General features: G+C 64.2%; 47 protein-coding genes and 3 pseudogenes (1 of these 50 cut by a window edge). 15 read left to right on the top strand and 35 right to left on the bottom strand.

What is annotated here, in order from left to right; translation table 11 throughout:
- Window positions 1–643 carry the 5' portion of an IclR family transcriptional regulator gene (locus ACUXH0_RS24030; RefSeq protein WP_024542552.1) on the bottom strand. It extends 242 nt beyond the left edge of the window, so only the first 643 of its 885 coding nucleotides appear in the window; the start codon lies at window positions 641–643; the stop codon falls past the left edge of the window.
- A 275-nt stretch (window positions 644–918) separates the two neighbouring features.
- Between ACUXH0_RS24030 and ACUXH0_RS24025 the strand changes: the two genes are divergently transcribed.
- The 4 genes from ACUXH0_RS24025 (at window position 919) to ACUXH0_RS24010 (ending at window position 4,075) form a co-directional block, all read left to right on the top strand.
- Window positions 919–1,878 carry an MBL fold metallo-hydrolase gene (locus ACUXH0_RS24025; protein WP_004634853.1) on the top strand — a complete coding sequence of 320 codons (960 nt, stop codon included), beginning with the start codon at window positions 919–921 and terminating at the stop codon, window positions 1,876–1,878.
- A gap of 2 nt (window positions 1,879–1,880) precedes the next feature.
- On the top strand, window positions 1,881–3,560 hold the full coding sequence (locus tag ACUXH0_RS24020) for an FAD-dependent oxidoreductase (RefSeq protein WP_024542553.1): 1,680 nt from the start codon (window positions 1,881–1,883) through the stop codon (window positions 3,558–3,560).
- Between the two features lie 17 nt (window positions 3,561–3,577).
- Window positions 3,578–3,787, top strand: a complete 210-nt coding sequence (locus ACUXH0_RS24015; protein WP_024542554.1) for a DUF2783 domain-containing protein — start codon at window positions 3,578–3,580, stop codon at window positions 3,785–3,787.
- Window positions 3,788–3,928: 141 nt separating this feature from the next.
- Window positions 3,929–4,075 (top strand): hypothetical protein, encoded by a 147-nt coding sequence (locus ACUXH0_RS24010; RefSeq protein WP_249262921.1) that lies wholly within the window; start codon window positions 3,929–3,931, stop codon window positions 4,073–4,075.
- On the opposite strand, the gene ACUXH0_RS24005 is transcribed toward ACUXH0_RS24010, so the two are convergent.
- From ACUXH0_RS24005 to ACUXH0_RS23995, 3 genes and pseudogenes are all read right to left on the bottom strand, one after another.
- On the bottom strand, window positions 4,072–5,124 hold the full coding sequence (locus ACUXH0_RS24005) for an aldo/keto reductase (protein WP_024542556.1): 1,053 nt from the start codon (window positions 5,122–5,124) through the stop codon (window positions 4,072–4,074). The genes ACUXH0_RS24010 and ACUXH0_RS24005 overlap by 4 nt on opposite strands.
- A gap of 102 nt (window positions 5,125–5,226) precedes the next feature.
- Window positions 5,227–5,430: pseudogene (locus ACUXH0_RS24000) on the bottom strand (IclR family transcriptional regulator domain-containing protein); the annotation flags it as partial.
- A gap of 47 nt (window positions 5,431–5,477) precedes the next feature.
- Window positions 5,478–6,395 carry a LysR family transcriptional regulator gene (locus ACUXH0_RS23995; RefSeq protein WP_024542557.1) on the bottom strand — a complete coding sequence of 306 codons (918 nt, stop codon included), beginning with the start codon at window positions 6,393–6,395 and terminating at the stop codon, window positions 5,478–5,480.
- Window positions 6,396–6,528: 133 nt separating this feature from the next.
- Here ACUXH0_RS23995 and ACUXH0_RS23990 point away from each other — a divergent pair, with 133 nt between their 5' ends.
- The 3 genes from ACUXH0_RS23990 (at window position 6,529) to fahA (ending at window position 10,926) form a co-directional block, all read left to right on the top strand.
- Window positions 6,529–7,938, top strand: a complete 1,410-nt coding sequence (locus tag ACUXH0_RS23990; protein ID WP_182594703.1) for an MFS transporter — start codon at window positions 6,529–6,531, stop codon at window positions 7,936–7,938.
- 63 nt (window positions 7,939–8,001) lie between these two features.
- Window positions 8,002–9,348, top strand: a complete 1,347-nt coding sequence (hmgA, locus tag ACUXH0_RS23985) for a homogentisate 1,2-dioxygenase (protein ID WP_024542559.1) — start codon at window positions 8,002–8,004, stop codon at window positions 9,346–9,348.
- Between the two features lie 306 nt (window positions 9,349–9,654).
- Window positions 9,655–10,926: a fumarylacetoacetase gene (fahA, locus tag ACUXH0_RS23980; protein WP_182594704.1), complete on the top strand. Its 1,272-nt coding sequence runs from the start codon at window positions 9,655–9,657 to the stop codon at window positions 10,924–10,926.
- 42 nt (window positions 10,927–10,968) lie between these two features.
- Here the strand turns inward: fahA and ACUXH0_RS23975 are convergent, their stop codons facing one another.
- Window positions 10,969–11,607, bottom strand: a complete 639-nt coding sequence (locus tag ACUXH0_RS23975) for an FMN-binding negative transcriptional regulator (protein ID WP_024541897.1) — start codon at window positions 11,605–11,607, stop codon at window positions 10,969–10,971.
- 103 nt (window positions 11,608–11,710) lie between these two features.
- Entirely contained in the window at window positions 11,711–12,868 is a 1,158-nt protein-coding gene (locus ACUXH0_RS23970) for an acyl-CoA dehydrogenase family protein (RefSeq protein WP_024541896.1), read from the bottom strand.
- A gap of 113 nt (window positions 12,869–12,981) precedes the next feature.
- Between ACUXH0_RS23970 and ACUXH0_RS23965 the strand changes: the two genes are divergently transcribed.
- Window positions 12,982–13,902 (top strand): LysR family transcriptional regulator, encoded by a 921-nt coding sequence (locus ACUXH0_RS23965; RefSeq protein WP_024541895.1) that lies wholly within the window; start codon window positions 12,982–12,984, stop codon window positions 13,900–13,902.
- Here ACUXH0_RS23965 and ACUXH0_RS23960 read toward each other — a convergent pair whose 3' ends face one another.
- Window positions 13,903–14,820, bottom strand: a complete 918-nt coding sequence (locus ACUXH0_RS23960) for a LysR family transcriptional regulator (protein ID WP_004634874.1) — start codon at window positions 14,818–14,820, stop codon at window positions 13,903–13,905.
- Window positions 14,821–14,944: 124 nt separating this feature from the next.
- Here ACUXH0_RS23960 and metE point away from each other — a divergent pair, with 124 nt between their 5' ends.
- Complete coding sequence (gene metE, locus ACUXH0_RS23955) at window positions 14,945–17,275, top strand: 5-methyltetrahydropteroyltriglutamate--homocysteine S-methyltransferase (protein ID WP_024541894.1); 2,331 nt, start codon at window positions 14,945–14,947, stop codon at window positions 17,273–17,275.
- A gap of 73 nt (window positions 17,276–17,348) precedes the next feature.
- Here metE and ACUXH0_RS23950 read toward each other — a convergent pair whose 3' ends face one another.
- The 9 genes from ACUXH0_RS23950 to yddG all read right to left on the bottom strand — a co-directional run bounded on the left by ACUXH0_RS23950 (window position 17,349) and on the right by yddG (window position 27,504).
- The gene (locus ACUXH0_RS23950) at window positions 17,349–18,011 is read right to left on the bottom strand and encodes a DUF799 domain-containing protein (protein WP_024541893.1); all 663 of its coding nucleotides are present in this window, start codon (window positions 18,009–18,011) and stop codon (window positions 17,349–17,351) included.
- Complete coding sequence (locus ACUXH0_RS23945; RefSeq protein WP_004634880.1) at window positions 18,011–18,376, bottom strand: DUF4810 domain-containing protein; 366 nt, start codon at window positions 18,374–18,376, stop codon at window positions 18,011–18,013. Before ACUXH0_RS23945 ends, ACUXH0_RS23950 begins: the two co-directional genes overlap by 1 nt.
- 49 nt (window positions 18,377–18,425) lie before the next feature.
- Window positions 18,426–19,109, bottom strand: a complete 684-nt coding sequence (locus ACUXH0_RS23940; protein WP_004634882.1) for a CsgG/HfaB family protein — start codon at window positions 19,107–19,109, stop codon at window positions 18,426–18,428.
- 385 nt (window positions 19,110–19,494) lie between these two features.
- Window positions 19,495–20,265 (bottom strand): crotonase/enoyl-CoA hydratase family protein, encoded by a 771-nt coding sequence (locus tag ACUXH0_RS23935; RefSeq protein ID WP_024541892.1) that lies wholly within the window; start codon window positions 20,263–20,265, stop codon window positions 19,495–19,497.
- Window positions 20,266–20,313: 48 nt separating this feature from the next.
- The gene (locus tag ACUXH0_RS23930; protein ID WP_065851745.1) at window positions 20,314–23,409 is read right to left on the bottom strand and encodes an efflux RND transporter permease subunit; all 3,096 of its coding nucleotides are present in this window, start codon (window positions 23,407–23,409) and stop codon (window positions 20,314–20,316) included.
- Complete coding sequence (locus ACUXH0_RS23925) at window positions 23,406–24,557, bottom strand: efflux RND transporter periplasmic adaptor subunit (RefSeq protein WP_024541890.1); 1,152 nt, start codon at window positions 24,555–24,557, stop codon at window positions 23,406–23,408. The genes ACUXH0_RS23930 and ACUXH0_RS23925 overlap by 4 nt, the downstream gene beginning before the upstream one ends.
- The gene (locus tag ACUXH0_RS23920) at window positions 24,554–26,110 is read right to left on the bottom strand and encodes an efflux transporter outer membrane subunit (RefSeq protein WP_182594705.1); all 1,557 of its coding nucleotides are present in this window, start codon (window positions 26,108–26,110) and stop codon (window positions 24,554–24,556) included. The genes ACUXH0_RS23925 and ACUXH0_RS23920 overlap by 4 nt, the downstream gene beginning before the upstream one ends.
- 144 nt (window positions 26,111–26,254) lie before the next feature.
- Window positions 26,255–26,410: a DUF3309 family protein gene (locus ACUXH0_RS23915; RefSeq protein WP_004634893.1), complete on the bottom strand. Its 156-nt coding sequence runs from the start codon at window positions 26,408–26,410 to the stop codon at window positions 26,255–26,257.
- Between the two features lie 173 nt (window positions 26,411–26,583).
- Window positions 26,584–27,504 (bottom strand): aromatic amino acid DMT transporter YddG, encoded by a 921-nt coding sequence (gene yddG, locus ACUXH0_RS23910; protein WP_004634896.1) that lies wholly within the window; start codon window positions 27,502–27,504, stop codon window positions 26,584–26,586.
- 179 nt (window positions 27,505–27,683) lie between these two features.
- Between yddG and ACUXH0_RS23905 the strand changes: the two genes are divergently transcribed.
- Both ACUXH0_RS23905 and ACUXH0_RS23900 read left to right on the top strand, forming a co-directional pair.
- Window positions 27,684–28,562 carry a Rossmann-like and DUF2520 domain-containing protein gene (locus ACUXH0_RS23905; RefSeq protein WP_024541887.1) on the top strand — a complete coding sequence of 293 codons (879 nt, stop codon included), beginning with the start codon at window positions 27,684–27,686 and terminating at the stop codon, window positions 28,560–28,562.
- 94 nt (window positions 28,563–28,656) lie between these two features.
- Entirely contained in the window at window positions 28,657–29,883 is a 1,227-nt protein-coding gene (locus tag ACUXH0_RS23900; RefSeq protein ID WP_004634900.1) for a CynX/NimT family MFS transporter, read from the top strand.
- A 22-nt stretch (window positions 29,884–29,905) separates the two neighbouring features.
- On the opposite strand, the gene ACUXH0_RS23895 is transcribed toward ACUXH0_RS23900, so the two are convergent.
- The 5 genes from ACUXH0_RS23895 to ACUXH0_RS23875 form a co-directional block, all read right to left on the bottom strand.
- Window positions 29,906–30,451 carry an NADPH-dependent FMN reductase gene (locus ACUXH0_RS23895; RefSeq protein ID WP_182594706.1) on the bottom strand — a complete coding sequence of 182 codons (546 nt, stop codon included), beginning with the start codon at window positions 30,449–30,451 and terminating at the stop codon, window positions 29,906–29,908.
- Window positions 30,452–30,525: 74 nt separating this feature from the next.
- Window positions 30,526–31,083, bottom strand: a complete 558-nt coding sequence (locus ACUXH0_RS23890; protein ID WP_024541885.1) for a DNA-3-methyladenine glycosylase I — start codon at window positions 31,081–31,083, stop codon at window positions 30,526–30,528.
- A gap of 10 nt (window positions 31,084–31,093) precedes the next feature.
- On the bottom strand, window positions 31,094–32,065 hold the full coding sequence (locus tag ACUXH0_RS23885; protein ID WP_065855926.1) for a magnesium and cobalt transport protein CorA: 972 nt from the start codon (window positions 32,063–32,065) through the stop codon (window positions 31,094–31,096).
- A gap of 29 nt (window positions 32,066–32,094) precedes the next feature.
- Window positions 32,095–32,592, bottom strand: a complete 498-nt coding sequence (locus ACUXH0_RS23880) for a MarR family winged helix-turn-helix transcriptional regulator (protein WP_004634907.1) — start codon at window positions 32,590–32,592, stop codon at window positions 32,095–32,097.
- 58 nt (window positions 32,593–32,650) lie between these two features.
- The gene (locus tag ACUXH0_RS23875) at window positions 32,651–34,243 is read right to left on the bottom strand and encodes an MFS transporter (RefSeq protein ID WP_182594707.1); all 1,593 of its coding nucleotides are present in this window, start codon (window positions 34,241–34,243) and stop codon (window positions 32,651–32,653) included.
- Window positions 34,244–34,327: 84 nt separating this feature from the next.
- Between ACUXH0_RS23875 and ACUXH0_RS23870 the strand changes: the two genes are divergently transcribed.
- Together ACUXH0_RS23870 and ACUXH0_RS23865 are read left to right on the top strand one after the other, a co-directional pair.
- Complete coding sequence (locus ACUXH0_RS23870) at window positions 34,328–34,489, top strand: hypothetical protein (protein WP_238563842.1); 162 nt, start codon at window positions 34,328–34,330, stop codon at window positions 34,487–34,489.
- Window positions 34,490–34,664: 175 nt separating this feature from the next.
- A pseudogene (locus ACUXH0_RS23865) lies at window positions 34,665–34,880 on the top strand (methyl-accepting chemotaxis protein); the annotation flags it as partial.
- A gap of 15 nt (window positions 34,881–34,895) precedes the next feature.
- Here ACUXH0_RS23865 and ACUXH0_RS23860 read toward each other — a convergent pair.
- From ACUXH0_RS23860 to ACUXH0_RS23840, 5 genes are all read right to left on the bottom strand, one after another.
- The gene (locus ACUXH0_RS23860) at window positions 34,896–35,621 is read right to left on the bottom strand and encodes an OmpW/AlkL family protein (protein ID WP_182594708.1); all 726 of its coding nucleotides are present in this window, start codon (window positions 35,619–35,621) and stop codon (window positions 34,896–34,898) included.
- Between the two features lie 152 nt (window positions 35,622–35,773).
- Window positions 35,774–37,714: an acyl-CoA synthetase gene (locus tag ACUXH0_RS23855; RefSeq protein WP_182594709.1), complete on the bottom strand. Its 1,941-nt coding sequence runs from the start codon at window positions 37,712–37,714 to the stop codon at window positions 35,774–35,776.
- A gap of 5 nt (window positions 37,715–37,719) precedes the next feature.
- Window positions 37,720–38,673 (bottom strand): fumarylacetoacetate hydrolase family protein, encoded by a 954-nt coding sequence (locus tag ACUXH0_RS23850; protein ID WP_182594710.1) that lies wholly within the window; start codon window positions 38,671–38,673, stop codon window positions 37,720–37,722.
- A 48-nt stretch (window positions 38,674–38,721) separates the two neighbouring features.
- Window positions 38,722–39,792 (bottom strand): VOC family protein, encoded by a 1,071-nt coding sequence (locus tag ACUXH0_RS23845; RefSeq protein ID WP_182594711.1) that lies wholly within the window; start codon window positions 39,790–39,792, stop codon window positions 38,722–38,724.
- A 10-nt stretch (window positions 39,793–39,802) separates the two neighbouring features.
- Complete coding sequence (locus tag ACUXH0_RS23840) at window positions 39,803–41,491, bottom strand: bifunctional 3-(3-hydroxy-phenyl)propionate/3-hydroxycinnamic acid hydroxylase (protein ID WP_182594712.1); 1,689 nt, start codon at window positions 41,489–41,491, stop codon at window positions 39,803–39,805.
- Window positions 41,492–41,628: 137 nt separating this feature from the next.
- Here ACUXH0_RS23840 and ACUXH0_RS23835 point away from each other — a divergent pair, with 137 nt between their 5' ends.
- On the top strand, window positions 41,629–42,384 hold the full coding sequence (locus ACUXH0_RS23835) for a TetR/AcrR family transcriptional regulator (RefSeq protein WP_182594746.1): 756 nt from the start codon (window positions 41,629–41,631) through the stop codon (window positions 42,382–42,384).
- A 43-nt stretch (window positions 42,385–42,427) separates the two neighbouring features.
- Here the strand turns inward: ACUXH0_RS23835 and ACUXH0_RS23830 are convergent, their stop codons facing one another.
- From ACUXH0_RS23830 to ACUXH0_RS23805, 6 genes and pseudogenes are all read right to left on the bottom strand, one after another.
- A complete protein-coding gene (locus tag ACUXH0_RS23830) occupies window positions 42,428–43,099 on the bottom strand; it encodes a PqiC family protein (protein ID WP_182594713.1) in 672 nt (223 codons plus the stop codon).
- Window positions 43,099–44,694, bottom strand: coding sequence for a PqiB family protein (locus ACUXH0_RS23825; RefSeq protein ID WP_024541876.1), 1,596 nt, complete (start codon window positions 44,692–44,694; stop codon window positions 43,099–43,101). The genes ACUXH0_RS23830 and ACUXH0_RS23825 overlap by 1 nt, the downstream gene beginning before the upstream one ends.
- Window positions 44,695–44,745: 51 nt before the next feature.
- Entirely contained in the window at window positions 44,746–46,071 is a 1,326-nt protein-coding gene (locus tag ACUXH0_RS23820; protein ID WP_024541875.1) for a paraquat-inducible protein A, read from the bottom strand.
- A gap of 87 nt (window positions 46,072–46,158) precedes the next feature.
- Window positions 46,159–47,622, bottom strand: coding sequence for an efflux transporter outer membrane subunit (locus ACUXH0_RS23815; RefSeq protein WP_024541874.1), 1,464 nt, complete (start codon window positions 47,620–47,622; stop codon window positions 46,159–46,161).
- A gap of 2 nt (window positions 47,623–47,624) precedes the next feature.
- A complete protein-coding gene (locus ACUXH0_RS23810) occupies window positions 47,625–50,792 on the bottom strand; it encodes an efflux RND transporter permease subunit (protein ID WP_024541873.1) in 3,168 nt (1,055 codons plus the stop codon).
- Window positions 50,789–51,954 (bottom strand): annotated as a pseudogene (locus ACUXH0_RS23805) (efflux RND transporter periplasmic adaptor subunit). The gene ACUXH0_RS23810 and the pseudogene ACUXH0_RS23805 overlap by 4 nt, the downstream one beginning before the upstream one ends.
- A 362-nt stretch (window positions 51,955–52,316) precedes the next feature.
- Here ACUXH0_RS23805 and ACUXH0_RS23800 point away from each other — a divergent pair.
- Window positions 52,317–53,033, top strand: coding sequence for a TetR/AcrR family transcriptional regulator (locus tag ACUXH0_RS23800; protein WP_024541871.1), 717 nt, complete (start codon window positions 52,317–52,319; stop codon window positions 53,031–53,033).
- 33 nt (window positions 53,034–53,066) lie between these two features.
- On the opposite strand, the gene ACUXH0_RS23795 is transcribed toward ACUXH0_RS23800, so the two are convergent.
- The 3 genes from ACUXH0_RS23795 to ACUXH0_RS23785 form a co-directional block, all read right to left on the bottom strand.
- Window positions 53,067–54,059, bottom strand: a complete 993-nt coding sequence (locus tag ACUXH0_RS23795; protein ID WP_024541870.1) for an AI-2E family transporter — start codon at window positions 54,057–54,059, stop codon at window positions 53,067–53,069.
- A gap of 160 nt (window positions 54,060–54,219) precedes the next feature.
- On the bottom strand, window positions 54,220–55,116 hold the full coding sequence (locus tag ACUXH0_RS23790) for a LysR family transcriptional regulator (RefSeq protein ID WP_024541869.1): 897 nt from the start codon (window positions 55,114–55,116) through the stop codon (window positions 54,220–54,222).
- A gap of 532 nt (window positions 55,117–55,648) precedes the next feature.
- Entirely contained in the window at window positions 55,649–57,028 is a 1,380-nt protein-coding gene (locus ACUXH0_RS23785; protein ID WP_024974137.1) for a sensor domain-containing diguanylate cyclase, read from the bottom strand.
- Window positions 57,029–57,141 lie beyond the last annotated feature (113 nt).

Raw genomic sequence — 57,141 nt, 5'->3', positions numbered from 1 at the left:
ACGCGCCTTCGGTGCGGACGTCTTCGCACAGACGGTAATAGTCGGTCAGCGAACGCGGCAGGCCGGGGAGATCGTCGCTGGCACGCTCGTGCAGTTCGCGCTCCACCAGAGGCAGCGTCTGTTCCATCGGCTGATAGGCACCGAACAGGCGGCCGGTGGCGGAATTGAGCATTGGCAGGACGTCGCCGATGCGCAGGTTCACGCCGGGCGCGCCACCGGCCTTTTCCCAATGCACGACGGTCGGGCCACGATCGCTCCACACCGCAATGCCGATGGTATGGCCGGTCTGATCTCGCAGCCCTGCAAGCAACGGCCGCGTGCGGACAATGGCATCGGAGCGATTGAGGCTGGCAAGCCCCAGGCGCAGTGCAAAGGGCCCAAGTTCGTAACGGCCGGTCAGCGGGTCTTGTGACACCGCGCCCACGCGCTGCAAGCTCACCAGATAGCGGTGCGCCTTGGACGGATGCATGCGCGCCGCGCGTGCCAGGTCGCCGAGCGCCATCGCCCGCATGGCACGCGTGAGCGCCACGAGTAATTGAGAGCCAACTTCGATGGATTGGATGCCCGAACGGTCGCGGCTGGCGCGCGCGTCTTCTGCATCGCCATCGGGTGGCGGGTCGTCTTCGACTTCCGTGGTCTCCATGTCTCGGGGCGTATTGGCTGGGCGGGGCCGACAAAGTGCTGCGAGCGTAGCACGCGGCTACGCGTAGACGGCCGATTTTGATTTTTATGCATTGTATAAACAATGCTTCTAACCATAATCAACGTATACCCTAGGCGCGTCTCCCGACCGTGCGGTCTATGATTGCCAGCGTTCGGCATGGCTTGCCCTCAGCCCAACCCAACGCAGGTTTCCCGAGCCATGCATGTTGAAAAGAAATTCCCCCAACCGTAATCCACTACACCAGGAGTGACAGAATGGCCAAAGCCTTCGCCTCGCAAGCCGACCTCGAGGCCAAACAAGTCACCTTCACGCAGCTCTCCCCCAACGCTTACGCCTACACCGCCGAGGGCGACCCAAACTCCGGCGTCATCATCGGCGACGACTCGGTGCTGATCGTCGACACCACCGCCACGCCGGCGATGGCGCAAGACCTGATCGCACGCATCCGGGCCATCACCGACAAGCCGATCAAGCACGTGGTGCTGTCGCACTATCACGCGGTGCGCGTGCTGGGTGCATCGGCCTACTTTGCCGAGGGCGCGCAGAACATCATTGCCAGCCGCGGCACGTACGAAATGATCGTCGAGCGCGGCGAGGCCGATATGAAGTCCGAAATCGAGCGCTTCCCGCGCCTGTTTGCCGGCGTGGAAACCGTGCCGGGCCTGACGTGGCCGACGCTGGTGTTCGAGCGCGAGCTGACACTGTTTCTGGGCAAGTTGGAAGTGAAGATCCTGCACCTCGGCCCCGGCCACACGAAGGGCGATACGGTGGTGTGGATTCCGTCGCAGAAGGTGCTCTTCTCCGGTGACCTCGTCGAATACGACGCCGCCTGCTACTGCGGCGACGCCCAACTCGAAGAATGGCCCGCCACGCTCGATGCGTTGCGCGCGCTCGGCGCCGACAAGCTCGTGCCAGGTCGCGGCCCCGCGTTGCTCAATCCGGCCGAGGTCGACAAGGGTCTCGCCTATACGCGGGATTTCGTGTCCACGCTGCTGCAACGTGGCAAGGAAGCCGTCGCGCAGAAGATGGACCTGAAGGCCGCCATGGCGCACACCCGCGCGGCCATGGACCCGAAATTCGGCAGCGTCTTCATCTACGAGCACTGCCTGCCGTTTGACGTGACGCGCGCCTTTGACGAGGCCAGCGGCATCAAGCACCCGCGCATCTGGACCGCCGAGCGCGACAAGGAAATGTGGGCCGCCCTGCAAGGCTGAACATGAACCCCGACTTCCAGAACCGCGTCTTCGCGTATGCGCCGTGCGCCGAGCAGCAGCGCGGCGCCGCACCTGCGGCCCGCCCCGTCGTCATCGTCGGCGCGGGGCCGGTGGGGTTGGCCACGGCCATCGATCTGGCGCAGCAAGGTGTGGCCGTGGTCGTCGTCGACGATGATTGCACGCTGTCGACCGGCTCGCGCGCGATCTGCTTCTCCAAGCGGTCATTGGAGATTTTCGATCGGCTCGGCTGCGGCGACTGCATGGTCGACAAGGGCGTGAGCTGGAACGTCGGCAAGGTCTACCTGAAGAACGAACTGCTCTACAGCTTTGACCTGCTGCCCGAAACCGGCCACCGCCGGCCAGCGTTCATCAACCTGCAGCAGTATTACGTAGAAGGCTTTCTCGTTGAACGCGCGCAAGCCTTGCCGAACATCGAGCTGCGCTGGAAGAACAAGGTGACGGCCCTCATACAGGATGCCGATGGTGTAACGCTCAACATCGAGACGCCCGACGGCACGTACGAGCAGCGCGCGCAATACGTGGTCGCCGCCGACGGCTCGCGCAGCCCGGTCCGCAACATGATGGGCCTCGAAGCCCACGGCCAGACGTTCAAAGACCGCTTCCTGATCGCCGACGTGCGTATGGATGCGCCCTTCCCGAGCGAACGCTGGTTCTGGTTTGATCCGCCGTTCCACCCGAATCAATCGGTGCTGCTGCACCACCAGCCCGACAACGTCTGGCGCATCGATTTCCAGCTTGGCTGGGACGCCGACCCCGTCGCCGAGAAGCAACCCGAGCGCGTCATTCCACGCGTGCGCGCGCTGCTGGGGGAAAACGTCGATTTCGAGCTGGAATGGGTCAGCGTCTATACGTTTTCGTGCGAACGCATGGACCGCTTCCGCCACGGCCGCGTGCTCTTCATCGGTGATGCAGCGCATCGGGTGTCGCCGTTCGGCGCGCGCGGCGCCAACAGCGGCTTGCAGGATGCCGAGAACCTCGCGTGGAAGTTGCGCATGGTGCTTGCCGGCGATGCGCCCGACGCGCTGCTCGACACGTACGCGAGCGAGCGCGAGTTTGCCGCCGACGACAACATCCGCCACTCCACCCGCTCGACGGATTTCATCACGCCCAAGAGCGCGGTCAGTCGGATCTTTCGCGATGCCACACTGCGCTTGGCCAAGCACTATCCGTTTGCGCGGACGCTGGTCAACAGCGGTCGGCTCTCGATGCCAACGGTGCTTGAAGGTTCTCCGTTGCAGACAGCGGATGAAGCGCCTTTCGCCTGCACGCTCGTGCCCGGCGCTGTCGCACTTGATGCGCCGGTACGCCATGCCGATGGCCGCGCCGACTGGCTGCTCAGCCATCTGCGCGACAGCTTCACCGTGCTGCGCTTCTGCGGTGCGGGAGAACACGTCGATGCGCTGCCGTTGCCGACGCTAGCGATCTTTCCGGCCGGCGGCATGGGCACAGTCTCAGCCAACGTGACGGCGCTGGAAGACATCGACGGGCTGGTCGCGCAACGCTATGACGCGCGCCCCGGCACGACTTACCTGATCCGCCCCGATCAGCACGTCTGCGCACGCTGGCGCGCACTCGATCCTGCCAAGCTGGCCGCCGCGTTGCTTCGTGCCACCGGCCAGACCGCGCCTGCCGCGACCTCGCGCGCTACCGTGTCCGCCTGAGCTGAATACCGATCACCATGCCGCTGAACACACAAGCGAACCTGCCGCGTCCGGATGATTTCTACGAGGCGCTGATCGACGCGCACCGCAACCTTAGCGACGAGCACAGTGCGATGCTCAACGCGCAGCTCATCCTGCTGCTCGCGAACCATATCGGCGACACGGCGGTATTGCGTGAAGCGCTGGCGGCGGCGCGGCTGGCATTGCCGGCAGCAACTGCAACCTGAGCGCCATCCCGTTTCAACAATCCAACACTTACGCTTGATCGCACTTGCGACTGGGGTTGGCGCGATGTGCAGCGCGCTCCCCCAAAACGCTACCGTTCGTCCGGGCCCGGTGGCCCGCATGTCAACAAGACGGGAGCGGCCGTGCTGCTGCTCGCAGACAAGCTGGCGGACCACGACGCGGCAGCCGACGCGGCGGAGCGTGCGCAGCGGCGGCCGCACCATCATCGGGTGGAGCGCGACAACCCGCGCCGCGTGTTCAAAGGCGAACGATTTGAGCCGGCAGACTAACGCCCGGCCAGCCGCGTTCCGGCAAGCTGGCCCCGTCGGTATTCGCCTTGCCGCTCGAGCATCCAGCCCGGGTACTCGGCCGGGAGTTTGCTCAGTTCGTCGAGCTGCGCCAGTTCCTGCGCCGTCAGCTCGACCTTGGTAGCAGCGATGTTGTCGTCGAGCTGCTCAATCTTCTTGGCACCAACAATCACGGTGGTCACTGCCTGCTGATGCAGCAGCCACGCGAGCGCAATCTGCGCGACCGACACGCTGCGCGCATTGGCCATGACGCGCATGGCATCCACACACGTGTAGGCACGCGCGCGGTCCACCGGCGGGAAATCGAACTTGTTGCGGCGGCTGTCGTGCTCGCCGTGCTGCTCGCGCGTGTATTTTCCGCTGAGCAGCCCGCCAGCCAGCGGGCTCCATACCATCAGGCCCAGGCCTTCGCTCTTGAGCATCGGCACCAGCTCGCGCTCCAAGTCACGGCCGGCAACTGTGTAATACGCCTGCAGGCTTTCGAAGCGTGCGCAGCCCAGCCGCTCGGCAATTCCCAACGCCTTGACGATCTGCCACGCCGCCCAGTTCGATACACCCACATAGCGAACGTGGCCATGCTGGACCAGCGTGTCGAGCGCACGCACGGTTTCTTCGATCGGCGTGGCGGGATCGAAACCATGGATCTGATAAAGATCGATATGGTCGAGCTGCATGCGCTTCAGGCTCGCCTTGATGCCGTCCATGATGTGGAACCGCGAGGCGCCGCGCGCATTCACGCTGTCGCCGGTCTGCCCGAACACCTTGGTGGCGACGACCACGCTGTCGCGCGACACCTTCAGGTTCTTGAGCGCCTGCCCCGTCATCTGTTCAGCGACGCCGTTGGCGTATACATCGGCCGTGTCGATGAAGTTGATCCCGGCGTCGAGCGCGCGCCCGATCAGGCGCTCGGCATCGGCCTGCTGCAAATCGCCGATATGCTGCCAGATGCCGTCGTTGCCGCCGAAGGTCATCGTGCCCAGGCACAGCTCCGATACGAACAGGCCCGTCCGGCCCAGCTGGTTGTAACGCATGTGATCGACTCCAATACGGTGGAAATGGAATGCTGAGCGCACAGGCTCAGATGCGAGAGACAACGCAGAGGATAAGACGGACTGGCTGATCCTGCAGAGCGCTCAGTCGGATGCAGGGTGATGCCCACGCCGCGACGAGATAGCCGCCCCCGCCTGCTGCAGCAGCGCAACGTAGAGCGCCTTGGTATCGGCGCCGTAACGCATGGTCGGCAACGCGATCGACAGCCCCGCAATCACGCGGTCAAAGCGGCCGAATACCGGTACGGCAATACACAGCAACCCGTCTTCGTGCTTTTCGTTGTCTTGTCGGCTTGCACGAACAATTGCAGCGCACGGTCTCGGCCGGCTGACGCCTAGCCTTCCAGTTCGGCAAAGCGCTGCGCGACGAGGTTGCGCAGCCACTGGTTGCCGGCGTCCTGATGGAAACGCCGGTGCCAGAACACATTCGTCTGCAACGCCGGCAGCTTGAGCGGCGGCGCCACGAATTCCAGCCCGAACGGTGGCGCCGCACGCTCGGCCAGCTTGCGCGGCACCGTCACCACCAGGTCGGTCGTGCTGACGATGTACGGCACCGCCACGAAGTGCGGCACCGAAAAGCGCGCCGACTGCGTGATCCCCGCCTTGTCGAGCAGCGGCCCGATGGCGTTGTAGGGGCTGGCCGAACTTGCCACCACGAGGTGCGACGCTGCGCGAAAGCGCTCCAGCGTCAGCTTGCCCTCCGACAGCGCATGGCCGCGCCGGAACATCGTCACGTAATCCTGCTGAAACAGGCGGCGCTGGAAGAGGCTCTCGCCGGAAAGATCATCGAACGCGCCAATGGCAAGGTCGATGGCACCGGCCTCCATTTCGGCCTTCATGTCGAACCCGCCCGCACGCAGCGTGTCGAGCCGCACGCCTGGCGCCTGCTCGGCACATAACTGCGCCAGCACCGGCATGAAATACACCTCGCCGACGTCGCTCATGGCAATCGTGAAGGTGCGCGTGGAAGTGGCCGCATCAAAATGCGTGCGCTGGCCGAAGGCGCGTTGCAGCGTGTCAAGCGCCATCGCCACCGGTTCGGCCAATTGCTCGGCAAGTGCGGTCGGCATCATGCCGCGCGGGGTGCGAACAAAGAGTTCGTCGTCAAAGGTCTGGCGCAGGCGCGACAACGCGTTGCTTACCGCAGGCTGCGACAGGCCCAGCCGCTCGGCCACGACGGAGATGCGCTTTTCGCGCAGGATTTCCTGAAACAGCACCAGCAGGTTCAGGTCCACATCCCGCAGATTCAGCATGGCGACGCCTCAACATTCACAATATCAATAGCATGCATTCTCGCATTGATATTTCAAATTCTCATCCGATCCGGACAATACGCGCATACCAAGAATCCAGAACAGAGCGGCAACGCCGCCACCGGAGACCACCATGCGCCCTGCCCCCGCCGCTCATGAAGCGCCATCCACGCCCATCGACCTCGCCCGCCTGATCGACCAGGGCAAGGTTGGCGGCTTCCAGATCCTGTTGCTCGCCATCTGCGGGCTGTGCCTGATCATCGACGGCTTTGACGTGCAGGCCATGGGCTATGTGGCGCCCGCCATCATCAAGGACTGGAATATCACCAAGGCAAGCCTCGGGCCGGTATTTGGCGCGGGGTTGTTCGGCATGCTGGTCGGCTCGCTGGTGTTTGGCGTGCTGGGCGACCGCTTCGGGCGGCGGCCGGTGCTGATCGTCGCCACGTTCTTCTTTGCAGCGTGCATGCTGGCCACCACGCAGGTCGAAACGGTGAGCGCCCTGCTTATCCTGCGCTTTGTCACGGGCCTGGGGCGGGGCTGCATCATGCCCAACGCGATGGCGCTAGCCGGCGAGTTCAGCCCTGCACGCACGCGCGTGACCTGGATGATGCTGGTGTCGTGCGGCTTTACCGTGGGCGCGGCGCTTGGCGGCTTTGTGAGCGCAGCGCTGCTGTCGCGCTTTGGGTGGCATGCGGTCTTTCTGGTGGGCGGCCTGGTGCCTCTTGTCATTGGCGTGATGATGGTGCTGTGGCTGCCGGAATCCCTGCAATACCTGGTGCTCAAGGGTCATGGGCAAATGCGGCAGACGCGCCATCAGCGTCTGGCTCGCTGGCTGGGCAAGCTCGCGCCGCAACTGCAGGTGAACGCGCAGACGCAATTCGTGGTGCCCGAGGCGCCCGCGGGTGGCATGCCGGTCTCCGCGCTCTTCACGGAAGGCCGCGCCAAGGTCACGCTCGTGCTGTGGGTCATCAACTTCATGAACCTGATCGACCTGTACTTCCTGTCGAACTGGCTGCCGACGCTGATTCGCGATGCCGGATATCCGACGGATACCGCTGTGCTGGTCGCCACCGCGCTGCAGGTGGGCGGTGTGATCGGCACGCTCACGCTGGGCCGGTTGATCGATCGCCTCGGCTTTGTGCGGGTGCTGGCCGTGTGCTTCCTGATCGCCTGCGTCACCGTTGGGCTGATCGGCCATGTGGCGGCTGCGCTGCCCGTGCTGGTGGCGGTGGTGTTCGTGGCCGGCTTCTGCATCGTCGGCGGACAGCCTGCGGTGAATGCACTGGCCGCCACGTATTACCCCACCACGCTGCGCGCCACCGGCATCGGCTGGAGCCTTGGCGTGGGCCGCATCGGCTCCGTCATCGGCCCGGTGATCGGCGGGCAACTGATTGCCCTGCAGTGGAGCGGCCCGGCGTTGTTCTCGGCCGCGGCGGTGCCGGCGATGGTGTCGTTCGGCATGGTGCTGGTGCTTACGCTGGCCGCCAGTGGCGCGGACGCCGCACGCTTTGCCTCCGGCCGCACAACCGGCAAGCCCGCCTGATGGTCTGGTAACGACTACGCTTTCCCTGAAGACGCTCCTGATTTTTTCTCCAAGGACTTCACCATGAACATGCTCGCCCCGACGGCCAAGAACGCATTCACCCCCGCGTCGCTGGACCGGCCCGCTTACCAAAGCGGCTTCGGCAACGAGTTCGCCACCGAAGCACTGCCCGGCGCGCTGCCCCACGGCCAGAACTCGCCGCAGAAGGCGCCGTATGGCTTGTATGCGGAACAGATTTCCGGCACGGCATTCACCGCCCCGCGTGCGCACAACCGCCGCTCGTGGCTGTATCGCATTCGCCCGGGTGCGGTGCATCTGCCGTTCGAGGCCATGGCGCAAGGCCGCTTCCACAGCAACTTCAACGAGGTGCCGCCCTCGCCCAACCAGCTGCGTTGGGACCCGCTGCCCGCACCGGCGGCCGGCACCGATTTCATCGACGGCATCGTCACCTTCGCCGGCAACGGCGGGCCGGACGCGCAAACGGGCTGCGGCATCCACCTGTACGCCGCCAACGCGTCAATGACGGAGCGCTTCTTCTACAACGCCGACGGCGAGCTGCTGATCGTCCCGCAGCAAGGCCGCCTGCGCCTGCTGACGGAGATGGGCGTGGTCGATGTCGAACCGCTGGAGATTGTGGTCGTCCCGCGCGGCGTGCGCTTCCGCGTCGAGCTGCCGGACGGTGACGCACGCGGCTACATCTGCGAGAACTTCGGCGCGCTCTTCCGCTTGCCGGACCTGGGTGTGATCGGCTCGAACGGCCTGGCCAACCCGCGCGACTTCCTCACCCCGCACGCGTGGTACGAAGACCGCGAGGGCAACTTCGAACTCGTCGCAAAATTCCAAGGCAGCCTGTGGACCGCGAAGATCGGCCACTCGCCGCTGGACGTCGTTGCCTGGCACGGCAACCTCGCGCCGTACAAATACGACCTGCGCCTGTTCAACACCATCGGCTCGATCAGCTACGACCATCCGGACCCGTCGATCTTCCTGGTGCTGCAAAGCCCCTCCGACACGCCGGGCGTGGACACCATCGACTTCGTGATCTTCCCGCCGCGCTGGCTCGCCGCTGAAAACACATTCCGCCCGCCCTGGTTCCACCGCAACGTCGCAAGCGAATTCATGGGCCTGATCCAGGGCGTGTACGACGCCAAGGCCGAAGGCTTCGTGCCGGGCGGTGCCAGCCTGCACAACTGCATGAGCGGTCACGGCCCCGATGCCGACACGTTCGAGAAAGCCAGCAACGGCGACACCACCAAGCCGCATAAAGTCGACGCAACGATGGCCTTCATGTTCGAGACGCCAGCAGTCATTCGCCCGACGCGCTTCGCGGCGGAATCGGCGCAACTGCAAGCCAAGTACTTCGAATGCTGGCAAGGCCTGAAGAAGCATTTCGACCCGACCAAGCCCTAAGAACACCGCCTTGGCGCCAAGGCGAGCATCCAGAAGGTGTGGCCGTACCCTGCCCTAGATGGCGCCTTGAATTTCTGTTGCAGGGAGGAAAAAGGAAGGGAAACTGTCTGAGCGAAGCGAGTTTTTCCCTTCCCCTCCCTGCGACATAAATTCAAGGGGAAGTCGCCATCTCGGGCGCGCCGTTCTTTGCTGACTTTCTTTGGCAAGACAAAGAAAGTGAGTCGCCCCCGGCAGGGGGTGAAACACCAGATGCACCGGCAGCGTCAAGAAACGAAATAACCGCCCCAAATAAATCACCGCCCCATCATGACCACCCGACAACTAAGCTGGCTGGAATCCGCCAACACCCCCGACACCCACTTCCCCCTGGAAAACCTGCCCTTCGGCATCTTCTCCACCAAGGAAAACCCGTCGCCACGCGCAGGCGTGGCCCTGGGCGATCAGGTCATCGATCTCGGCGTGCTGGATGACGCCGGGCTGCTGCCCGCAGCAACACGCGGCACGTTCCGCACCGGCAAACTCAACACCTTCATCGCCCTCGGCAAGCCCATCAGGGCGGAAACGCGCAAGAAGCTGCAAGCGCTGTTCAGCGTGGCCGACACGCACGTACGCGACAACGCCACGCTGCACGCTCGCGCGCTGGTGCCGCAGGCACATGCCGTGATGCACCTGCCGATCGACATCCCCGGCTACACGGATTTCTATTCATCGAAAGAACACGCCACCAACGTCGGCCGCATGTTCCGAGATCCCGAGAACGCGCTGCTGCCCAACTGGCTGGAAATCCCGATCGGCTACAACGGCCGCGCAAGCTCCGTGGTGGTGAGCGGCACACCGCTGCATCGCCCGATGGGCCAGATCAAGCTGCCCGACCAGCCGCGCCCGATCTTCACGGCCTGCCGCAAGCTGGACTACGAGCTGGAGATGGCCTTTGTGGTCGGCAAGCCCAGTGCGCTGGGTGAGCCGGTTTCCGTGGACGCAGCGCCGGACCACATGTTCGGCGTCGTGCTGCTCAACGACTGGAGCGCGCGCGACATCCAGCAATGGGAATACGTGCCGCTCGGCCCGTTCAACTCGAAGGGCTTTGGTACATCGATCTCGCCGTGGATCGTGACGATGGAGGCGCTGGAGCCGTTCCGCGTGGCCAACCCGGCGCAGTCGCCCGAGCCGCTGGAGTACCTGCGCCAGAGCCGGCCGAACGCTTACGACATCGCCCTCGAAACCGCGCTGCGCCCACACGGCGGCGCGCGCACGACGATCGCTCGCACGAATTTCCGCGCGATGTACTGGACGATGGCGCAGCAGCTTGCGCACCACACCGTGTCCGGCTGCAACGTGCGCGTGGGTGACCTGATGGGCTCGGGCACCATTAGCGGAACGACGCCGGATTCTTACGGCAGCCTGCTGGAGCTGACCGTCAACGGCAAGCAGCCGCTGGACCTCGGCAATGGCACCACGCGCACCTTCCTGGAAGACGGCGACGAAGTCACCCTGACCGGCTGGTGCCAGGGCGATGGCTATCGCGTGGGCTTCGGGGAAGTGCGCGGCGAGATTCTGCCGGCACGCAGTGTGAAGTAAGGCAGTGCGGAGCGACGGATTAACAGTCCGTCGCTCCGCCTTTTATTCTGTCTTGGCAGCAGCGCAGGCCAGCATCGCGTGGCTGATCACACGCTCGCCGCTAGCCCTGAGCGCCTCACCGGCGCCAACGATATCTCGCGTCTCTTTGTTCTGACTCAGCTTGAGCTTGCCTTCGATGCGCGTGATCTCGATCTCGATGCCGACGATCATCTTGAGCAGCGCGTCGGTGTAGTCCGTTGGGGCGTCGGACATCTTCCACGGCGCAGGTTGTGATGCCTCATGCGTGCGCGTCAGGCGTGCCACCACGCCGCGCACAAAACGCTCGTCGTCACGCACGGTGATCCGGCCATGCGCATGCGCGACGCGGTAGTTCCATGTCGGCACCTGCCGGTGGGCTTCGTGCTTGCTCGGATACCACGTCGGTGAAATGTACGCATCGCCCGCGCGGAAGATGACGAGCACCTCATCGCCGTTCGCCACGTCTTTCCAGACCGGGTTGGCACGCGCCACATGGGCATGCAGCACGCCAAGCTTTCCCTCTTCCGGCAGCAGCAAGAACGGGATGTGGTTCGCATCCAACCCATGCTCGCCATGCGTGACAAGCGTCCCGAACGGATTCTGCGCGATCAGGTCGTGCAGCGCGTCAGGGCGCGATTCTTCAAAGTGGGCGGGAATGTACATGGCGACTCCGGCAGCAACCGTGCAATCTGACAGGAAGCACCTATTCTGAACCCGAACGTGGCTCCAACATAGAGCCAGATTCCGGCGGATTATTAGAGCCAGCCTAATCGCGCAGCAGGTTCTTGGCGATGATGAGCTGCTGGATCTGCGTGGTGCCTTCGTACAAACGCAACAGGCGCACATCGCGATAGAAGCGCTCGGCCTTGTATTCGGCGATGTAACCTGCGCCACCGTGAATCTGCACCGCGCGATCCGCCACGCGACCGACCATCTCGGTGCAGAACATCTTGGTGCACGAGGCCAGCATGCTGACTTCGTGATCCTGTTTGCCGACGGGCTTTGCGTCGTAGCGGCGCGCACAATCCCGCACCATCGACATGCCGGCGTACAGCTCTGCCTGGCTATCGGCGAGCATGGCCTGAATCAACTGAAAGTCTGCGATGGGCTGACCGAACTGTTTGCGCTCCTTGGCGTAGGCCACCGCGTCGGTGATGAGCCGATGCGCCATGCCGCAGGCCAGCGCCGAGATATGCAGACGGCCCCGATCCAGCACCTTCATCGCCGTCTTGAAACCCTGCCCCGCCACGCCGCCGATGATGTTGGCGGCGGGCACCCGCACGTTGTCGAGCATCACATCGCACGTCTTGGTGCCCCGCTGGCCCATCTTCTTGTCAGGCTTGCCCAACGTGATGCCCGGCGTGTCGGCCGGCACGATGAAGGCGGAGATGCCGCCCGCGCCTTCGCCGCCTGTGCGCGCCATCAGCGTGAATGCCCCGGCGCGCGGCGCGTTGGTGATGTAGCGCTTGCTGCCGTTGATGACGTAGTGATCGCCATCCAGCGTGGCGCGCGTCTGCAGCGACGCCGCATCCGACCCGGCATTCGGCTCCGTCAGCGCAAACGAGATGATCAGTTCGCCGCTGGCAATGCGTGGCAAGTAGTCAGCTTTCTGCGCATCGGTACCGTCCATCAGGATGCCCTGTGAGCCGATGCCGACGTTGGTGCCGAACACCGAGCGAAACGCCAGCGCCGTGTGCCCGAGGTCGTACGCCACCTCGCATTCCTGCACCATCGCCAGGCCAATGCCACCGTACTCTTCCGGAATCGACAGGCCGAAGAGGCCCATCTCTTTCATGTCGGCAACGATGTCGGCGGGCACGTCGTCCTCTTCCTCGAGGATGTTCTCCGCCGGCACGAGCCGTTCCTGGATGAAGCGCTGCACCGATTGCTGCAGCAAGCCGAAGGATTCGTCGTCGAGCGCCATGTCACCTGCTCCTATGGGATATGCCGGGGGATGTTACCGGGTTGGCACACTTTGACAATCCGCGCCGGCATCAACAGAATGTCGAATTCGATTCACCAATCTGACGGGCGGTCATGGATCTCAATGCGCTCAAGCTGTTCGTGGAAATTGTCGATGCGGGCAACCTGTCGGCGGCGGCGCGCCGGCTGCAAACCACACGTTCCAACGTGAGCCACCGCTTGAAGGCGTTCGAGCGCGCACTGGGCGTGCAACTGCTGCGCCGGACCACGCGCCGCGTGGAGCCTACGGAGGTCGGCGCCGGCATCTATGTACACGGCCGAAGCATCCTGCGCGAAATGGCGGCCGCCGACGCGCTGGTCTCGTCGCTCGGCAAATCGCTGCAAGGCAGCGTGCGGCTGTCGGTGCCGACGGGGCTGGGGCATCTGCTGGTGTCGCCGCTGCTGGTGGCCTTCAAGCGCGCGTATCCGGATATCCGCCTGGATGTGCGGTTCGACAACCGCGTGTCCGACCTGATTGGCGAGGATGTAGACGTGGCACTGCGCATTGTCTCGAAACCGCCGGAAACGCTGGTCGCCACGCTGCTTGATGAAGTGGACTGGGTGCTGTGCGCCGCGCCGGACTACCTGGCCGTGCATGGCGTGCCGAAAACGCTCGACGCGCTCGCAGCCCACACCATCGTCAGCGCGCCGGCCGTCGGACAACCGTTGCGGCTGTCGGCGCAACTGGGCGATGAGCGGACACTCGTGACGCTGGACCCGGGCGTCTCTTCCGACAACTACCTGTTCCTGCAAGCCGCCGTGCGTTCGGGCAATGGCCTCGGAATCCTGCCCTATTACGCCGCAGCCGATGATCTGCACGAGGGTCACGTCAAACGCGTGCTGCCCGGATATCGGTTCAGCGTGTTTGGCAGCCGCCTTTACATGCTGGCGATGCCGAGTCGATACCGGACGCTCGCGACGCGACACTTGCTGGACTTCCTCAAGGACGGGCTGCAAGGCAAGCTGCCGCGCCTGCCGCAGAAGGAACGCGCCTGATCACGCCTCCAGCGGCATCAGCCCAGGCAGCTGCGCAAAGCAAATCGACTTGGCCGTCTCGATAAAGTCCTGGGCAAAAGGTGCCTGCGCATAGTCGCGCGTCATGGCGGCGTAGAGATCGCTCCAAAGGCCCTCCTTGCCGACACGCTTGGCCACCACGTATTCGTAATCGACGTAATTCTTGATGCCCCAGCTCGGCAGCGCGGCCAGCCCGCGGCGGCTGGCAACGAGTTGCAGCACGGCAATGGTCAGCTCTGCCGTGCGGCGGTTGAATGCGATTCCGGCCGGTGTCAGCACCTGGCGGATCAGATCGATGCGCTCTTCGGGTACGGGGTAGGTGATGAGCGTCTGGTCCGTAAAGTCCTTCGCTTCCAGCCACTTCTTGTTGCGCAGCGCGTGGTCGACCGGCAGCACGGCGAGGATCTCGAAGCGGAACAGCGGCGCGAACACCACGCCCCGCCGCACCTTGGCGTCGGAGCCGATGATGACGTCGGCGCGGCCGTCCTTAAGCAGCGCGAGCGGATCCGTGTGGAAACCCGACACGAGGTCCATTTCGACTTCGGGCCAGCGCTGGCGGAAGGCGTCCATCACGGGCATCAGCCAGTCAAAGCAGGTATGGCATTCCAGCGCGATGCGCAGCGTGCCCGCCGCGCGGCCCTTGATGCGTTCAAGGTCGCGCTCGGCGGTCTGGATGTCGGCGACGACCTTTTGCGCGAGTTCCAGCATGCGCTCCCCGGCTTCGGTCAATTCCACCGTCTGCCCCTTGCGGCGCACGACGGCCAGCCCGTAATGCGACTCCAGTGCGCGCAGTTGATGCGACAGCGCCGATTGCGTCAGGTGCAGCCGCTCGGCGGCGCGCGACACGGAGCCGCCGTCGGCCAGGGCAATCAGCGTGCGTAGATGGCGGATTTCAAGCATGGTCCTGCGATATCCAATATATGAATCTCATTCAACATTATCGAAAATAATATCATTTGATTCATGACAACGGGTCGCAGATCATCGCTGGACTGAAAAACGAATCGCTTGTCCTGCGAAGACTATGACGACCATCCACACCCTCGGCTACCCGCGCATCGGCGCGCAACGCGAGCTGAAGTTCGCGCTCGAATCATTCTGGAAGGGCGCCTCGTCCGAAGACGACCTGCGCGCCACCGGTCGTGCCCTGCGCGAGCGCCACTGGACTGCCCAGCGCGAGGCCGGCCTCGACTTCGTGACCGTGGGCGATTTCGCCTGGTACGACCAGGTGTTGCAGACTGCCGCCCTGCTCGGCGCCATTCCCACGCGCTACGGCTTTGACGCCGCGCAGCTGACGCTGGCGCAATCGTTCGTCCTTGCGCGCGGCAATGCCGACCACGCCGCCATGGAAATGACGAAGTGGTTCGACACGAATTACCACTACCTCGTGCCTGAACTCACGCCGGACCTCCTCGATCGGCAATGGGGCCCCGGCACCGAATGGCTGTTCGACGAAGTGCGCGAGGCACAGGCCTCGGGGCACCGCGTGAAGGTGGCGCTCATCGGGCCGGTGACGTTCCTGCATCTGGCCAAGGCGCGCAACGGCTTGACCGACAAGCTCGCGCTGCTGCCGCAAGTGCTTCAGGCTTACGCGGCTGTGCTGCAACGCCTGGCCGCGCTGAATGTGGAATGGGTGCAGATCGACGAACCGGCGCTGGTGCTGGATCTGCCGCAAGCCTGGGTGGACGCATTCGGCCCCGCTTTCCAGGCGCTGGCCGCTGCCAACGGCCCGAAGCTGCTGCTGGCGACGTACTTCGAAGCCGCGTCCCACCACGCTGCACTGATCAAATCCCTGCCGGTCGATGGCGTGCACCTGGATCTCGTGCGTGCGCCGGAACAGCTTGGCGCCTTCGCGCCGTGGCCCGCAGACAAGGTGCTCTCCGCTGGCGTGGTCGACGGCCGCAACATCTGGCGCTCCGATCTCGCGCGCGTGCTGGAGCGCGTGGCGCCGCTGGCCGACGCCTTTGGCGATCGCCTGTGGGTGGCGCCGAGCTGCTCGCTGCTGCATGTGCCGGTTGACCTGTCCGCAGAGACAAAGCTCGACGACGAACTGAAGGGGTGGCTCGCCTTCGCGCGCCAGAAGCTGGACGAACTGGCGATCCTCAAGCTCGCGCTGGTCGAAGGTCCCGCTGCCGTGCAGCAGGCGCTCGATGACAACCGCGCCGCCATCGCCTCGCGTGCCGAATCGCGCCGCGTGCACAACGCGAGCGTCAAGAAGCGCGTGGCCGCGATCCGCGCAGAAGATGCCGAGCGCGCCGCGCCCTACGTTGCCCGGGCTGAAGCGCAGCAAGCCCGCCTGAACCTGCCGTTGCTGCCGACCACCACCATCGGTTCGTTCCCGCAAACAGCGGAAATTCGTCAGGCGCGCGCACAGCACAAGCGCGGCGAACTGCCCGCATTGGATTACCTGCAACGCATGCGCGCCGAGATTACGGACGTCGTGCGCCGTCAGGAAGCCCTCGGCCTCGACATGCTCGTGCACGGAGAAGCCGAGCGCAACGACATGGTCGAATACTTCGGCGAGTTGCTGTGGGGCTACGCCTTCACCGCCAACGGCTGGGTGCAGAGCTACGGCTCGCGCTGCGTAAAGCCGCCCGTGATCTACGGCGACGTGTACCGCCCGGAAGCGATGACGGTCGAGTGGTCCAAGTACGCACAAAGCCTGACCGCCAAGCCGATGAAGGGCATGCTGACCGGCCCCGTGACGATGTTGCAATGGTCGTTCGTGCGCGACGACCAGCCGCGCGAGCAGACCGCGCTGCAGATCGCCCTGGCCCTGCGTGACGAAGTGTGCGATCTGGAAGCCGCCGGCATTGCCGCCATCCAGATCGACGAGCCGGCTTTCCGCGAAGGCCTGCCGTTGCGCGCATCCGATGTGCCGGGCTACCTGGAGTGGGCGGCGCGTGCGTTCCGCGTGTCGGCCTCCGGCGTGCGTAACGACACGCAGATCCACACTCACATGTGCTATTCGGAGTTCAACGACATCCTGCCGGCCATCGCATCGATGGATGCCGACGTGATCACCATCGAGACCTCGCGTTCGAACATGGAACTGCTGGACGCGTTTGGGGAGTTTGCATACCCGAACGAGATTGGGCCGGGCGTGTACGACATCCATTCGCCGCGAGTGCCACGTGTGGAAGAGATGGAAGCGTTGCTCGACAAGGCCGCCCAGGTTCTGCCGGTGCAACGCCTGTGGGTCAACCCCGACTGCGGCCTGAAGACGCGCGGCTGGCCGGAAGTGGAAGCGGCACTGCAAGGCATGGTGGAAGCCACGCGCCGCTTGCGCGCCAAGCATGCCAATGCGCTGCATGCGGGAAGCAAGGCGACGCAGGACGAAGGTGCGACGGCTTAAAAGTCGATAGCACCAAAGAAAAACGCCAACCGGCTTGCGCTGGTTGGCGTTTTTTCTTGCGGCAGACGGCAGCTTAGTCCGTGCCGTACTTCGGCGAGCGCGGACCATACAGCAACCCGCCCGGTTGCCCGGCCGACAGCAGGCGCGCGCTGGTCGTACCGGCCACCTTGTAGCCCTGGTCGGTCACGTTGGCGATGATCTGGTTGACGGCCGCCGACACCAGCATGCCGATCAGGCCGCCGCCCGAGTTGTTTCCGCCTTCGTTGTTGGACGCGCTGGCGCGGCCCGTCCAGAGCGTCTGCCCGCTCTTCAGGTCGACCAGCTTGGCATCGGCCGACACAACGGTGGAGCTGCTCACCACCATGTACTTGCTGCCGTACTGCGTGACCGTGATGTACAGCGCCGCATCTGCACCGAAGATGTCATGCAGTTTGGCCACCGGCACGCCGTGGATGTCGCCTGCGGTGTTCAGGCCGTTCTGGCGGAAGGTTTCATCCACCAGCGCGACAGGCAGTACGTAATAACCCGCCTCTGCCAGCGGCACCGTCACTTGCGACAGCATGCCGTAGGTGGCGCCCACGTCGGGCGATTCATTCAGCGGCGGCAGCACCACGATCGAACGCGGCTTGCTGGCCTTGAAGGCTGCATAGTCGACGTTCTTGGTCGGCACAGCACAACCCGCCATCTGGGTCACCACGCCGGCCGCGGCAAACAGTTTCAGAAAGCGCTTGGCCATCAGTTGGTCCCCTTCTTCACGTTCTTCATCAGGAAATCGATGTACGTTGCCGACTCCGGAAACAGTGCCTTCTCGGTATTGAACTCCTGGACCATCTGGTCGTCCTTGCCGAGGCCCGAATACAGCATGCCCAGTTGGGCGTGATAGCCCGGCGGCACGGCGCCATTCGTCGCCTTGATCTTCTCCAGGCCGCGCTCCAGCTCAGCCACCTGGGCTTCCTTCGCTTCACCCTTGAAGTACTGATACACCTGCGGTTGGTAGCCTTCCCATTGGTACAGCGGCTTCGGACCAGCGCAACCGGCCAGCATTGCACTCCCGACGGCCACACCGGCCGCCACGCGCCACATCGCAAACACCTTGCTCATGACTGTTGTTACCCCTTATTTCGTGTTTTTGTTTTGACTGCGTCTGCGCTTATTGCGCGCCCGGCTTCCAGGCACCGCTTTCGATGCCGTTGACCAGGTTGTTCACCGCTTCGCGCATGGCCAGGTCCAGCACCTTGCCGTTGAGCGTCGAGTCGTAGCTGGCTGTTCCGCCAAAGCCGATCACTTCACGGTTCGACAGCTTGTACTCACCCGCGCCGCCCACCGAATACACGACTTCCGACGTCGAGATGTTCACCACGTTCAGCGCGACCTTGGCGTAGGCCACCTGCTCCTTGCCGCGGCCGAGGATGCCGAACAGTTGCTGATCGCCGGTTTCCTTGCGGCCGAACTCGGTCACGTCGCCGGTGATGACGTAGTCAGCGCCCTTGAGTTTCTGTGCGGTGTTCTTGATGGCGGCTTCCTGCTTGATCTCGGCCATGTTGTCGCGGTCGAGCACCGAGAAACGGTTCGTCTGCTGCAGATGCGTGATCAGGATGGTCTTGGCCTGGCCGCCCAAGCGGTCCACGCCATCCGAGAACACGCCGCGCATGTACGCCGAGCGGTTATCGAATTTGCCCACCGCAATCGGGGCCCGCACGCCGGCGTATGGACGGCTTGCGCTTTCCACCTTGGCAACCGGCAGCGCCTGCGACGATTCGGTCGCGCAGCCGCCGAGCATGCCGAGTGCCACCGCGGCGGCGCCGGCAATCATCAATTTCGAGGTTTGCTTCATTCGACTTCTCCCTTAAAAATACTTAAATCTGATTTTCTAAAATGTTATTTCGAGCACTCACGCAAAGCGCCCGGGCACTATCGGCACGGGATGACCCGCGCTTGATTGAAAACAGAGGAAATTTTGGATCGGCCCGCAACGCTCCGCGCGAGAGGCAAAACCGTCGCGGATGCACGCGCCGACAGCGTTGGCAACGCTGTATGTCGCGACGAAACTCCCACACCACCCTTACATTATCTGGACGTCATTGCGTCCATTATTTTCAGGAAAGCGAGAATTTTAACGGCTGATGCCATTGATGAAAGCAGCAATCGGTCAACTCAAAGCCCCCTCGGATTTCGGGTTGACTTTTTAGAGGCAAAAACCCGCTCGGCGCGCAATTCGGTTATTCGCCATGCCGCCCGGCGCCGCCCACGAATCGCGCGGCGCCTTCCACCCCCTCGGCAAACACGATCGGCGTACCTCGAGCGCCCTCCTGCTGCAGCGCTGCCGCCAATGGCAAATCCCACTGTGCATACGCCGATGCCCGATCGGCCAGCATGCATTGCTGCGGAAAAGCGGCGATGTCTCGGGCAAGCTTCTGTGCCGCGGCCAGCGCTTCGCCGGTGCCGACCACGCGATTGGCAAGCCCCATGTCGAGCGCCTCGTCAGCTGGCACGGCACGGCCGGTCAGGATCATGTCCAGTGCGCGACCCATGCCGATGATGCGCGGCAAGCGCACCGTACCGCCGTCGATAAGCGGCACGCCCCAGCGGCGGCAGAACACGCCGAACACGGCATCGCGCTCCATCACGCGCAGGTCGGCCAACAGCGCAAGTTCCAGCCCGCCCGCCACGGCATAGCCGCTGACCGCAGCGATGAGCGGCTTGGAGAGCGCCATGCGGGATGGGCCCATCGGGCCAGGCATACCGCCATCGGGATCGAGATGATTGCGTCTGGAAGGATCGCCCACGGCCGTCAGATCGGCGCCGGCACAGAAGTGGCCGCCGGTGCCGCCCAGCACGGCAACGCGTAGCGCGCTATCGGCTTCGAAACGCTCGAACGCGTTGAGCAGCGCCGCGGCGGTCGGCCCGTCCACCGCATTGCGGCACTCGGGCCGATTGAGCAGGATGGTGCAGACCGGGCCATCGGACTGGAACAGCACGGCATCGGGCATGGGCGGTCTCCACAGCGCGGTACGTTGACGGTCCGCCCGATGCTACACCTAGCGCAGGCCGTGCTCCGACGCGGCTTCTGCCCGATGCCCGTGATGGCGCGCACCGCGGAACTTGCGTAGCGCCCACTCCTTGAAGTCGTCGACCTTCTCGAACACCACCGGCACCACGAGCAGGCTCAGCAGCGTGGAAGTCAGCAGACCGCCGATCACCGCCACCGCCATCGGCGCGCGGAAACCTGCATCGCCCTCCAGGCCGAGCGCCATCGGCACCATGCCGGCAGTCATGGCTACCGTGGTCATGACGATGGGGCGGGCGCGCTTGTGGCAGGCATCGATGATGGCCTCGGTGCGCGACATGCCGAGATCGCGTCGCGCAACGATGGCGTATTCGACCAGCAGGATCGAGTTCTTGGTGACGATGCCCATCAGCATCAGCAAGCCAATCAACGCCGGCAGCGACAAGCTGAAGCCGAACAGCGCCAAGAGCCCGAACGCGCCACCCACCGACAGCGGCAGCGCCGCCAGAATCGTCACCGGCTGCGTGAAGTCGTGGAACAGCAGCACGAGCACTGCGTACACGCACAGCACGCCAGCAAACATGGCGAGGAAGAAGCTACTGAACAGCTCCTGCATGCCCTCCACATCGCCCGAGGCAATGCGGCGAACACCTTGCGGCAGGTTCTTGATGGACGGCAGCGCCTCCACGGCCATGTTGGTATCGCCCAGCGCGCGCCCCTCCAGCCCGACGCTGATGGTGACGTTGCGGCTGCGGTCATACCGGTCGATCTGCGCGGGGCCGCTGCCGATGGAAATATCGGCGATGTTTTCCAGCGGCACCGCCCCGTTGCGGCCCGGCACGCGCAACTGCCGGATCGTGTCGATCTGGTTACGTGCCTTTGGATCGAGTTCAACGCGGATGTACACCTGCCGCTCGGGCAGGTTCAGCTTGGGTAGGTTGACGTCGTAGTCGCCGGCGGTGGCCACGCGCACGGCCTGGCCGATGGCGGCAGCGGTTACGCCTTGCTGCGCCGCGCGCGCAAAGTCCGGGCGGATGACGATTTCGGGCCGCAGCAGACTCGCTGACGACGTGACCGCACCTAGCCCCGGCACGGTACGCAGGTCCCGCATCACATCGCGCGCGGCCTGCTGAAGCGTGGCGGGGTCGTCGCCGGCAAGCACCACCTGGAGTTGCTCGCCGGAGCCCACCGCGCCAAACGAGATCCGCACGCCCGGCACGCCTTCCAGCATTTCGCGCAACTGCCGTTGAACGCCCTGCTGCTTGATGTGACGGTCATGCCGGTCGGTGAGCGAGATCGTGAGCGTGCCGGTGCGCACCTCTCCCCCGCTGGAGCCCGGCACACCGGCCATCACGCCCGAGCCGATGGCCGTATAGACGTGACGGACTTCCTTGTGCTGCATCACGATCTTGCGCACGCGCTCGGTGTTGTCACGCGTTTGCGCGATCGTGCTGCCGGGCGGGCTTTCCACCGTCATCTGCAACTGCGCCCAGTCTTCGGGTGGCAGGAACGTTGCAGGAATCAGCCCGATGATGCCAACCGACACGACGAAGAACGCTGCGGCCATGCCGCCTGTCTTCCACGGATGCTCGAGACACCAGCGTGCCGCCTGCAGATAGCGCGTCATGACCCAGCCGTCACGGTTGGGCTCGTCCTGCGGCTTCAGCATATATGCCGCCATCATTGGCGTGAGCAGCCGCGCCACCAGCAGCGAGGCCAGCACCGCCAGCGAGGCTGTCCATCCGAACTGTTTGAAGAACTTGCCCGAGATACCGCCCATGAACGCCGTCGGCAGAAACACCGCCACCAGCGTGAGCGATGTCGCCACCACGGCCAGACCAATTTCCTGCGCCGCTTCCATCGCCGCCTCCAGCGGCTTCTTGCCGTTGCGCAGGTGGCGCACGATGTTCTCGACCTCCACGATCGCGTCGTCGACCAGAATCCCGACCACCAGCGTGAGCGCCAGCAGTGTGATCCCGTTGAGCGTGAAGTCGAGCAACTGCATGGCCGCGAACGTCGGGATGATCGACAGCGGCAATGCCACGGCGGACACGAACGTGGCACGCCAATCGCGCAGGAACAGCCACACCACGATCACGGCGAGGATGGCGCCTTCGTACAGCGCGTGCATCGACGCGGTGTACGCGTCCGACACCGGCTTGACCATGTTGTAGACCTCGGTCACATGCACGTTGGGCCGCTCGGCCTGCAGCGCGGCCAGCGCTTCGCGTACGCCCTTGGCCACCGAGATTTCGCTTGCGCCGCGCGAGCGGAACACCTGGAAGCTCACGACAGCCTTGCCGTCGAACAGCGCCATCTGGCGTGGCTCGGCCGCGGTATCGCGCACGTCGGCCACATCCGACAGGCGAATGCGCCGGCCATCGGACAACGGGATGTCCATCTGCGCCAGTTCGCGCGCGCTCTTCACCGTGCCGAGCGTGCGCACGGCCTGCTCCTGCCCGCCGATATTGCCGCGCCCACCCGGCGCTTCCTGCTGCATGCCGCGCACTTGCGCGCTGATGTCCGCCGCCGACACGTTCAACGCCTGCAGGCGCACGGGGTCAAGCTGCACGCGCACTTCGCGGTCCACACCGCCCTGGCGCGTCACCTTGGCCACGCCATGCACCGACAGCAGCCGCTTGTTGACCGTGTTATCGACGAACCAGGAGAGATCCTCCGCATCCATGTCGGACGCTTCCACGGCGTACGTCAGCACGGGCATGCTCGCGAACGTCACACGCGAGATGACGGGTTCCTGCACGTCGGACGGCAGCTGCGCGCGGATGCGGCTGACGGCATCGCGCACGTCGTTCACGGCTTCCTGCACATCCTTCTCGAGCTGGAACTCGACCATCGTCGTCGAGCTGCCGTCGTTGATGGTGGACGTGATGTGCTTGATCGCGCCGATGCTCGCTATGCTGTCTTCGATCTTGCGCGTGACTTCGGTTTCCATCTGCGTGGGCGTGGCGCCCGGCAGGCTGGCCGTCACGGAAACCGCCGGAAAGTCGATGTCCGGAAAATTCTGGATCGACAGCATCTTGAACGACACCAACCCCGCCACCGTGATCAGGATGAACAGCAGGATCGACGGAATCGGCTTGCGGATCGCCCAGGAGGAGAAGTTCATGGCTTGGCTCCGGCTGCGGGCGCCGACGCAGCGGGCATGGAGGCTGCACCGAGGGCCGCCACACGCACCACATCGCCATCGGTCAGGAAGGCGGCGCCTGCAGCCACAATGCCGTCCTTCGCGCCAATGCCCTGCACGATTTCGACTTGCCCATCCCGGCGGCGGCCAACCGTCACTTTGGTCTGCCGCACGCGGCCCTGCTCGCCAATCACCATCACGTAGTCGTAACCATCGCGCGAGAACACGGCGGTCTCCGGCAACGTCGCGGCCGGCGCATCGCCCAGCAGCACATCGCCCGAGAGATACATGCCTGCCTTCACGCCGGACGTTGCAGCTTCCGGCGGCAGATCAACGTAGACGAGACCATTGCGCGTGTTGGCGTCGACCGTGGGAGCGACCTGGCGCACACGGCCGTTCACCACGCCGCCATCCATGCGGCGCAGGCGTGCGGCCTGACCGAGCTGAATGCGGGGCAGGACGTCGCCGTGCATTTCGGCGCGCCATTCCAGGCGGTTCTTCCGGATGAGTTTGAAGAGTTCGGTGCCTGAGGACACCACGGCGCCCACGGTGGCCGTGCGGGCGCTGATGACGCCGTCGTCGGGTGCGACCACACGCGTGTAGCGCAAGCGCAATTGCTGGCTCTCGAACTGCGCGCGTGCTGCGGCCAGCTTGGCAGCCGCTGTCTTGGCCTGCGTGTCGTACTGGATCAGATCCTGTTGGCTGATCGCACCGCTCTTGTCGAGTTCGTGCGCGCGGTGCGCCTCGCCGGCGGCTTGCGCGGCCGATGCCTCGGCTTCGGCCTGGCTGGCGCGTTGCGCAGCCACATCGGCGCGCACGGTTTCATCCGACAGACGGGCAAGCAGTTGGCCTTGCTTGACCACATCGCCCACGTTGACGAGCACTTCCGCCAGCTTCAGCCCGCTCACCTCGGCGCCGATGCTGGCTTCCTGCCACGGCTGCACGGCACCGCTGGCCGTGGCGATGCGCGGCCACACATGCTGCGCCAGGTGCGCGACGTTGACGGCCAGCGCCGGCTTGGCTGGCAGCTGCTCCTTTTTCTTGTTCTCGGGCGCAGATTTGCCGCACGCCGCCAGCGCGCCGGCAAGCAACACCGCCAGCACGGCCATCCAAACGCGTTGTCCTGTCATGAAGCGTTTCCGGTATGCGCCCCGCCCTGTGCGGTCGGCGCAGTAATCTTGGTATCGGGATCAGGGTTGGGGGCATCGTCGCGCCAGCCGCCGCCCACGGCCTTGTAGAGCGCAACCCAGGCCTGCGCGCGTTCGAGCTTGACTGCCGCCAGGGACTGCGAAGCCTGCAACGCTGTGCGCCGCACATCCTCGAGCTGCAGCAGGCTGCCGGCACCGAGGCGGTAGCGCGCATTCGACGCTTCCAGCACCTTCGCATATTGCGCATCGGCCATCGTGGCAGCATCGACGCGACGATCGGAAGCATCCAGACGCACCAGCGCGTCTTCCACTTCCTGCACGGCCTGGCGCACTTTGCCGCGATAGCTGGCCAGCGCTTGGTCGTAACGCGCACGCGCTGTTTCCACGCGCGCCGCGCCCGTGCCGCCGTCAAAGATCGGCAACGACACCGACGGCCCGAACGACCAGGATTTGCTCGTCAACGATTGGCCGCCAAGGCGGTACGAATTGATGCCGATGGAGCCCGCCAGCGTGATCGATGGCAAGCGGCTTGCCACCGCCACACCGATATCCGCGCTGGCACCCGCCACCGCGCGCTCGGCCGACGACACATCCGGCCGTTGCGACAGCACCTGCGCCGGCACATCGGGCACGCCGGCATTGGGTGGCACCGGAATCTGCGCGCTGTCCTTGGACAGCAGCCCGTTCAGCGCATCATGGTCGATGCCGGTGAGCGTGACGAGCTTGTCGATGCCCTGCGCACATTGCGCACGCTGGCCTTCCAGCGCATTGACGGCATCGCCCACCGTGGCTTGCGCTTGCGCAAAATCAGCCGGCGCGACAAAGCCCGCGTGGAATTTACGCTCGGTCAGTTGCAGCGTTTCTTGCCGGGACGACAGCGTTGCCGCGCCGATATTCACCAGCGCCTCGCACTCGCGTTGCTGCAAGTAGGTGTTGGCGACCTCGGCGGCGAGCGATACGCGCGCGTCGTGCCAATCGGCTTCGCTGGCCGTCAGCCGCGCATCGGCGCCTTCCAGGCTGCGGCGTTTGCCGCCGAAGAGGTCGATCTCCCACGAGGCGTCGACCTGCGCCGCCAAAGTGGTAATCGTTCCCAGCCCCAGCGTCGGATTCAGCGCGCCAGCAGAAAGCCCGCCCACGCCGCCAAACTGGCTACCACCAAACCCGCCCTGCCGCGTCGCGGAGCCGGAACCTTTCAGTTGCGGAAACAGTGCAGCCTGGCTGGTGGAAACGCTCGCACGCGCCTCACGCACGCGGCCGACGGCCTGCGCGATCGTCGGGCTGGTCGCATCCGCGTGCTCCACCAGTTGGGACAGCACTGGGTCGTGGAACTGCTCCCACCAGCGCGCCAGCGCCATGCGGCTGCCGTGATGCGGCAGCGTGGCGTGCCAGCCTTGCGGGGCTTCGGTGCCGCTCAGTGGCGGCGTGTGGTAATCGGGCCCGACCGCGCAGCCGGCCAGCAGCAGGGCCAGCACCAGCGGCGTAAATCGGGCGCGACCGCCGGGCGCGCGGCTGCCGGCGTGTCGACCTGTCTTCATGGGAGGTGTCCTTCGGGAACGCAGCTGGGATTATGCCCAGTCAAGCGTCGGCAAGACACTCGCCCCGCCACGGAGCTCAGCCAACCCCCGACAACCGGTCAGGCGATGCTCAGGACCCTGCGCACATCGGCGCCGGCCCGGGTGTCAGATATAGCCCAGCAGCACAAGAATGACCACGATCACCACGATCAGTCCGAGCCCACCCGTCGGCCCGTAGCCCCACCCCCGGCTGTACGGCCACGACGGCAGCGCGCCGATCAGCAGCAAGATGAGAACGATGATGAGAATGGTGCTCAACATGATGCCTCCTGTTTCTGCGTTGGTATGCCGCCGTTCCGTCGTGGCGCAGCGGCTTACCCGGCATCTAGCACGCCCCGTTCCCGTGCTGGCTCCATCTGCGGTTTTCTTGAATGCTTGGCAGTTAATTGCGGAATATCGGGGGCATTCAAGGCCCCCGTGTGGCCTTTCTTGCGTCAGGCGGAGGACTTCGACGAAGACAACGCCCTTGCGCGGCCACCGCGCGTAGCAAGCCAGCACAGGATCGACCCGGCAACCACCATCGATGCGCCCTTCCAGAACGCAAACGACAGCGGTGTATGCAACAGCGCCGCTGCGAGGGCCGCAGAAAATACGGGGATGAAATACGACGCGCCCGCCAGCACGGTGACGTTGCCGTGCAGGATGCCGACGTTCCACGCCGCGTAGCCAAACCCCATTGCGGACGCGGCCAGCGCAAGGTAGATCACCGCTGACACGTTGAAATGCAGTGCACCGCCGCCCGTGGCGAAGAACTTGATCCACAGGGCCAGCGCGGTCAGGATGAAAAACAGCGTTGCGCCGTTCTTGCCGTCGGCAATCCGGCTGGTGACCGTACAGTACGCCGCCCAGATCACCGCGCCTGCAAAGGCCAAGCCGTAACTGAGCGGGTTGTCCTTGACGTTCCCGGCCATGCCGGCGATATCCAGTCCCTGATCGCCGCCCAGCACGAAGCAGATCCCGAGGATGGACACGAGCACGCCCGGCACGATCAGCGCATTCGCCCGCTGATTGTTGAAGGCGATGGCGGACAGCATCGTGAACGTCGGCCACAGGTAATTGACCATCCCGACTTCAATCGCCTGCCGCGCGCTGCTGGCATAGCCGATCGACAGCGAGAGGCACAGCTCGTAAGACACAAACAGCAGGCTGCCCCACAGCAGGTAGCGCCGCGGAAACGTCCTCAGATGATTGAAACCGACCGTGAATACCAACAGCACCGACGCGACGGTGTAGATCATGGCGGCGCCGCCCACAGCCCCCAGATGCTGGCTCACACCGCGGATCAACCCGACGATCGAACTCCACAGAAGCACCGCGATGAGTCCGATGAGTGTTGCCCTACTTTTGCTTTGCATACCACCTGCTTGCACTGACATGTCCGCCTGAGGAAAACCGCCTGCTCACACCCGGCCCAACGCTGCCGGTAAAGCCGTGCAGTTTACCGGCCGCAGTGGCAGAGCGCGTAATAGCCGCATCTCAGTCTACGGACGATGCTTCGCTATAAGATGCTGACGATAAAAATTCGAGGTTTGCTATGACGTCTTTTGCAATCGAAGCGCCCGTTTCCGTGGGCTGGATTGGCACGGGGCGGCTGGCGCGGGCATTGGCCACGCGGGCACACGATGCAGGCGTGCGCACCGTGGCGGTTGCAAACCGGTCGGCCGCGCCCGCCGCGTGGCTCGCACAAGCCACGGGAGCAAAGACCGTCGATGCACAAGGCGTGGCGGACGCCGCCGATTGGGTATTCGTGACCGTGCCGGATGACGCCATCCCGGGCGTCGTCGGCAACGTGCGCTGGCGACCGGGCCAGCTCGTACTCCACTGCAGCGGCGCCGGCGAACGCGACTTGCTCGATGCCGCCCGCCAAGCCGGCGCGGCGACCGCCAGCTTCCACCCGCTATTTCTGTTTGCCGGTTTGCCGGATGACGCTGAGCGTCTGGGCGGCGCCTCCATCGCCATTGACGCCGACGCCCCCCACGATGCGGCGCTGTCCAGCTTTGCATGGCGGCTCGGCTGCACGCCGCTGAAGGTGCGTGCCGGGCAACGCGCCCTGTATCACGCCGGCGCCAACTACGCGGCCAGCTTCCTGCTGTGCGCACTGCATGAAGCCGCCACTTTGTGGGAAGCCGCGGGCATCGACCGTGACGCCGCTGTCGCGGCCATGTGGCCGCTCGTGGATGGCACGCTGGCCGCAGCGCGCGCACGCGGTCTGGCTGGCGCACTGGCGGGCCCCGTTTCACGCGGAGACGGCGGCGTGATCGACAAACATCTGCAAGCGCTCGATGCGCTCGGCGCCGATCACGCTGCGCTGTACACCGCACTCACACGGCGTGCGCTGGCGTTGGCCGCCGAGCGCGGCGCACCCTCCGAAGATGTGCTGGCCGACCTGGCTGCGCGACTCAACCCTACGTAATTTCGGAGTCGGCATCCTCGGGGTTGGACGACGCGCATGCACCAATTCGGCGCGCGCCCTACAATCGGCAGCTTGCCCACACGCCTGTTCTGCCATGTCCCACACACCGCACTCGCCGCCATCTCCTGCTGCACATGACGCCGCTGCACCCCGTTCATCCGGCGCCCTGATCCTGCTCGTGGTGGGGTTGGTGCTGGTGGGTGTGAATCTGCGACCAGCCTTGTCGAGCCTGTCGCCCGTGCTTAAACAGGTGACAGCGGGCACCGGGCTGTCTGGCGCCACGGCGGGCTTGTTGACGACCCTGCCGGTGCTGTGCCTCGGCCTGTTTGCGCCGGCTGCCGCGGTGCTGGCTCGCCGGTTTGGCGCAGAACGCGCCGTGGGCGGCTTGCTGATTGCGTTGGCGGCAGGCATTGCGTTGCGCAGTGCGGGTGGCGTTGCACCGCTCTTCATCGGCACGCTGGCGGCGGGCGCCTGCATTGGCGTAACGGGCATTCTGTTGCCGGGCATCGTCAAGCGTGATTTCGGCCGGCAGGCAGACCTGATGACCGGCGTCTACACCATGGCGCTGTGCTTTGGTGCGGCAGTGGCGGCCGGCGCAAGCGCGCCGCTTTCAGCATGGCTGGGCGGCTGGCAACCCGCGCTGGCATTCTGGGCCCTGCCCGCTCTGCTGGCCTTTGTCGGCTGGTGGCCGCATATGCGGCATGCGCACGGTAAGGGCGCGGCCACGCGGCTGCAGCGTGTGTCGCTGTGGAACAAGCCGATTGCCTGGCAGGTGACGCTCCATATGGGGCTGCAATCGTCGCTGGCGTATTGCGTGTTCGGCTGGCTGCCTGTGATCTTGCAGGACCGCGGGCTATCCGCCGTGCAGTCCGGCGTGGTGGTGGCGGTGTCGATTCTCGTGCAGCTCATCACCGCGCTGGGCGGGCCGTTTGTAGCGCGGCTCGGGCGCGATCAACGCCCCGCCGTGGTCCTGATGATGCTGATGTGCTGGGCAGGCCTGATCGGCTGCCTGTACGCACCGCTGTCAACGCTGTGGTGGTGGGCGGTCTTGTTGGGACTCGGCCAGGGCGGCAATTTCAGCGTGGCGCTGTCGCTCATCGTGCTGCGCTCGGCCGATGCGCGCGTGGCGGCAAGCCTGTCGGCCATGACGCAGGGCATTGGCTACACCATGGCCGCTGCGGGGCCGTATCTCATGGGTGTGCTGCACGATCTGACGGGCAGCTGGGCCGTGATGGGATGGCTGTTCAGCGCGATTGCGCTGGCCTCGCTCGTGGCCGGCTCACTCGCCGGGCGCAACCGTACGCTGCACGCCGGCGAATAATTCATCTACCGCAAGGCTTCATTCAAGCCTTGTGCTTCAGCGTCCAGTTGGCCAGCGCCTGCATCTGCTCGGTGATCAGGCCGGCGATGCGCTCGTCCGTCAGATCGCCATCGGCGGTGAAGCCGCCGGCAAACGCGTTGGCAAACACTTCCGGCTTGTTCAACGGATGCAGGTCCAGATACACGCACACCTGACGCAGGTGGTACTGCGCGCGCGACGTGCCCATGCCGCCGCCCGCGCCCAGGATCGCGACCGGCTTGCCTGCCAGCAACGCGTTGTTGGGCTCGCGCGAGGCCCAGTCCAGAATGTTCTTCAGCGCCGGCGCCAGCGAGTAGTTGTATTCGGGGCAGGCCAGCACCAGCGCATCGGCGCGCCCGATCTGTTCGAGCACGCGCACCACCGAGGCTGGCTTGTCCGTGATGTCGGCGTTGTAGAACGAAATATCCGTCAGGTCGGCCAGGTCCATTTCAACGCCAGCGGGCAGGCGGGTGGATGCCGCACGCAGCAGGCCCTGGTTGGTGGACTTGCGGCGCAGGCTACCGGCAATGCCAAGGAAATTCAGCGACATGAAGAACGACTCCGTCAGTGTTGGGACTGGCGAGAATAACGGACATTGGCCGGATCAAGAAGAGGCCTCGAGGACTAGGCCTTGCCAGCGCGAAAGCACCCCGCTTCATGGTCGTCGACCATGCCGGTGGCCTGCATGAAGGCGTAGCAGATGGTCGGGCCGACAAACTTGAAGCCGCGCTTGACCAGCGCCTTGCTCATCGCCTTGGACGCATCGGTCGCAGCGGGTGCATCGCGGTAGCTGTCCCAGCGGTTGACGATGGTCTTGCCACCGACAAACGCCCACAGGAATGCGTCAAGCGAACCCATTTCTTCCTGAAGCTCCAACACCTTGCGCGCGTTGATGACAGCGCCCTCGACCTTGGCCCGATTGCGCACGATGCCCGGATCGGCCAGCAGCTTTTCGATGCGTGCCGGCGTAAAGCCCGCCACGCGTGCCGCATCAAACCCCTCGAATACTTCCTGATAGCGCGCCCGCTTGCGCAGGATGGTTTGCCATGACAGCCCTGCCTGCGCCCCTTCCAGGATCAGCATCTCGTAGAGGTGACGATCATCGTGCGAGGGCACGCCCCACTCGGTGTCGTGGTACGCGATCATCAGCGGGTCTTCCCCCGCCCAGCAGCAGCGCGCCATCTCTTGTCTCCTAGATCCAGCCCGATTTGCGCAGCTTGCGATACAGCCACACGCAAGCGGTGGCCGTGCATGCCAGCACGATGGGATACCCCGCCGGATGCTCCAGCTCCGGCATGCCCTTGAAGTTCATTCCGTAGTTGCTGAACACCACGGTCGGAATTGCCAGAATAGCGCCCCACCCCGCCAGGCGCTTCACGATGTCGTTCTGCGTGACCGACACCAGCGCCACGTTTACGGAGATGGCCGTGGTCAACATTTCCCGAATCACATCGAGTGCTCCCACCGCGCGATGCGCATGGTCGGCAATATCCCGAAAATACGCGCGCAGTTCTTTGGGGACCACGTCTTCATGCAGGCGCACAAGCTGACCGGCGATGTCTTCCACGGGCAGCGCGGCGTTGCGCAAGCGCAGAAGCTGGCGCTTGAGCGTATAGAGCCGCTCAATGGCCGCGCGATCGAACGTGTCGCCAAAGATCTGGCTTTCGATCTGCTCGAACTCTTCCTGCAGGCGTTCGAGCACTGGCTGATAGTTGTCGACCACAAAGTCCATCACCGCGTACAGCGCAAACGGCGCGCCCTTGGCCAGCAGTTGCGGCGTGCGCTCGCAACGCTCACGCACCGGCGAATACGACGCCGACGGCCCATGCCGCACCGAGACAAGAAAGTCCCGGCCGACAAACAGGTGCGTCTCGCCAAAAACGACGTTACCGTTTTCCATCTGCGCGGTGTTCAGCACGATGAAGAGCACATCGCCGTACACCTCCAGCTTGGGCCGCTGGTGCGCGTTGCGCGCGTCTTCAATGGCGAGATCGTGCAGGCCGAATTCCTCCTGCACGCGGTCGAGCATCGCGTTGTCGGGCTCATGCAAACCGAGCCAGACAAACGAGCCCGGCGTGTGCAGCACGTCGCTGATGGCCTCGACGGACAGGTCGCGCTCACGCTTGCCGTTGCGGTACAGCGCGCTGTTGATCACCATGGACATGGTTGTCTCCGGAACGCATTCAGCGCGCATTAGCGGTCTGCGGGCTGATCTGCGGATTTGCTATCGGATGCGGTAGAGGCCGCGGTGGCCAGCGCCGGCACTTCAGCCAGGCGTGTTTCAATTTGCGCCAGCGCTTCGGACAACGCGTGGACGAGATCGTCCGGCAGCCCATCGAGCGTGGCATTGATGAAGGCGATGCGGCGCGGCATGCAGTCAAGCACGACGGCCAAGCCGGCGTCTGACAGCGACACGTTGGTCAGACGGTTGTCGCGCGCATCGGTTGCGCGTTCGATCCAGCCGAGCTGCTCCAGCACCTTGAGCTGGCGGGTGAGCGCGCCAGGGTCCATCTGCAGGCGCTCGGCGAGCTGTTTCTGAGCCATGCCGCCGCCGGTGTTGTCGTGCAGCGCCAGCAGGATGCGCCAGCGCGGCATCGGCTGGCCGACATGCGCCTCGAAGGCGGACATGAACGCACGATAGGTGCGGCCGAACTGGTGCATGACGGCGAAGCGTTCGCGTTCAGAGGTCATCGATCAGGGCTGAGATTGCTGGGAAACCGCGCATGCTAACCGCTCCGGCGTGTCCCGCCTATTCCGTATGTTGCACGGGCTCGACATGGTGCAGCACCACGGGCGGCACCCGGCGCACATGCCAGAGGCCCATCAGCGCCGCCACCGTCGCCACGATGAGGCCGATATGGATAGCACTCACCAGGACATGGCGCGCAGCTTCGAGCAGCGCCGCACCGTCGTGGCCGGCAGCATGCAACTGCGAGAGCAAGGCGGCTTGCGCGTCATGATCGATGAGAATTTCGGGATCGGCAAGCTGATGCAGCCACTGCGTCGCGCTGTCGGCGCTCAGTGCATTGGCAACGCCCGAGGCATAGCGCTCGCTCACCAGCGTGCCGACCAGCGCCGTGCCCACCATGCCGCCCACCATGCGCAGCGATTGCAGCAGCGCCGTGGCAATGCCCAGATGCGTACGGCCGGCCGTCTGCTGCGCAAACACGGTCAGATTGGGCAGCACGAAACCGAGGCCCAGGCCGGCCAGCAGCATCAGCAACGTCAGCACCGCATGCGGCATGTTGTTGGACGAAACCGACATGCCCGCCACCGCCACCGTCAGCAGCGCAAAACCGGCATACAGCATGGCGTTGGGGTTGGGAATGCGCGTGACGAGACGCCCGTTGATGATGCTGCCCAGCGTGATGCAAACCACCAGCGGCGTAATCACCAAGCCGGCTTCCTGCGGCGACATGCCAAACCCACCCTGGAACAGCAACGGTGCGTAGAACAACACCGCAAACATCGAAAAACCCGACAGCAACGCCAGCATGAACAGCGCAGCCAGTGCGGGGTTGCGTAGCATGTCGAACGGCAGCAGCGGCTGCTCCGCACGCTGCTCCCACCACCACAGCGCCACAAACGCCGCAGCCGACAGCACCAGCGAGCCGAACAGCGGCAGCGACAGGCCGTGCCGCGGCAGCCATTCGACAAACAACTGCAACGCGCCCAGCGCCACCGTGATCAGAACTGCACCCTGCCAGTCCAGCCGGATACGTCCGGTGTGCACGTTTTGACGCAGATGCGGCAGGAAGCGCCAGGCAAACCACAGCCCCAGCACGCCGAACGGGATGTTCACGTAGAACACCGACCGCCACCCGAACGCCTGCGTCATCCACCCGCCCAGCGTCGGGCCGATTGCGTTGGCGATACCGAAAGAGGCGCTCAGCATCACCTGCCAGCGCAAGCGCACACGCGCATCGGGAAAGAGATCGGGAATGCATGCGTATGCCGTGCCGACCAGCATGCCGCCGCCGACACCCTGCAGCGCCCGCGACCACACCAGGAACGTCATGCTGCCTGCCATGCCGCACATGACCGACGCCAGCGTGAAGACCACGATGGACGCAATCACGAACGGCTTGCGCCCGTAAAAGTCGCCCAGGCGGCCAAAGATCGGCACCGTCACCACGGAGGTCAGCAGATACGACGTCGCCACCCAGGCATACAGCTCAAAGCCTTTGAGTTCGGCCACCACCGTCGGCAAGGCGGTACCGACCACGGTCTGGTCGAACGCCACCAGAACGACGACAAAGCAAATGCCGATCATCGCCAAAAGCGATTCCTTGAACGGCAAGACCTGGGTATGGGAATGTGGGAGCGCGGTGTGGACGGCCATGACGGGGAGCGGCAATATAAATGCTGCATCAACGATTGATTCGTCAATTAATAGTGTAGCGAAATCCTGGAAGGCTTGCTGCGCGTGATGTGGAAAGACACGCTGCTGCGCGGCGAAGACCCCATAAAGCTCGGCAACCACTGGGCCGCCTTCCTCAAGGACGAGCTAGCAGTTGCTGACCAGGCAAAGACGCACCAGGCATCACTCCCGCCGGGTAAGAGCCGAGACCTCATCGCGGAATTTTGAACGGCTCACCTCGCCATGGGCGTGGGGTACTGCAAGGGCCACGATATGTTCGTGGCCGCTTCCTTCGACCCCACCGTAGGCAACAAGGTGGTCGCGGGCGTGGATCGCGAGCCTGCGCGTCTGCTAGACGAAGCAGCGCGGTAAATCGCCAGGGAGAGCACAGCGGTCTCCGCGAAAACTGCCGACTGAGATTTCGTCAGCCTCCACCGAGCAGAGCACCGGCATCGAGCAGGTCGACATCGCAGTGGGCCAGATCGAAGAAGTCACGCAGCAGAACGCGGCGTTGGTGGAAGAGGCCTCTGCGGCGGCAAACGCGGTGGCCGAGCAGGCCGGTGCACCGCGCCGCGCCGTCTCCATCTTCAAGTTGGACGACGGCGCGATTGGCGTCTGAGCAAGCACGCGGCCGCTAGAACCGGTACCCCACCGACAGAAAACTCGCCAACGGGTTGATCCGCACCTTCGTCGTCGTTGTCACGCTGCCCACTGGCGCCTGCGTCGTCAGCGTTGCCTTGGTGGACAACCACATATACGACACCGATGCGCCGATCGACCAATGGGCGTCGAGGTTGTAAGTCAAGCCGGCATTGACGATGGGGGCGAACGATTTGCTGAGCGATGCCGTAGTCGGGCCGACCAACATGGAGCCCGTGGTTGGCGAGGCGAGAATCTGCCCGGTTGCCAACGGCCGGCTCAACTCGATATCCCGATACCAGACATAGCCAAGCCCCACGCCGAGGTACGGCCTCACGCGCGCATTCGGTTCACCAAAGTGGTATTGCACTTGCGCAGCCGGGCTCCATGCCCGGGCGGTGCCCAACTCACCAACCGGTGCGAGTGATCCGGTTCCGCTCAGGTGCAGCTTGGGCGGGACGCCCAGCACCGTTTCCAGGGCCACATGATCCGTGACGAAATACCGTGTGGTGAGCGCGAAGGTATTGGCGTTGGCCAGCGTCGACCCGCTGCCGGGCACCTCGGCCGATTGCCCGAGTGCATGCACCGTCAGCGGTTGGCTGGAATCTTGAGGGGCGAGATGCATCCAGCCAGCATTGACGACCCACTGCCCTGCCGATTGCGCATGGGCGAGCGAGGTCGCCGCGAGCGACAAGAGCATTGCCGCGCGTGTGTGCTTCATGTTGTCTCCGATTTTTCTAATGTGGGTACTGCAACTGCAGGAATGCGCCACCATGCGGCGCGGGGCACTTCGCCTGCTCACGCGACAGTGCGCAGGCGAGGAATTCCTCCTTCAGCCGGATCAGCCAGGACGCTGCTTCACCGGCACTTCAATCAATTGACGGAAAAGGGAAATGGAAAGCGGCCGAGTACTTCACGCGCGGCGGCAATCGATGCGCTGGCGTCGAGCCTGACCGTCGCCACAAGCCCTCTGGATTTGTCTTCCGCCACTTCCAGAGCCTCAAAGGCGATACCCGCATCCTTGAGGGCTGCGGACAGGGCTTCACGCGTTTCACGGTGCCTGAGTGCGGGCTTGAAGATCTTGCCCACGGCGGTCAAAGGCATCGTTTCAATGATGTTGACCTGCCGGGGCAACGCCGCACGTTCGGCAATTTCCGCCTTCAGGAAGGCCAGCAGATCGGCTTCCGTGGCGGACGCACCGGCACGCAGTTGCACGTAGGCAACCGGCAGCTCGCCCGCATGCACATCCGGGCGCCCGACGGCGGCGGCAATCTGCACCGCAGGGTGGCGATGCAGCGGCGCTTCGATGGTGAGCGGATCGATGTTGTGACCGCCGCGGATAATCAGTTCCTTCTTGCGGCCCGTGAGCCAGAAGTAGCCCTGTTCATCCTGCCGCGCCAGGTCGCCGGTATTGAGCCACCGCCATCCATCGCCCGTATCGACCCAGAGCCCCTCGTTCTGCCCGGCCTGGCGGTAGCCCGAAAAGACGTTGGGGCCAGACACCACCAACACGCCCACCTCGTCTACAACGCAATCACGCAGATATGCCCCGCCCTCGTCCAGCACGACGGTCTTCATCTGCTGCATGGGCACGCGCAGGCCGATGGAGCCAAGGCGGCGCTCGCCCATCGGCGGGTTGACGCTGCTCACGCAGGTCGCTTCCGTCAGCCCATAGCCTTCGAGAATCTTGATGCCCGTCTGCTCCTGGAAGCGGCGAAAGACTTCGACCGGCATGGGCGCGGCGCCGCAGAGGCCGTATTCGAGCGATCGCACATCCCGCTCCCCAACGGGCACCTGCAGCAGCGAAGCGTAGAGCGTCGGCACGCCGCTGAAGAAATTCACACGATGGTGCTCCACGATCTCCCAGAAGCGCTGGATCACGCCATCGCCGCGATAGCCCTGCGGCGTGCCAAGCACGACATGCGCGCCTCTGGAAAACGGCAGCAGCCCGGTCACCAGAACGCCATTGACGTGGAACAACGGCAAGCCGCAAAACACCACCTTGCCGGGGCCGATGCCCTCGCCCAGCACCTGCGCCGTGCTCCACGCGTTTGCGACTTCATTACCGTGGGTACGCATCGCAATCTTCGGCAAGCCGGTGGTGCCACCCGTACAGAAGTACGAAGACGCATCCTGTGCGGCAATGTGCCGCCGGCTGTTCAGGCCATCACCACGCTGCGCCTGGATGGCGCTGTTGAAATCGTGGATGCGCACCGACACCGGGACTGCGCCATGCACGCCTTGCGGACCCAGCAATCGCAGCGCTTCGTTCTTTTGTATCTGCACGGCACATTGCGCCGCGGCATGCACACGGTCGGCCAGGTTGACCAGCACCAGGTGCCGCAGGCTCTTGATGGCGGGCAAGTGCGGCTGCAGCTTGACCCAGGTATCGGTGCCGGGAAACGGTGCCAACGTGACCAGCACCGACGCACCGGCGGCGTTGAGCAGTTCGGCCAGCGCGGGCCCTTCAAGCAGCGGATTGAACGCCGCGACGATGCCGGCCGCCTGCCCGCCCCAGATCACGAAATGTGTTTCCGGCAGGTTGGGCAACACAAATGCAATCACGCTGTCTTTCTTGACACCGATGCTGTCGAAGAAATTGGCCGTCTGCGTGATGCGTTCAAGAAGCGCTGCGTAGCTCCACGTCTGCGGGGTGCGGTGGTCATTGACGCTCAGAAAGAAGCTCAATGCCGGCGCCTCTGGATTCACGCTGGCGCCGCGACGGATCATTTCGTATGTGCTCTGCGGAAGATCGGGCGGAAGACCCTGCCCTTCCACGGCTTCCACGTCTTGCAGGCTGGAAAAACCGGACATGGCGCTTACTCCTCGGCAACGATGCGATTGCGCTGCGTGCCCAGATCGATCCGTCCGTCCAACGAGTGGATGCGTGCTTCCACCACGTCGCCCGGCTTCAGGTATTGAGGGCGCGCCGCCTGCACTTTCAGGAACATCTCCCACTTCGCCTTCTCGGGCAGCATCGCGGCCATCTTCTGCTTGGTTGGTGACGGCACGGACAGCGCGCAGCCTGCGGGTGTGCCGGTGGCCAGCAAATCGCCCGCTTCCAGGTCGTGCACGCGGGACAGCTCGGTCAGCGTCTCGGCCGGGCCGTAGACGAGGTTGGCTGTCGTGTCGTTCTGCCGCAGCTTGTCGTTGACGGTCAGCTTGAGCTGCAGGCTCCTGAGCGCAGAGATCTCGCGCGGTTCCAGCAGCGTGAGCCACGGGCCCACCGGCCCGAACGTACGGAACGACTTGCCCTTGTAGAACTGCATCTGGGGGATCTGGACGTCGCGCGCGGAATAGTCGTTCACGATCACGGCGCCCGCCACGTATTCGTGCAGGTTGTCGTCTGTCACGTCGACTGGCCCGTGAATCGATTGGCGCATCACGAGGCCAAGCTCGATCTCGTAATCGAGAAACTGCACGCGCTTCGGTTTGATCACGTCGCTGTCGGCCGCAACGATACAGCTCGAAGCCTTGGTGAAGATCATGTTGTACGTCTTCACGTCGGGGTCCATGCCGGACTCGATCATGTGCTGGCGGTAGTTCGCGCCCTGGCAGATGAACTGCTGATTGCGCGTGACCGGAGACAGGAGCTTCACGGCAGACACCGCGATCGCTTCACCATCCAGCGAGGCAAGCTGGGCCAAGGTTGTATTGCGAACGAAGTCACCGGTCGTGGCATAGGTGCCAGGCACGGGCGTAATGCGTGTATCGCGGATCACGCCCCATTGGGTCTGATCCTGGTATTCAAAGCGAACGATATTGATGGACATAACAAAAGATGCGTTGGATGGGTGACGGCGGAGGGCGCTTGCGCTGCCTCAGGCAAAGATCCGGGCGAGCGTGACCAGCTTGCGCAGCGTCAGGTCGGGGCTGCGCCGCAGGTTACGGATGAGGGCCGCAATGGCCGCCGGTGTCAGCTTCGGCTTGGTGAAGCTGGCAGGCATCGACTGCCCCCACTGCGACATGGCCTCGCGGCTGACCGGGTGAATGCCGGTCGGCTGATCTGCGGTGAACAAGTCACCGTCGCAGTAGTGCTCGTGCTTGTCGCCCCACGGGTCTTGCCAGTAGTCGAAAATCTGGCTTCCGAGAATGTGCCGCCCCAACCCCCAGGCGTGCTTCCACCCCTGCTCGCGCAGCATGCGGTGCCCCATGCCGACGGCATCGGCGTCGATCAGTTCGAAGGCGCTGTGGCTGTACTTCGACACAAAACCCTGAGCCAGCGCGAGCGTGTGGTGGTCGGCCGGCGTGTCGCCCAAATCCAGCCGCATGAATGCGATCGCAGGCGAGCCGTCCGGCAACACCTGCACGTCGCTCGGTATGAAACCGAAGTGCTGCGTGTACCAGGCGCAGGTGGCCTGAAAGTCGGCAAGCTCCAGAACGACATGCCCCAGGCGAATCACCTCGGGTGTACCCACGGGCGGCCGCTGCGTTTCGTTGATGCGCAAAGGGGCGTCCACCGAGTTGAGCGACAACGCTGAACGGTGCGGCAACTCGGTTGTCGGTGCCTGATCCGCAATGGCATCGACGCGGAAGCCGGACGGATCAACGAGTCGCACGCGATAGCCACCACCCGGCCAATCCAACGGCTCCACGGTCGAGGCTCCGGGCAGCTTTGACAGGGCATCCAGGGCTGCGCGTCCGGCGACCTGCAACCCGAAGCCGGCAAACGCGGCCTTTGGCGCCTTGCGCACGACATAGCAGAACGGCGCCGGGCCGGTGCCGCGCAAGAGCAATGTCGCCTCGCCGCGCTGCACCGTCACGAGACCAAAGTCATTGAGGAATCGCTCGGCGCGCTCGAGATCGGGCCGATCGAACATCAGGTAGGCGAGCGCCAACGCCTTGGTCGTCGGCTGCGGATGGCGCGCAGGCTGTGCTGTGGTGAGTTTCATGGCAAGACACTCAGGCGGATTGAACGGCGGCGGCAGTGGCGGGCACGGGCTCAGCTCGGCCGCCGAGCAGCGCCAGGCTCTCGTGAACGAGGCGGTCTACCTCGGCGGCTGGCCCGTCATGGACGACCGTGCGATCCGGGCGCACAACGGCCGCCCAGCCCACGGGCACCGCGTCGGGAAGGAACGTGCCGTTGAGGTCCTCCCAAACGCCGGGCACCTCACGGTGCAGAGGCTGCCCCCGATGCGCGATCCGAACGAACGTACCGCCCAGGCGGTCGAATGCCGCTGCCATTGCGGGCTCCAGCGCGGCGCGGGCGTCGCAGCCGAAACTGACGAGCGTGTATCCATGGCCGAGCACGTCGTCGCTCAGGCACATGTGGCCCTCCGCGTTCCTGACCCAGCCCTGCGGGATCACTCCACCGCGCATCAGCTTGGTGGACGAGCATCCTTTGACGAACAGTCCGGTCTTGAACGCGTTCTTCGGCTTGATGCGCAACTCCTCGAATTGCGAACGCAGGCCCGGCACCAGCCGGGTCAAGCGCATCAAGCCGTGCGTCAACAGCGCGATGGGCGCACTGCGCGGCATCACCAGCTTGCCCATGAACCGCGCGAGATTGATCATGGCTTTCGCGTGCGGGCGGCGCTCCTCGTCGTAGGTGTCGAGAATCTGCGCATCCGCCCGCCCTTGGAGCACCCAGGCCAGCTTCCAGCTCAGGTTGGCGGCGTCCCGCAGTCCGGCGACCAGCCCCTGGCCAACAAATGGCGGGGTGATGTGCGCCGCATCACCAACGAGAAACACCCGGCCAACGCTGAACCGGTCGACGGTTCTGGCATGAAAGCGATAGACCGCCTTGCGTTCGATCGTGATGCTGTCAACGTCCGTCCACGGCGCCAGCAGCTCGCGAATACGGCTGTCCGATTCCATGTCGTCGCGGCTCTCGCCTGGCTGGAGCATGAACTCCCAACGCTCGCGCGCGCCTGGGGCGACCATGTGCGGCGTGGGGCGCCGGTGGTCGCAGAGAAATTCAACATGGTCGATCGGCTTGGGGACATGACGCGCATCGACAATGAGCCAATCCTCCGCGTACGTCGTGCCCCGGAATTCCTGCCCGATCAGGTGGCGCACGAGCGAACTCGCCCCGTCTGCACCCACCAGGTAGCGAGCGCGGACCCGGTGTACCTGCCCGCACCCGATATCCAGCGAAGCCAGTACGCCATCCGGCTGATTCGTGATGCTGAGCAGCGTGGTGCCGAGCGCGACATGCACATCACCGTGCGCTGCCAGGCGTGCGCGCAGACAGCGCTCCAGATCGGGCTGATAGAACGTGACGAGCTTCGGATGGCCATCCAGGCTGCCCAGCGTGTTGACACGCCCGAATTCGCCCAGCCAGGGCGAATGCATCCGGACGTGGGGAATGGCCACCGTTTCGAAATCACCTTCGCTGATGCCTGCCTGTTGCAGGATCCGCAAGGCTTCGTTATCCAGCGCAATGGCACGCGGGGCCATATAGATGTCGGGGGCCTTGTCGATCGCCAACACGCTCACGCCATGACGCGCCAGCAGATTGGCCACCATGGCCCCGACGGGGCCAAGCCCCACGACAAGGATGTCTATCTGAGATGGCAACTCACCTGCCCCCTGAGGGCATGCGCCATCCGCGACGCGTGAACTGGCACGCGCATGTGCTTTTGTCTCCACCGCTACTCCGTTTCTTTGTCTACGCCTCAGTCAGGCTTCTTCCGCCTTTTTTTGACATTAAAGTCATGCCTGATGATTTTGTCAATATCGACATTCGAATCTATAATTCCGGCCACGACAAGGACCACCAGACCATCATGGCCACCACCGAGACTCGCCGAACTCCGAAGCGCTCCGTTGCGAAGACGCCTACCCCTGCGGCGCCGGCCGCCGACGAGCGGGAGCCCCGTGGCGCACGGCGTAAGCGGGAAACGCGCGCGCGCTTGCTGGATGCCGCGCTTCGGCTCATGGCTGACCGGGGCATGGAGGGCGTTGCCATCAACGAGATCACCGAGGCGGCGGACGTTGGTTTCGGGTCGTTCTACAACCACTTCGAATCGAAGGAAGCCATCTACGCCGCGCTGGTGAGCGCAGTGTTTGAAGAGTTCGCCGATTCCCTCGACAAGCTGACGGAAGGGCTGTCCGACCCGGCCGAAATCATTTCCGTGTCGGTGCGGCATACGTTGGTCCGGGCGAGGCGCGAGCCTGTGTGGGGACGCTTCCTCATTCGGGAGGGCTTCTCGGCGCGCGTGCTGACGCACGGCCTCGGCCAGCGCCTGCTGCGCGATATCGAGCGCGGCATCGCGGCAAAGCGGTTTGTCGTGGCGGATCCGTTTATCGGATTCCTGTCGGTCGGCGGCACTGTGCTAACCGCCGTCTCGGCTGAACTCAACTTTCTGGCGCCCGATGCGCCGGCCGCGAATATCGTCAAGGAGCTGGGTTTCTCGGGGGAGCATTTCCCCGAACGCACGGCAGCGGCGCTGCTCCAGACGCTGGGGCTCAAGCGCGCTGAAGCCGAAAAAGTGGCCGCCCGGCCGCTGCCCGTTGTGGAGACAGCCGACAGCACAAGCTGACCTGAGCGCCCGCGTTGCAGCGCGGGCGTCTAGGCGAACAACCCTACTTGCCGACGGTACTGGTCGCCGAATCCAGGCAACCTGGCATCGGTCGCACCACCTCTGCCGGTGCGGCAGCGTATGCCAGCAGCGCCTCGGCCATCTGCGAAGCCAGCGCCTTCAGCGCGCGCCGATGGCCCTCTACCACGCCGTCAATACCGGCGGATACGACCTCCTGGACGACGCTGCGGCACGTCAGCAGTTGACGATCTTCCGCGGTGCGCATCGTCCAGACCGCATCGATCAGGACGTGCGAGCCGCGCCAAGCATCAAACCGCTGTACATCCACGGCCACGCGGTAGACGGGCCATCTCCCATCGTATGGAAGGCCGTGCAGGTCCATCGCGCGGATCTGCAACGCCAGCCCGGACGACAGCGCCGCACGAATCTCATCAGCCACGGGCGAAGCCCAGCGGTCCATTTCCAGGACATCGACCTGGCCTGAACCGGCCTGGACGACCAGCCGCCTGCCCGCCACCGACGGCGGAACACGTACCGCCACCACATCGACGAGATACGTTCGCACAGGTGCCTGTGCCGGTGCGGACGCCGCAACGCCATCGGCATCGGCACCGAGCAAGCTATGAAAGCGCGCCGGCGGCGAGCTGCATGCTGCGAGCGCTGCGCAGGCAACCACGCCAGCAAGGGTGCGGCAAATTGGGAGCCACGACACCATCACCGCGCATCTCCTTTCTTGCCAAACAGCAGCGATTCCGGATGGCGTTCCAGATAGTCCGTCAGCGCATTGAGCGATTGAAGCGTGCGCGTCAGTTCCTGCATCGCCTCGTGCACATCCGACTGGAGCGGGGAATCCTGCCGCAAGGTTGCCTGCGCTGCGTTGAAGGTCTGCTGTGCAGACGCCAGTGTGTCCCGCGCCTGAGGCACCACTTCGGTATCCAGATGACCGAATAGGCGGTTTGCATTTTCGAGCGCGCCGTTCAGGTTGCTGCCGATCTTGTCGAACGGCACCTGGTTGAGCTTCTTCGCGATGTCGGCAAGCTGCACCTGCAATTCATCAAGCGAGTTCGGAACCGTCGGCAACTCCACCGGCGACCGATGGACATCGACCGTCGCACGCGGTGCCTTGGGGAACATGTCGAGCGCAACGTACAACTGACCCGTCAGCAGGTTGCCCATGCGAAGCTGCCCACGCAGCCCCTGCATGACCAAGTGCTGCAGCATTTCATGACCGCCCGGCGTGTCGGGCGCAGGAAGCGAGGTGTTGCTGCGCCGGCTGAGCCGCGACGGATACAGCGCCATCACAACACGCATGCTGAACGTTTTCGCCGCCTCGTCGTACTCGATGCCGATGTCGGTGACGTTGCCCAATGCAATGCCGCGCAAATCCACAGGTGCGCCGACAGACAGACCGCGCAGCGACTGGTTGAATCGCATGACCACAGTAAGCGGCGCACCGTCGGGCTCGCGCATCGCATCCGCTTCATCGGACGCCAACTGAAACACAGTGCTGTCCGGCGGCGGTGGCCCATCCGCCTGGCCCTGCGGCGACTGAAACGCCAGCCCGCCAACGATGACGGTGGCCAGCGATTGCGTATTCAGCTTCAGGCCGCTGGAATCGAGCCGGAGGTCGACCCCGCTGGCATGCCACCAGCGCGTGTTGGTCCCGACGTATTTGTCGTAGGGTGCGTTGACGAAGACTTTCACCTGCACGCCCCCGCCCTGCTTGTCCAACGCAAAGCCCACCACTTGCCCCACTTGCAGATGGCGATAGAAGACCGGCGCGCCGATATCGACGGAACCGAGCGAATCGCCGTGCAGCGAGAACTGGCGTCCCTGCTGATCCGTGGTGACGGAAGGCGGACTCTCCAGCCCCACGAACTGGGTCTGGCTGTCTTTGGAATGCCCAATATCCACGCCGATATACGCGCCGGAAAGCAACGTGCCCAGCCCGGATATGCCGCTCGCGCCCACACGCGGTCGGACCACCCAAAACCGGGTGTCCTTGGCCGCAAAGCGCTCGGCTTCGCGCGCCAGCTGAATCTTCACCATCACGCGTTTCAGATCCGGTGTGAGCGAGATGGCTTGTATCGTGCCGATCTCGACGTCCTTGTACTTCACCTTGGTCTTGCCTGCCTCAAGGCCCTCGGCATTGGAAAAGGTGACGGTCACGACAGGGCCTTTCTCGGCGATGGTCTTGGCAACCAGCGCAAGCCCGATCAACGCCGCGATCAGCGGCACGAGCCACACAATGGAAGGGAGCCAACGCCGTGGAGGCGTGATCTCGGGAAGAGGTAGATCGATAGAACGCATTGCTTACAAGGAAGAGAAGACGGACGGACGGACGGAGTGCGCGAGACCCGCTCAGGAATCGTCGTGCGCGGGTGCTTCGTCGGGGATCGGGTCCCAGATAAGCCGGGGGTCGAATTGCATGGAGGCGATCATCGTCAGGATCACCACAGCGCCAAAAGCCAGTGCCCCCGGGCCCGCGGTGATGACAGCGAAGGAGCCGAAGTGCACCAGTGCAACCGTGAGCGCCACCACGAACACATCGAGCATCGACCACCTGCCGATGCGTTCGACAAGGCGATAGAGCCGTGTCCTTTCGTGCGGACGCCACGTGGAGCGCCGATGTGCCGCGAATACCAGCAGCGCAAGAATGGCGAGCTTGAGCATCGGCACCACCACGCTTGCAATAAAGACGACCGCAGCGAGGCCCCAGTCGCCGGAGGTCCAGAAGTACGCCACCCCGCTCAGGATCGTGTCGTCTTCCGAGCGCCCGAGTGAGGTGCTGTGCATCACCGGTAGCAGGTTGGCCGGGATGTACAGCAGCGCGGCAGCCAGGAGCAATGCGGCAGTGCGCGAAACGCTGGCCGGGCGGCGTTCGTGCAAGGCCGTATGGCAACGACGGCACTGCGGATGCGACCCGACGCCATCCAGCTGTTGCACGCTGCCGCACGTGTGGCAGACCACCAGCCCCGCCTGCTTTGCGGAGAGGGCCTGCAGCGAGTCCGCCACGACCGGTTCTTTCAACGACCAGCCAGTTCGCAGTTCGCCAGACGGCGCTGCGCCATCCCCACCCTCAATCTCGTCGCACGCATGCCAGAGCCTGTGCGGATCGAAGCGCGAAACCAGCGCCAGCAGCACCGTCAACGCGCCGAATGCAAACAGGCCTGCACCGGGAATCACGCGCGCGAGGCTGATCATCTTGACCGTCGTGACCAGCACGCCGAGCATGAACACTTCGATCATTCCCCAAGGGCGAAGCCATTGGAGAAAGCGGATGACGAGGCGAAATCCGGGCGGCACACTGCCCGCGCGCAACGGAAGCAACACGTAAAGCAACGCGAGCAATTCCATCGAGGGAAAAAGCGTGGTGGTGAAAAACACGACCGCAGCCACGACGCCCATGTGTCCCGCCCAAAGTGAGGACACTGCGTCAAGCAACGTGGCTTGCGACGTCATCCCCTGGGCCTTGAGGGCAATGATCGGGAAGCATTGCGCGATCACCAGCGTAATGAGCGCAGCCACCGCCATCGCAGCTGCGTTGTCGAGTGTCGGCCGGGCGAGATGGGCGCTGCTCAGGTCGCTCGCACAACGCGAGCATCGGACGTTCAAGCCTTCCAACGGCGGCGGCCGCCGAAACACGCGGTCGCACTCATGGCAGGCAATCAGGTGGGTGGATTCCATGGGCGTGGACGGAGCCAATCGGCATTGCGGGCGAAGCACGGCACTCCACGCGAGTCGCGTGGAGGCCGAGCCCATCCAAAGGCAATGTCAGTCCTTGGCGATCGTCTGGACAGTGTTTGCGGGCAGTTCACCCATGGCCTGCAGCAAGGCAGCCGTGTCGCTCATGCGCCGGCTGGTCGCACGCACGGTGTCGAGTTGCGCATTCAGGTACTGCACCTCGCTCGACTGCTCCGCAGATGCGGGCAGCGCCCCCAAGCGGCGGCGCGAAGCGGTCTCGTTGAAGGCCGTACGCGCAGCCGTCGAAGCCACTTCTGCTGAGGCGAGCGTCTGTGCATCGTTCTCCAGCGCGGCGAGCGTGTCGGCAACGTTTTCAAATGCCGACAAGACCGCCGACTTGTACTGCAGGACCGTTGCGTCATACAGCTCGAGCGTGGCGCGGCGGTGCGCCATCAAGGCGCCGCCGTGGAAGATCGGCTGACTCAGCCCGGCGCCCACGGCCCATAAGCCGCCCGCCCCCGACAGCAGCGCAGGCCAGCTCAACCCACCCCGACCAAGCGAGGCTGTGAGTGACAGGCTCGGGAAAAGCTGTGCGGTGGCCTCGCCTGCGTCTGCAGACGCTGCCCTGACCGCAGCAGCGGCGGCGCGGATATCCGGCCGGGCACGGAGCAGATCCGAGGGTACGGCTACAGGCACCTGGTTCGGCAGCGAAAGGCTGCTGAACTCGGGTACCGCCGGCGCTGCATCCGGTGTGCGGCCCAGCAACACGGCCAACGCGTGGATCGACACCGCACGCTGTTGACGCAACTGCGGCAGCGTCGCCGCCAGCGATGCGGCGCTCTGCGTCGATGCCAGCGCCTGCGCATGCGAGAGCGCCCCCAGCTCGTACCGCCGCAGGCTGTCTCGCGCCGTCGCGTCTGCCACCACAACAAGACGTTCGGTCAAGGCGATCTGCTGGTCCAGCGCGGCCGCGTTGATCACGGCGCCGACAATATTCGCCGCGAGGGCACGCCGTGCTGCCTCCAGTTCGCAGCCACGCACATCCACCCGCGCCGCGCTCGCGGCATTGGCATAGCGCGTGGCACCGAACAGGTCGAAGGTGTAATGCGCCTGTAACTGGCCAACAAACACGTTGTAGCGCAGCGCTTCGGGGCCCACGCCCGTGAGGTTCGGCGTGCGCTGGCGTGCCACCTGCGCCCCGGCGTCCAGGGACGGCAATGTTGATGCACCCACCTGCGCACGCAGTTCCTCCTGGGCGGCGGACAAGGTCTTCTGCGTTGCAGCCAGCGTGGGGTTATTGCGCAGTCCTTCTTCCACCAACGCGTTCAGCGCATCGGAGCGATAGAGCTTCCACCATTGCGGCACCGGCGCGGCGCCCACATCAAACTGCTGGGCAACGCCGGCCGCTTCCACCGTCTTGGCAGGCTGCGTGGTTAAACCGTAATGGTCCGGCGAAGGCGTGGCAGGCGGCACGGCAGTAGGCGCCACGGAGCACGCCGTGAGAGCGAGCACCGACGTTGCGACAAGCGCGCACGTCATACGAGAGCGTTTCATGATCAATTCTCCAGGGCGGCAGTGCCGGCCGAAGGCAGGTCCCGTTCGTCCGGGCGCACCTTGAAACACGCGGCATACAGCGCCGGCAGGAAAAAGATGGTCAGTACCGTGGCGATGGTGATGCCGCCCATCAGCGCGGTGGCCATCGGCCCGAAGAAGCCCGAGCGCAGCAGCGGGATCAGCGCCAGCACGGCGGCAGCGGCCGTCAACATGATGGGCCGGAAGCGCCGCACCGTTGCGCCGATGATGGCGTCGAAGCGCTTTTGGCCCGCCGCGATGTCCTGGTCGATCTGGTCCACCAGGATCACGGAGTTGCGCATGATGATCCCGAACATGGCGATCACCCCGAGCAGCGCCACGAACCCGAATGGCTTGCCGAACAGCAGCAGCGCCGTCACCACGCCAATCAGCCCCAGCGGAGCGGTCAACACGACAATGAACGTGCGCGAGAAGCTCTTGAGCTGGATCATCAGCAGCGTCAGCACGGCAATGATCATCAGGGGCATCTCGGCATTGATCGACGTCTGGCCCTTCACACTCTCTTCCACCGCGCCGCCAATCTGGATGCGATACCCCACGGGCAGCTTGGCGCGTTCTGCGGCCAGGGCCTGATCGATGTCATGCGTCACGCCGATGCCCTGCGCGTTGCCGCGCACGTCTGCCTGCACCGTGATGGTCGGCTGGCGATCGCGTTCCCAGATCACGCCGTACTCGAGCTTGTTCTGCACATGCCCAATCGCACCGAGCGGAACCGGGCCGTTGGGCGTCGGCATGGCCAGGCCGGCGAGCTTGGCGGGGTCGACACGTTCCGTCTTCGGTGCACGCAGATCGACGTTGATCAGCTTGTCACGTTCGCGATACTGCGTGACCGTGTAGCCGGACAGCGTCATGGCGAGGAAGTTGGAGACATCTTCCGACGTCACCCCAAGCTGGCGCGCCTTGATCTGGTCGATCTCGAACGACATCGAACGTTCTGCCGGTTCATCCCAGTCGAACTGCACGTTTTGGGTGCGCGCGTCGGCACGGACCTTCTCGGCCACCTTGTCAGCGATGTTGCGCACGGTGGCAATGTTGTCGCCGCTCACACGGAACTTGATCGGGAAGCCCACGGGCGGGCCGTTCTCGAGTTGGGCCACACGGGTGCGAACGCCGGAGAAATCCTTCTCAAGCGTGGCGCTGAGCCAGCGCGAGAGCGCATCGCGTTCTTCAACGTTCTTGGCCGTGATCACGAACTGGGCGAAGTTCGGCTGCTGAAGCTGCTGGTCCAGCGGCAGATAGAAGCGCGGGGCGCCGGTGCCGACGTAATCGACAAAGTGTTCGATCTCTTTTCGGCCATCCAGGGCTTTCTCCAGACGTTTTGCCTCGCGCAGCGTGGCGTCAAACGACGCCCCTTCCGGCAAGCGAAGGTCCACCAGCAGTTCGGGCCGTTCCGAGTTCGGGAAGAACTGCTGGGGCACAAGGGTGAAAGCTGCCATGGCCAGCGCAAACAGCAAGGCAGTCACACCCAGGACCGCCCATCGGCGCCCGATGCAGAACGAGATCCACCCCGACAGGCGCTGATAAAAGCCGGTGTTGTAGATATCGTGGTCATGGCCATGTTCAGAAGCGCCGTTCTTGTGCTCGAGCAGCATGTGATAGCCCAGCAGCGGTACCAGGACCACGGCAGCAAACCACGAAACGATCAGCGAGATGGCCGACACCTCGAAGATCGAGCGCGTGTACTCGCCCGTGCTCGACTTGGCCAGCGCGATCGGGAGGAAGCCGGACACCGTCACCAGCGTGCCAGTCAACATCGGGAATGCCGTGCTCGAGTAGGCGAAAGCAGCGGCGCGCAAGCGGCTCCATCCCTGCTCCAGCTTCACGGCCATCATCTCGACGGCAATAATCGCGTCATCAACAAGCAAGCCGAGTGCAAGCACGAGTGTGCCCAGCGAAACCTTGTCCAAACCAATACCGAACATGTGCATGCACAGCGCCGTGATGGCCAGCACGATCGGGATGGAGATCACTACCACCATGCCGGTGCGCAGGCCCAACGACACAAGGCTGACCACCAGAACAATCGCCACGGCTTCACCAACCGACCTCACGAACTCGTCCACCGAGTGCTTGACGGCATGCGGCATGCTGGAAACCGCAGACAGCTTCAGCCCTGCCGGCAGCGTCGCCTGCAGTTCGCCCGCCGTGGCGTCGAGCGCTTTGCCGAGGTCGATCACATCGCCGCCCTTCTGCATCGTCACGCCAATGCCAAGCACTGCACGGCCGTTGGTGCGCATCTGCGTCACGGGCGGGTCGTCATAGCCGCGGGTGATCTTGGCGATATCGCCCAGCCGGAAGGTCCGCTTGTTCACGGTGATCAACATGTCGGACAGCGCCTGCACATCCTTGAACGCGCCGGTCGGTCGTACGAATACGCGGTCATCGGCGGTCGTGATCGTGCCGACCGGTGCCACGGTGTTCTGTGCGTCGATGGCCTGTGCGATCTGCTGCGGCGTGATGGCGAGCCGGGTCAGTTGCGCATTGGAGATTTCGATGAAGACGTGCTCCGCCGGATCACCGAAGTAGTCCACCTTGGCGACGCCCGGCACGCGCAGCAGGACGGTGCGCAGCTTGTCTGCATAGTCGTGCAGTTGTGCCGGCGAGAAGCCGTCGCCTTCGAGCGCGTAGATGTTGGTGTAGACATCACCGAACTCATCGTTGAAGAACGGTCCGACCGTGCCCTTGGGCAACGTCGCGCGGATGTCGCCCACTTTCTTTCGCACCTGATACCAGGTCTCCGGCACGTCCTTCACGGGGGCGGCGTCTTTCATGGCGAAGAAGATCATCGACTCGCCGGGACGCGAGTAGCTCTTGATGTTGTCGACATACGGTGCAGCCTGAAGCTGGCGCCCGATGCGGTCGGTAATTTGCTCCTGGACTTCGCGCGCAGTTGCACCCGGCCAGTATGTCTGGATCACCATTGTCCGGAAGGTGAACGGCGGATCTTCAGACTGTGCAAGATGTGTGTAGCCAATGACGCCAAAAAGCGTCGCCAGGCCGATCAGGAAGATCACCAGCTGCTGGTGGCGTAGTGCCCAGGCCGACAGGTTGAAGCCGCCCTCGTCCGCCTGAGATGCAGACGCCGTAACCGGGGCCGTGCCTCGCACGGTTTCGCGATCATCGGCGCTCATGATGCAAAGTCCTCAGGGTGCAGCGGGGCAACCACTTGTACGTGTTGACCGGCATTGACGGCATGCACGCCCTGCATCACTACGCGATCACCGTCGTGCAAGCCGGAAGCGACCAGCACGCTGCGCTCGTCGTAACGCGCGATGGTGACGGGGCGCAATTCCAAGGTATCTGTGTTCGCGCGCACCACCCAGACCGCAGGCTCTTCGCCACGGTGAAAGAGTGCGGTGACGGGCAGCTTGAACGGGCGCGAGGCTCCCGCCTCGCCCGTGGCATCGAAGGCGATATTGGCGGTCATGCCCATGCGCACCGCTGCGTTTGGCGCCACGAGCGACAGCTTGACGCGCCACGTACGGCTTTGCGGATCGGCCGTCGGCGATACCTCGCGCACGCGCGCCTCGAAGCTTTGCGAAGGCGCGGCGGGGAGGCTCACGCGAGCCTTGCTTCCGACGGTCAGCGAGGACAGCGCGCTCTCCGGTGCATCGCAAACGATGTCGACGTCACCCGTCCAATCGAGGTGATAGATCGATTGACCCGCCTGGACATTCTGGCCGGTGTCCGCATCTTCCGAGGTGATGACGCCATCGTGGTCGGCCACCAGCGTTGCGTAGCGCAGGCGATGCCAACGAGTGCGGCCTGTGCCCGCGCGGAATCGCGTTGCGCAAGCGCGGATGCGTAGGCGTCCTGCGTCTGCTCCATCTGCGCCGGCGCAATCAGGTTCGCCTGCGACTGCGCACGGTCGCGGTCAAGCTGTTGCTTGGCGTAGACCAGCCGGTGTTCAGCGGCTTCCAGTTGCGCCCGTGCGTTGGCGAGGTCGTTGCGCAGATCAGCCTGGTCGAGCATCGCCAGCACCTGACCTTGCTTGACGGTATCGCCGATGCGCACGCGGCGCTCGACCACTTTGCCGGCAACACGGAACGACAGCGGCGTGGAGTACCGCGCCTGCACTTGCCCCGGCAGTGTGTTGGCGACGGCGTTGCCGTCCGGGTGCAGCGTCAGCGCAACGACCGGTTTGGGCGCGCTGACCAGGGTTTCGCTGTGGTGGCAGCCCGCGAGCAGCACAGCGCAGCAGGCGGCAATGACAAGAGGCGCTCGTTTGGAACGCCCGACGACGGACAAGTGGGGGCGCGCTGTCGTTTGCGCATGACGACCAGGATGTTTCACGATGTTTCCAAGCAAGTGATGGCCTAACGAACAATGGGTAACGCACATCCCGCAGCCGCGCTTCTTCTGCGCGGTCGGCTCTCGGGCTACGCGTCACGGAACTCGGATGTCGGGTACGCGAGTCGCCTGTCTCCACGGCGTTCAGGAACCACTTCTCGGCGAATGGCTGCACTCAGCCGGCAAGCAACGGCGGACGGCTCTCTGGCCTTTTTCGCCGGGGGCTTGCCCCATCACCGCGTCCTAACTCAGGGCGCATCACCCTGATCGACCCTACATTTCGACATTAAACTCATAACTGATATTATTGTCAACTATGACGCAAGACACTATCATCCTCGAGGAGAACACCATTCCAGACCCCTATGCGGAACCTCACGAATCGCGTGGCAGAAGGCTGCCGCGAGCGGCGCGGCACCCGGCGCAAACAGGAAACACGGGCACGTCTGCTTCACGCGGCGCTGTTGCTGCTGTCTGAGCGGAACATTGAGCGCGTCGCCATCAACGAGATCACCGAAGCCGCCGATGTGGGCTTCGGTTCGTTCTATAACCACTTCGAATCGAAGGAAGGGCTCTTTGCCGCCGTGATCGACTGGGCGTTTGAGGACTTTGCTGACAAGCTGGATGCCATTGCGCATGGCCTGACCGATCCGGCCGAGGTCATCGCTATCGCGGTCCGTCACACGTTGCTGCGGGCGCAGCGCGAACCGGCCTGGGGCCGGCTGCTGATGCGCGAAGGCGTGTCTACACGCGCCCTGACGCGCGGCCTGGGCTTGCGCCTGCTACGCGACAGCAAGCGCGGGCTTGCCGCCAAGCGCTTTGTGGTGGCCGATCCGCTGACCAGCGTGCTTTCTGTGATTGGGACAGTGCTCGCCGGTGTTGCGGCCGAGCTGCACTTTACGGCGGCACCGGCGGTTCCCGGGCGCAGCCGTCAGGCGGCTGCGGTTCGCGTCGAGCATTTGGCCGAACGTGCGGCCGTCTTCGTACTCCAGGCACTGGGCGTCAAGCGTGCTGAAGCGGAAAGAATCGCGCAACTGCCGCTACCGGAAGTCAGGGACGGTAACGCGGCAGCCGCCATGTGAGCCCTCGCGCTGTCTGGCGAGGGCGCGCATCGATCAGGCGTGATAGAGCTCGCTCGCCAGATAGCGGTGGCGCAGTTCCCGTAGCGCGGCTGCAAGAACGGCGCTGGCAGGCAAAGCCAGCAGCACGCCAAAGAATCCGAACAGGTGACCGAACGCCAGCAACGCAAAGATCACGGCCAACGGGTGCAAGCCAATGCGCTCGCCAATCAAGCGCGGCGTGAGGAAGACGTTTTCTAGGATCTGGCCCAGGCCATACACCACAGCAACGGCGCCGATGCCGTAAAGATCGCCAAACTGAAGCACGGCGGCCAACACGGCAAGCGCAAGGCCCGCGGCAAATCCGACATAGGGAATGAACACCGCCAAGCCAGTAAACAACCCCAGCGGCAAGGCAATCTCGAAGCCGGCCAGCGTCAAGGCGATGGGGTAAAACGCGGCCAACACGACCATCACCAAAAGCTGCCCGCGCAGGTATTGCGACAGCATCCGATCAATGTCGATGACGAACGCCTGCGTCTTGGCAAGCCACCGACGGGGGACAAGGCTTTCCATACGCCGAAACATCTGGTGGCGGTCGTAAAGCAGATAGAACAGCACCAGCGGAACCAGCACCACGTTGCCCACGACGGTCAACATCGCGTTGCCGCTTGTGCGCAGGTATTGCCAGATGGCAATGGCGGAGTTGCCTTCACCACCATAGCGCGGTCTGGTCAGCAGATCGCGCAAATGTGGCAGATCCAGGTCGACGCCAAGCCCAAAAACGGCCAGCTTCGGCTGCAACCAGGCATTCAGCGTGGCAAGCAGCGCAGGAATTTTCGCCTGGAGTTGCGGACCTTCGGTCTGGACGACGGCGAACATCAGCGTAACGAGCAGCGCCGCCATCGCGGCAAAGCACAGGATCATCGCCAACGCGGCGATCCAGCGGGGCAATCCCCGACGCGCCAGCCACTCCACCCCCGGCTGCAACATGTAGGCGATCAGCGCGCCCAGCAGGAACGGGGTCAACACCGGCCGCAGTGCCCACATGAGGACACCGATTGCAAGCGCGACAAGGCCCCACAGCCAGGCCTGGCGGCGTATCAGAGCGGACACCAGTGTTCTCGATAGACGCGCGCTACCCTGGGGATGGACGTTGCACCGTTCGCAATGGGAAGCGGCGCTCACCCGAGAAGACGGAACCCGCAACTCATTTCTCCTCAAAGTACGCGACAGCGTGGTCAATAAATGCCCTGACTCTGGCGGGAACCATCGTTCGGCTCATGTAAGCGAGGCGCACCTCCGCTGCGGTATCCAGGATTTCATGATCGCCAAGCAATCGGACGAGGCGCCCTTCTCGCAGATCGTCTTCAAGCAGCGCCAATGGCAACAGCCCCATGCCGAGTCCGGCGAGTACGACTTCACGGTTGAATGCCGCGTTGTTCGAGGTGATTTCGTACCGTAGTGGAACCACGAGCGGCGCGCCGTCCGCGCGGAACGTCACGATGGGCTTATGCACGGAAGGCGGTACGGTGACGAAGACGTGATCAGACAGATCGACCGGGTGAGACGGGCGCACATGCGATTCCAAGTAGTTGGGTGCAGCGACGATTGCCAAAGGCAAGCGCTGCAGCATGCGAGTCACGGCCAAATCGGTTGCCAGCATGAAGGGCAATACCAAGCCGATGTCATAGCCCTCGGTCGCAAGGTCGACAACGCCCTCCGCCAACGTCACATCCACCATGAGGTTTGGATGCATCCGCTTGAAGGACGAGACCAGTGGGGCCAGCCACGCAGACGTTGCCGACGTATGGGCGACCAGCCGCAGTACGCCAACAGGTAAATGGCCTTGGCTGCGGGCATCAGATTCAAGGCAGTCCAGATCGTCGAGCACACGGCAGCATCCGTCATAAAACCTGTGCGCTGCGTCCGTCAGCGAGAACTGCTTTGTCGAGCGGTGGAACAGGCGCGCCCCAAGCCGCTGTTCCAGGGAAGTGATCGCTCTTGAAACGACGGCCGGCGATACCCCAAGCATCTGCCCCGCCCGTCTGAAGTTTCTGACCTCAACGATCGTACGAAAGAGCCGCAAGCTCTCGAAATGATCCATATGCACCTCGAACAAGGCTCGCAGATACGGCGCACGTTGACGCGGCAGCTAAAACCCATGCGCTATTGAACGCGCTCAACTCCATAGCAGCCGGCGTTCTCGACCCCGGTTCCATCGCGAGCATGCGTAATTTAGTCATATCTGATACTAATGTCAATTATGACATACGAAGCCAAAAAAGAGGTGACTGCTTCCCGAGGAGTGTATGGCCAGAAGGTGGATGAGATGAAGGCCGCTCTCCGCTCGCCGACTGCGACGAGGGGCCTATGCGGGCTGATAAAGGCTTGCCCCGCCTGGCCTCGACAGACTTGCCGCCCTCTTCTTAGGCACCCCGATTCTTCATAAACCAATGAGTTAGAACGCCCCTTCCCGACAGACTTTATTTTTACGGATCACGCGCCGTGCAATCGCTGATGCCGCGAGCCGAGACGTCGGTTATGCATCGCATTCCACGCAGGACCGATTCGCGTCAGGGCGCGCCAAGCATGTTGTGGGGAAAGTCCCGAATGGGTGGCCCTGCCGCGAGACCGCGCTAGCGCACCATCACCGCATTCCTGCCCGCGCGTTTTGCGTCGTAGAGGGCCATATCGGCTTGCATCAGTGCTTCAGATGTCGCGTCTGCGACCGGCGCGTGATCTGCGGACGGGGCGTAGGCAGCCACGCCAATGCTGACGGTCACGACACCGCGAACGGAGGGCGCAGGCAGGGCGGCCTGTTCGACCGCGCGACGCACCTGCTCGGCGATGACCTTGGCGCGTGAACGCTCAGTGTCTGCCAACAAAACGACAAACTCTTCGCCGCCATAGCGCGCCACCAAGTCGGTCGGGCGCTTTCCCGCAACGCGCGAGAGGATGTTGGCAACCTCGACAAGACATGCGTCGCCCCTGCCATGCCCGTATGTGTCGTTGATCTGCTTGAAATGGTCGATGTCGATCATGAGCACCGACAGCGGTTGCCCCGTACGCCGCGCGCGTTTCGATTCGGCCGCCCAGCATCTGTCGAATGCTTGACGATTGCCGACCTGCGTCAGACCGTCCAGCAACGACTGCCGCTCAAGCCTGTGATTCGCAGCCATCAGCGCCCGATATAGCCGTGTGAAATCCGCAATCAGCATCGACAGTACAACCGCCGAGGACACCACACTGAGCAGCCGTGCCGCGTACCATCCCAGCGTATAACGAGCGCCACCATGCAGGGTCAACAACGAGTCGGCCAAGCCGACAGCAAGCGCCACAGTGACCCAGACATCCACCGAGCGCCGGAGTCTGGTCAGCGCCAAATAGCCTGCAAGCGCAATGATGTTCGATCCGATCACGGGAACACCCAGGATGCGAACGAGGTTGACGTATGTCCCGCCCTGGATGAGCGGCGGTAAATAGTCGGTGCCCCAGATACAAATCGGCACCACGGCCGCTGCTGAAATCGGTCCCACCCACGGCAATGTTCGCAACGCCAGCGTGAGCAGAGGGCTCGAGCGTCCGCGTTCATGGCAATACCGGCTCAGCGCCGCGAGCAGCAGCAACAGGGGATATCCGGAATGCCAGAAGGTCCATAGCCACACCGCGGATTGAGGGCCGGCTCCGAGCAGACCGTCGGCACTGAATATGCCCGGGAACGTGGGCAATTGTGCAGCCGCCAGAAATGCCGCAAAAAAGTAGGCCCCGGCGAGCGCCCCATAAAAAGGCGTCTGGGCAAGGCGGGCACGCTGAAACAGCAAGTAGCCGGTCAGCCCTTCACTGAGGACGACCACCGTCAGGAACATGGGAAGAAACGGCCTGACCTCCGGCAACGCGCCTCGCGCATTACTGAAGACGATTACAGCCACGGCAACAATCATGGCGATGATCAGCGCGGCTGTGAGAATCTCGGTTCGCGAAGGCCGACCACTTTCCAGTTGTACTGCTTCAGTCATGTCGTGCTAACTCGGGGTGTCGATGTGAATAATCGACGCGACATGCGCAGTCTTTAGCCCGTGCGCTGCCTGGGTGATCTCCAGCTCATGTCCGGACCCGTCGTTCCCGGCCG

Source organism: Ralstonia sp. 110700041-2, from assembly GCF_056280165.1.
Note: the sequence above shows the minus strand (reverse complement) of the source record. Positions and strands in the feature narration are given on the sequence as shown.

What these genes read in the sequence shown, in the direction of transcription:
- ACUXH0_RS23850 (WP_182594710.1), bottom strand. Translation starts at nt 38,673, where the DNA reads ATGTCCATCAATATCGTTCGCTTTGAATACCAGGATCAGACCCAATGG.
- ACUXH0_RS24005 (WP_024542556.1), bottom strand. Translation starts at nt 5,124, where the DNA reads ATGCGTTACAACCAGCTGGGCCGGACGGGCCTGTTCGTATCGGAGCTG.
- ACUXH0_RS23825 (WP_024541876.1), bottom strand. Translation starts at nt 44,694, where the DNA reads ATGCGTTCTATCGATCTACCTCTTCCCGAGATCACGCCTCCACGGCGT.
- ACUXH0_RS23875 (WP_182594707.1), bottom strand. Translation starts at nt 34,243, where the DNA reads ATGGCCGTCCACACCGCGCTCCCACATTCCCATACCCAGGTCTTGCCG.
- ACUXH0_RS23995 (WP_024542557.1), bottom strand. Translation starts at nt 6,395, where the DNA reads ATGCTGAATCTGCGGGATGTGGACCTGAACCTGCTGGTGCTGTTTCAG.
- ACUXH0_RS23880 (WP_004634907.1), bottom strand. Translation starts at nt 32,592, where the DNA reads ATGACCTCTGAACGCGAACGCTTCGCCGTCATGCACCAGTTCGGCCGC.
- ACUXH0_RS23785 (WP_024974137.1), bottom strand. Translation starts at nt 57,028, where the DNA reads ATGACTGAAGCAGTACAACTGGAAAGTGGTCGGCCTTCGCGAACCGAG.
- ACUXH0_RS23900 (WP_004634900.1), top strand. Translation starts at nt 28,657, where the DNA reads ATGTCCCACACACCGCACTCGCCGCCATCTCCTGCTGCACATGACGCC.
- ACUXH0_RS24015 (WP_024542554.1), top strand. Translation starts at nt 3,578, where the DNA reads ATGCCGCTGAACACACAAGCGAACCTGCCGCGTCCGGATGATTTCTAC.
- ACUXH0_RS23820 (WP_024541875.1), bottom strand. Translation starts at nt 46,071, where the DNA reads ATGGAATCCACCCACCTGATTGCCTGCCATGAGTGCGACCGCGTGTTT.
- ACUXH0_RS23965 (WP_024541895.1), top strand. Translation starts at nt 12,982, where the DNA reads ATGGATCTCAATGCGCTCAAGCTGTTCGTGGAAATTGTCGATGCGGGC.
- metE (WP_024541894.1), top strand. Translation starts at nt 14,945, where the DNA reads ATGACGACCATCCACACCCTCGGCTACCCGCGCATCGGCGCGCAACGC.
- ACUXH0_RS23960 (WP_004634874.1), bottom strand. Translation starts at nt 14,820, where the DNA reads ATGCTTGAAATCCGCCATCTACGCACGCTGATTGCCCTGGCCGACGGC.
- ACUXH0_RS23810 (WP_024541873.1), bottom strand. Translation starts at nt 50,792, where the DNA reads ATGAGCGCCGATGATCGCGAAACCGTGCGAGGCACGGCCCCGGTTACG.
- ACUXH0_RS23975 (WP_024541897.1), bottom strand. Translation starts at nt 11,607, where the DNA reads ATGTACATTCCCGCCCACTTTGAAGAATCGCGCCCTGACGCGCTGCAC.
- ACUXH0_RS24020 (WP_024542553.1), top strand. Translation starts at nt 1,881, where the DNA reads ATGAACCCCGACTTCCAGAACCGCGTCTTCGCGTATGCGCCGTGCGCC.
- ACUXH0_RS23890 (WP_024541885.1), bottom strand. Translation starts at nt 31,083, where the DNA reads ATGGCGCGCTGCTGCTGGGCGGGGGAAGACCCGCTGATGATCGCGTAC.
- ACUXH0_RS23935 (WP_024541892.1), bottom strand. Translation starts at nt 20,265, where the DNA reads ATGCCCGATGCCGTGCTGTTCCAGTCCGATGGCCCGGTCTGCACCATC.
- ACUXH0_RS24025 (WP_004634853.1), top strand. Translation starts at nt 919, where the DNA reads ATGGCCAAAGCCTTCGCCTCGCAAGCCGACCTCGAGGCCAAACAAGTC.
- ACUXH0_RS23795 (WP_024541870.1), bottom strand. Translation starts at nt 54,059, where the DNA reads ATGTGGGCACTGCGGCCGGTGTTGACCCCGTTCCTGCTGGGCGCGCTG.
- ACUXH0_RS23800 (WP_024541871.1), top strand. Translation starts at nt 52,317, where the DNA reads ATGCGGAACCTCACGAATCGCGTGGCAGAAGGCTGCCGCGAGCGGCGC.
- ACUXH0_RS23885 (WP_065855926.1), bottom strand. Translation starts at nt 32,065, where the DNA reads ATGTCCATGGTGATCAACAGCGCGCTGTACCGCAACGGCAAGCGTGAG.
- ACUXH0_RS23990 (WP_182594703.1), top strand. Translation starts at nt 6,529, where the DNA reads ATGCGCCCTGCCCCCGCCGCTCATGAAGCGCCATCCACGCCCATCGAC.
- ACUXH0_RS23845 (WP_182594711.1), bottom strand. Translation starts at nt 39,792, where the DNA reads ATGAAACTCACCACAGCACAGCCTGCGCGCCATCCGCAGCCGACGACC.
- ACUXH0_RS23915 (WP_004634893.1), bottom strand. Translation starts at nt 26,410, where the DNA reads ATGTTGAGCACCATTCTCATCATCGTTCTCATCTTGCTGCTGATCGGC.
- ACUXH0_RS23930 (WP_065851745.1), bottom strand. Translation starts at nt 23,409, where the DNA reads ATGAACTTCTCCTCCTGGGCGATCCGCAAGCCGATTCCGTCGATCCTG.
- ACUXH0_RS23830 (WP_182594713.1), bottom strand. Translation starts at nt 43,099, where the DNA reads ATGGTGTCGTGGCTCCCAATTTGCCGCACCCTTGCTGGCGTGGTTGCC.
- yddG (WP_004634896.1), bottom strand. Translation starts at nt 27,504, where the DNA reads ATGCAAAGCAAAAGTAGGGCAACACTCATCGGACTCATCGCGGTGCTT.
- ACUXH0_RS23925 (WP_024541890.1), bottom strand. Translation starts at nt 24,557, where the DNA reads ATGACAGGACAACGCGTTTGGATGGCCGTGCTGGCGGTGTTGCTTGCC.
- ACUXH0_RS23860 (WP_182594708.1), bottom strand. Translation starts at nt 35,621, where the DNA reads ATGAAGCACACACGCGCGGCAATGCTCTTGTCGCTCGCGGCGACCTCG.
- ACUXH0_RS23895 (WP_182594706.1), bottom strand. Translation starts at nt 30,451, where the DNA reads ATGTCGCTGAATTTCCTTGGCATTGCCGGTAGCCTGCGCCGCAAGTCC.
- ACUXH0_RS23855 (WP_182594709.1), bottom strand. Translation starts at nt 37,714, where the DNA reads ATGTCCGGTTTTTCCAGCCTGCAAGACGTGGAAGCCGTGGAAGGGCAG.
- ACUXH0_RS23940 (WP_004634882.1), bottom strand. Translation starts at nt 19,109, where the DNA reads ATGAAGCAAACCTCGAAATTGATGATTGCCGGCGCCGCCGCGGTGGCA.
- ACUXH0_RS23835 (WP_182594746.1), top strand. Translation starts at nt 41,629, where the DNA reads ATGGCCACCACCGAGACTCGCCGAACTCCGAAGCGCTCCGTTGCGAAG.
- hmgA (WP_024542559.1), top strand. Translation starts at nt 8,002, where the DNA reads ATGAACATGCTCGCCCCGACGGCCAAGAACGCATTCACCCCCGCGTCG.
- ACUXH0_RS23970 (WP_024541896.1), bottom strand. Translation starts at nt 12,868, where the DNA reads ATGGCGCTCGACGACGAATCCTTCGGCTTGCTGCAGCAATCGGTGCAG.
- ACUXH0_RS23815 (WP_024541874.1), bottom strand. Translation starts at nt 47,622, where the DNA reads ATGAAACGCTCTCGTATGACGTGCGCGCTTGTCGCAACGTCGGTGCTC.
- ACUXH0_RS23945 (WP_004634880.1), bottom strand. Translation starts at nt 18,376, where the DNA reads ATGAGCAAGGTGTTTGCGATGTGGCGCGTGGCGGCCGGTGTGGCCGTC.
- fahA (WP_182594704.1), top strand. Translation starts at nt 9,655, where the DNA reads ATGACCACCCGACAACTAAGCTGGCTGGAATCCGCCAACACCCCCGAC.
- ACUXH0_RS23905 (WP_024541887.1), top strand. Translation starts at nt 27,684, where the DNA reads ATGACGTCTTTTGCAATCGAAGCGCCCGTTTCCGTGGGCTGGATTGGC.
- ACUXH0_RS23920 (WP_182594705.1), bottom strand. Translation starts at nt 26,110, where the DNA reads ATGAAGACAGGTCGACACGCCGGCAGCCGCGCGCCCGGCGGTCGCGCC.
- ACUXH0_RS23790 (WP_024541869.1), bottom strand. Translation starts at nt 55,116, where the DNA reads ATGGATCATTTCGAGAGCTTGCGGCTCTTTCGTACGATCGTTGAGGTC.
- ACUXH0_RS23950 (WP_024541893.1), bottom strand. Translation starts at nt 18,011, where the DNA reads ATGGCCAAGCGCTTTCTGAAACTGTTTGCCGCGGCCGGCGTGGTGACC.